At 60.9% G+C, this 57,671-nt stretch carries 46 protein-coding genes (1 of these 46 running past the window's edge); 27 read left to right on the top strand and 19 right to left on the bottom strand.

Translation table 11 applies throughout. The features are described from left to right. The 7 genes from OXH56_10155 to OXH56_10185 all read left to right on the top strand — a co-directional run. Positions 1-542 (top strand): uroporphyrinogen-III synthase (locus tag OXH56_10155; GenBank protein MCY3555670.1); only part of this gene is annotated, 542 nt, incomplete at its 5' end. Positions 543-658: 116 nt separating this feature from the next. Next, positions 659-1,279 (top strand): zinc ribbon domain-containing protein, encoded by a 621-nt coding sequence (locus OXH56_10160; protein ID MCY3555671.1) that lies wholly within the window; start codon positions 659-661, stop codon positions 1,277-1,279. A gap of 40 nt (positions 1,280-1,319) precedes the next feature. After that, positions 1,320-2,297, top strand: a complete 978-nt coding sequence (hemB, locus tag OXH56_10165; protein ID MCY3555672.1) for a porphobilinogen synthase — start codon at positions 1,320-1,322, stop codon at positions 2,295-2,297. A 32-nt stretch (positions 2,298-2,329) separates the two neighbouring features. Then, entirely contained in the window at positions 2,330-3,619 is a 1,290-nt protein-coding gene (gene hemL / locus OXH56_10170) for a glutamate-1-semialdehyde 2,1-aminomutase (GenBank protein MCY3555673.1), read from the top strand. Positions 3,620-3,734: 115 nt separating this feature from the next. After that, on the top strand, positions 3,735-5,300 hold the full coding sequence (locus OXH56_10175) for an Ig-like domain-containing protein (protein ID MCY3555674.1): 1,566 nt from the start codon (positions 3,735-3,737) through the stop codon (positions 5,298-5,300). Positions 5,301-5,479: 179 nt separating this feature from the next. Then, complete coding sequence (locus OXH56_10180; GenBank protein MCY3555675.1) at positions 5,480-7,861, top strand: ABC transporter permease; 2,382 nt, start codon at positions 5,480-5,482, stop codon at positions 7,859-7,861. 235 nt (positions 7,862-8,096) lie between these two features. Then, complete coding sequence (locus tag OXH56_10185; protein ID MCY3555676.1) at positions 8,097-10,460, top strand: GWxTD domain-containing protein; 2,364 nt, start codon at positions 8,097-8,099, stop codon at positions 10,458-10,460. A gap of 81 nt (positions 10,461-10,541) precedes the next feature. Here OXH56_10185 and OXH56_10190 read toward each other — a convergent pair whose 3' ends face one another. After that, a complete protein-coding gene (locus OXH56_10190; GenBank protein MCY3555677.1) occupies positions 10,542-11,657 on the bottom strand; it encodes an aminopeptidase in 1,116 nt (371 codons plus the stop codon). Between the two features lie 146 nt (positions 11,658-11,803). Next, positions 11,804-13,648 (bottom strand): glycosyl hydrolase, encoded by a 1,845-nt coding sequence (locus OXH56_10195; protein ID MCY3555678.1) that lies wholly within the window; start codon positions 13,646-13,648, stop codon positions 11,804-11,806. 115 nt (positions 13,649-13,763) lie between these two features. On the opposite strand from OXH56_10195, the gene OXH56_10200 reads away from it, so the two are divergent. The 4 genes from OXH56_10200 (at position 13,764) to OXH56_10215 (ending at position 18,036) form a co-directional block, all read left to right on the top strand. Continuing rightward, complete coding sequence (locus OXH56_10200) at positions 13,764-14,546, top strand: hypothetical protein (GenBank protein MCY3555679.1); 783 nt, start codon at positions 13,764-13,766, stop codon at positions 14,544-14,546. A 156-nt stretch (positions 14,547-14,702) separates the two neighbouring features. After that, positions 14,703-16,343, top strand: coding sequence for a serine hydrolase (locus OXH56_10205; protein ID MCY3555680.1), 1,641 nt, complete (start codon positions 14,703-14,705; stop codon positions 16,341-16,343). A 98-nt stretch (positions 16,344-16,441) separates the two neighbouring features. Beyond that, positions 16,442-17,668, top strand: coding sequence for an amino acid ABC transporter substrate-binding protein (locus tag OXH56_10210; protein ID MCY3555681.1), 1,227 nt, complete (start codon positions 16,442-16,444; stop codon positions 17,666-17,668). Between the two features lie 47 nt (positions 17,669-17,715). After that, on the top strand, positions 17,716-18,036 hold the full coding sequence (locus OXH56_10215) for a DUF1330 domain-containing protein (protein ID MCY3555682.1): 321 nt from the start codon (positions 17,716-17,718) through the stop codon (positions 18,034-18,036). A 332-nt stretch (positions 18,037-18,368) separates the two neighbouring features. Here OXH56_10215 and OXH56_10220 read toward each other — a convergent pair whose 3' ends face one another. Then, positions 18,369-18,758, bottom strand: a complete 390-nt coding sequence (locus tag OXH56_10220) for a HEPN domain-containing protein (GenBank protein ID MCY3555683.1) — start codon at positions 18,756-18,758, stop codon at positions 18,369-18,371. Next, positions 18,742-19,083: a nucleotidyltransferase domain-containing protein gene (locus OXH56_10225; protein MCY3555684.1), complete on the bottom strand. Its 342-nt coding sequence runs from the start codon at positions 19,081-19,083 to the stop codon at positions 18,742-18,744. Before OXH56_10225 ends, OXH56_10220 begins: the two co-directional genes overlap by 17 nt. A gap of 353 nt (positions 19,084-19,436) precedes the next feature. Between OXH56_10225 and OXH56_10230 the strand changes: the two genes are divergently transcribed. Further along, positions 19,437-20,066, top strand: coding sequence for a hypothetical protein (locus OXH56_10230; GenBank protein ID MCY3555685.1), 630 nt, complete (start codon positions 19,437-19,439; stop codon positions 20,064-20,066). A 400-nt stretch (positions 20,067-20,466) separates the two neighbouring features. Here OXH56_10230 and OXH56_10235 read toward each other — a convergent pair whose 3' ends face one another. From OXH56_10235 to OXH56_10245, 3 genes are all read right to left on the bottom strand, one after another. After that, positions 20,467-21,702, bottom strand: coding sequence for a GNAT family N-acetyltransferase (locus OXH56_10235; GenBank protein ID MCY3555686.1), 1,236 nt, complete (start codon positions 21,700-21,702; stop codon positions 20,467-20,469). Between the two features lie 91 nt (positions 21,703-21,793). Then, positions 21,794-22,783: a VOC family protein gene (locus tag OXH56_10240; protein MCY3555687.1), complete on the bottom strand. Its 990-nt coding sequence runs from the start codon at positions 22,781-22,783 to the stop codon at positions 21,794-21,796. A 60-nt stretch (positions 22,784-22,843) separates the two neighbouring features. After that, entirely contained in the window at positions 22,844-23,314 is a 471-nt protein-coding gene (locus tag OXH56_10245; protein MCY3555688.1) for a hypothetical protein, read from the bottom strand. Between the two features lie 620 nt (positions 23,315-23,934). Here OXH56_10245 and lon point away from each other — a divergent pair. The 4 genes from lon to OXH56_10265 all read left to right on the top strand — a co-directional run bounded on the left by lon (position 23,935) and on the right by OXH56_10265 (position 30,895). Further along, positions 23,935-26,412, top strand: coding sequence for an endopeptidase La (lon, locus tag OXH56_10250; GenBank protein ID MCY3555689.1), 2,478 nt, complete (start codon positions 23,935-23,937; stop codon positions 26,410-26,412). A gap of 89 nt (positions 26,413-26,501) precedes the next feature. Beyond that, on the top strand, positions 26,502-27,986 hold the full coding sequence (locus tag OXH56_10255) for a DegQ family serine endoprotease (GenBank protein ID MCY3555690.1): 1,485 nt from the start codon (positions 26,502-26,504) through the stop codon (positions 27,984-27,986). A 201-nt stretch (positions 27,987-28,187) separates the two neighbouring features. Then, positions 28,188-29,933, top strand: a complete 1,746-nt coding sequence (gpmI, locus tag OXH56_10260; GenBank protein MCY3555691.1) for a 2,3-bisphosphoglycerate-independent phosphoglycerate mutase — start codon at positions 28,188-28,190, stop codon at positions 29,931-29,933. Beyond that, entirely contained in the window at positions 29,930-30,895 is a 966-nt protein-coding gene (locus OXH56_10265; protein ID MCY3555692.1) for an ROK family protein, read from the top strand. Before gpmI ends, OXH56_10265 begins: the two co-directional genes overlap by 4 nt. A 50-nt stretch (positions 30,896-30,945) precedes the next feature. On the opposite strand, the gene OXH56_10270 is transcribed toward OXH56_10265, so the two are convergent. Continuing rightward, positions 30,946-31,422, bottom strand: coding sequence for a MarR family transcriptional regulator (locus OXH56_10270; GenBank protein MCY3555693.1), 477 nt, complete (start codon positions 31,420-31,422; stop codon positions 30,946-30,948). Between the two features lie 602 nt (positions 31,423-32,024). On the opposite strand from OXH56_10270, the gene OXH56_10275 reads away from it, so the two are divergent. Then, positions 32,025-32,210, top strand: a complete 186-nt coding sequence (locus tag OXH56_10275) for a hypothetical protein (protein ID MCY3555694.1) — start codon at positions 32,025-32,027, stop codon at positions 32,208-32,210. Between the two features lie 87 nt (positions 32,211-32,297). Here the strand turns inward: OXH56_10275 and OXH56_10280 are convergent, their stop codons facing one another. Continuing rightward, on the bottom strand, positions 32,298-32,804 hold the full coding sequence (locus OXH56_10280; GenBank protein MCY3555695.1) for a MarR family transcriptional regulator: 507 nt from the start codon (positions 32,802-32,804) through the stop codon (positions 32,298-32,300). 362 nt (positions 32,805-33,166) lie between these two features. Between OXH56_10280 and OXH56_10285 the strand changes: the two genes are divergently transcribed. From OXH56_10285 to OXH56_10310, 6 genes are all read left to right on the top strand, one after another. Further along, a complete protein-coding gene (locus OXH56_10285; GenBank protein ID MCY3555696.1) occupies positions 33,167-33,574 on the top strand; it encodes a type II toxin-antitoxin system VapC family toxin in 408 nt (135 codons plus the stop codon). Positions 33,575-33,581: 7 nt separating this feature from the next. Further along, positions 33,582-33,821: a type II toxin-antitoxin system Phd/YefM family antitoxin gene (locus tag OXH56_10290; GenBank protein ID MCY3555697.1), complete on the top strand. Its 240-nt coding sequence runs from the start codon at positions 33,582-33,584 to the stop codon at positions 33,819-33,821. A 132-nt stretch (positions 33,822-33,953) separates the two neighbouring features. Beyond that, positions 33,954-34,409: a hypothetical protein gene (locus tag OXH56_10295; GenBank protein ID MCY3555698.1), complete on the top strand. Its 456-nt coding sequence runs from the start codon at positions 33,954-33,956 to the stop codon at positions 34,407-34,409. 219 nt (positions 34,410-34,628) lie between these two features. Next, positions 34,629-35,909: a TolC family protein gene (locus OXH56_10300; protein ID MCY3555699.1), complete on the top strand. Its 1,281-nt coding sequence runs from the start codon at positions 34,629-34,631 to the stop codon at positions 35,907-35,909. A gap of 16 nt (positions 35,910-35,925) precedes the next feature. Next, a complete protein-coding gene (locus tag OXH56_10305; GenBank protein ID MCY3555700.1) occupies positions 35,926-37,491 on the top strand; it encodes an efflux RND transporter periplasmic adaptor subunit in 1,566 nt (521 codons plus the stop codon). A gap of 100 nt (positions 37,492-37,591) precedes the next feature. Further along, on the top strand, positions 37,592-40,696 hold the full coding sequence (locus tag OXH56_10310) for an efflux RND transporter permease subunit (GenBank protein MCY3555701.1): 3,105 nt from the start codon (positions 37,592-37,594) through the stop codon (positions 40,694-40,696). Positions 40,697-40,707: 11 nt separating this feature from the next. Here the strand turns inward: OXH56_10310 and OXH56_10315 are convergent, their stop codons facing one another. Together OXH56_10315 and mutS are read right to left on the bottom strand one after the other, a co-directional pair. Then, positions 40,708-41,127 (bottom strand): NUDIX domain-containing protein, encoded by a 420-nt coding sequence (locus OXH56_10315; protein ID MCY3555702.1) that lies wholly within the window; start codon positions 41,125-41,127, stop codon positions 40,708-40,710. Positions 41,128-41,129: 2 nt separating this feature from the next. Beyond that, positions 41,130-43,892 (bottom strand): DNA mismatch repair protein MutS, encoded by a 2,763-nt coding sequence (gene mutS / locus OXH56_10320; GenBank protein ID MCY3555703.1) that lies wholly within the window; start codon positions 43,890-43,892, stop codon positions 41,130-41,132. A 217-nt stretch (positions 43,893-44,109) separates the two neighbouring features. Here mutS and OXH56_10325 point away from each other — a divergent pair, with 217 nt between their 5' ends. Continuing rightward, positions 44,110-44,700, top strand: coding sequence for an NAD(P)H-dependent oxidoreductase (locus OXH56_10325; GenBank protein ID MCY3555704.1), 591 nt, complete (start codon positions 44,110-44,112; stop codon positions 44,698-44,700). Positions 44,701-44,805: 105 nt separating this feature from the next. On the opposite strand, the gene OXH56_10330 is transcribed toward OXH56_10325, so the two are convergent. Beyond that, positions 44,806-45,372: a redoxin family protein gene (locus tag OXH56_10330; protein MCY3555705.1), complete on the bottom strand. Its 567-nt coding sequence runs from the start codon at positions 45,370-45,372 to the stop codon at positions 44,806-44,808. Between the two features lie 110 nt (positions 45,373-45,482). Between OXH56_10330 and OXH56_10335 the strand changes: the two genes are divergently transcribed. Beyond that, on the top strand, positions 45,483-46,346 hold the full coding sequence (locus tag OXH56_10335; GenBank protein ID MCY3555706.1) for a DUF547 domain-containing protein: 864 nt from the start codon (positions 45,483-45,485) through the stop codon (positions 46,344-46,346). 40 nt (positions 46,347-46,386) lie between these two features. Next, positions 46,387-47,217 carry a TVP38/TMEM64 family protein gene (locus OXH56_10340; protein MCY3555707.1) on the top strand — a complete coding sequence of 277 codons (831 nt, stop codon included), beginning with the start codon at positions 46,387-46,389 and terminating at the stop codon, positions 47,215-47,217. A gap of 80 nt (positions 47,218-47,297) precedes the next feature. Here OXH56_10340 and OXH56_10345 read toward each other — a convergent pair whose 3' ends face one another. The 7 genes from OXH56_10345 to OXH56_10375 all read right to left on the bottom strand — a co-directional run bounded on the left by OXH56_10345 (position 47,298) and on the right by OXH56_10375 (position 56,094). Then, positions 47,298-48,755 (bottom strand): hypothetical protein, encoded by a 1,458-nt coding sequence (locus tag OXH56_10345; GenBank protein MCY3555708.1) that lies wholly within the window; start codon positions 48,753-48,755, stop codon positions 47,298-47,300. A 47-nt stretch (positions 48,756-48,802) separates the two neighbouring features. Then, the gene (locus OXH56_10350) at positions 48,803-48,994 is read right to left on the bottom strand and encodes a hypothetical protein (protein MCY3555709.1); all 192 of its coding nucleotides are present in this window, start codon (positions 48,992-48,994) and stop codon (positions 48,803-48,805) included. A gap of 57 nt (positions 48,995-49,051) precedes the next feature. Next, positions 49,052-50,173 carry a 5-methylcytosine-specific restriction endonuclease system specificity protein McrC gene (gene mcrC, locus OXH56_10355; protein MCY3555710.1) on the bottom strand — a complete coding sequence of 374 codons (1,122 nt, stop codon included), beginning with the start codon at positions 50,171-50,173 and terminating at the stop codon, positions 49,052-49,054. Continuing rightward, positions 50,173-52,350 carry an AAA family ATPase gene (locus tag OXH56_10360; protein MCY3555711.1) on the bottom strand — a complete coding sequence of 726 codons (2,178 nt, stop codon included), beginning with the start codon at positions 52,348-52,350 and terminating at the stop codon, positions 50,173-50,175. Before OXH56_10360 ends, mcrC begins: the two co-directional genes overlap by 1 nt. 402 nt (positions 52,351-52,752) lie before the next feature. Then, positions 52,753-53,691 (bottom strand): type I restriction enzyme HsdR N-terminal domain-containing protein, encoded by a 939-nt coding sequence (locus OXH56_10365; protein MCY3555712.1) that lies wholly within the window; start codon positions 53,689-53,691, stop codon positions 52,753-52,755. A 473-nt stretch (positions 53,692-54,164) separates the two neighbouring features. Beyond that, positions 54,165-54,923, bottom strand: a complete 759-nt coding sequence (locus OXH56_10370; protein ID MCY3555713.1) for a phytanoyl-CoA dioxygenase family protein — start codon at positions 54,921-54,923, stop codon at positions 54,165-54,167. An 82-nt stretch (positions 54,924-55,005) separates the two neighbouring features. Continuing rightward, complete coding sequence (locus OXH56_10375) at positions 55,006-56,094, bottom strand: hypothetical protein (protein MCY3555714.1); 1,089 nt, start codon at positions 56,092-56,094, stop codon at positions 55,006-55,008. A gap of 235 nt (positions 56,095-56,329) precedes the next feature. Between OXH56_10375 and pruA the strand changes: the two genes are divergently transcribed. Then, positions 56,330-57,671 carry the 5' portion of an L-glutamate gamma-semialdehyde dehydrogenase gene (pruA, locus tag OXH56_10380; GenBank protein ID MCY3555715.1) on the top strand. It continues 290 nt past the right edge of the window, so 1,342 of the gene's 1,632 nt are visible here — the first part of the coding sequence; its start codon is at positions 56,330-56,332; its stop codon lies off the right edge, out of view.

Consider the following 57,671-nt stretch of genomic DNA (forward strand, 5'->3'; position numbering starts at 1 on the left):
CCCTGTGCGGGGTCCGCGTCGCCGCGGTAGGCTGCGCCACGGCCGGCGCGCTGCGAAGTCGCGGGATCGAAGCGGATGATAAACCGGAAGTCTTCCGGGCTGAAAAGCTCGTGGAAGCCCTGGCCTGGGGCCGCGATCTGCCGAACGCGCGGATCCTCTTCCCCGCGGCGGACATCGCGGGTCCCGCCGTAGAGGAGGGACTGACCGCCGCCGGCGCGTCCGTGACCCGGGTGACGGTCTACCGCACGGTCCTTGCAGCGGGCATGCCGGGCGACATAGCGTCCATGCTGGAAGACGGGAAGATCCATCTGGCCGTGTTCGCCAGTTCGTCGGCCGTGTCGGCGTTCGCGAAGACCGCGGGGCCGGACGGCCCGCAACGCTGGACCCGTGGCGTACGCATCGCGTGTATCGGTCCATCGACGGCGCAAACCGCCGCGGAGGCGGGCCTGTCCGTGGATATCATACCCAACCAGGCGACGGTCCCCGCGCTCGTGGACGCGATCGTGCGTGACCGGCTGGCCGCGGGGGAGCGACTCGAATAACATCGTGCGCGACCGGCTGGCCGCGGGGGAGCGGCCCGCGTAATAACGATTGCCCTGAAATGACGCCCCGGTATATATTTGTCCGGCGTGAGTTCGGTTAACAAAAAGCAATTACTATGCCTTTCTGTCCGGAATGCGAATGCGAATACGCCCAGGGGGTCGAGCAGTGCCCTATCTGCGCGTCACCCCTGGTCGAAACGTTGAACGAGGCGTCGACCTGGGTCTGCGATGAGTGCAAAGAGGAGATCCCGGGAGATGCGCGGTTTTGCCCGGTCTGCGGGACGGCCTTCGTCGACGACCTGCGCTGCCTGACCCAACCGGACCAGCCCGCCCACGGACGATGCGTCGTCTGCGGACAGCACGTATGCGGAGACTGCGGCATCCGCCGGCAGGGCCGGTATTTCTGTGAAAGACACGGGCTGGAAGAGGAATCTCCGGTCGAGGAAGAGATCCTCTACCGGGCCGAAGACCGGGAAGCGCTGAACTACCGGCGCTACCTTGCGCAGCAGGGCGTGGATTGCCGGGTGTTCTCGGCCGAACAGGACGCCGGCCTCCTCCTGGACACGCGATCGGTCGACGAGGCCAGAATCATCGTGCCTTCGAAACACCGGGCGCCGGTGCGGGATTGGATGGTTTCACGGTCCATCGACACCGGGCATGTCCTGTTCCAGTGTGAACGCTGCAGCGCCCTGAACGGATTCGACGGCGGTGGTTGCGCCAACTGCGGCGGGTCCTGACACCCCCATAACGGGCTACGACAGCTAACCGAGAAACCTGATGGCATTTCCCGTACACAGACTGCGACGATTGCGCCGCACCGAAAGTCTGCGCAGGATGGTCGGCGAGACCCGGCTTTCCGTGGACGACCTGATCTACCCCCTGTTTATATGCCCGGGAGAAGGTGTCCGGGCTCCGGTGGATTCCATGCCCGGCGTGGAGCGGCTGTCGGTGGACCAGGGCGCGGAGGTCTGCCGCGAAGTCTCGGACCTGGGCATACCGGCCGTCATGCTCTTCGGCATCCCGGAACACAAGGACGCCTACGGTGGCGGCGCTTACGCGGACGACGGCATTGTCCAAAGGGCCATCCGCGCGATCAAGCAGGCGGCGCCGGGACTCACCGTCATCGGCGACGTGTGCCTCTGCGAGTACACCGATCACGGCCACTGCGGTGTCATCAAAGAAGACGACGTGGCGAACGACCCCACCCTTCGGCTGCTCGTCCGGACCGCGCTTTCGCAGGCGAAGGCCGGCGCCGACCTGGTCGCGCCGTCGGACATGATGGACGGCCGCGTGGGTGCGATACGGGAGGCCCTCGACGGCGAGCAGCTCACACACATCCCGATCATGGCCTATTCCGCCAAGTACGCTTCGGCCTACTACGGGCCCTTTCGCGACGCCGCGGACTCGGTCCCGCAGTTCGGCGACCGCCGTTCCTACCAGATGGACCCGGCGAACTCCAACGAGGCGCTCCGGGAAGTGGAGCTGGATCTCGAGGAAGGCGCCGATATCGTCATGGTCAAGCCGGCCCTGGCCTATCTCGACGTGATACACCGGGTGAAATCGACCTTTGAAGTGCCGGTGGCCGCCTACAACGTGAGCGGGGAATACGCCATGATCAAGGCGGCGGGACAGATGGGATGGATCGATGAAGAACAGGTCGTTTTGGAGTCGCTGACCGCCATAAAGCGCGCAGGCGCCGACATGATCCTCACCTACTTCGCGCGGGAGGTCGCGCGCGGACTCCAATCCGAATAAGCCGAACGAACCGAACGAACCGAAAGGACCGAATGAACCGTTCCCGATCCAGCACGCTCTTCGACCAGGCGCAGCGATCCATGCCCGGCGGGGTGAACAGCCCCGTGCGCAATTTCGGCCGGGTCGGCGGCCGGCCCGTCTTCATGGAACGGGGCGCGGGGTCGAGGGTCTACGACGTGGACGGTAACGCGTACATCGACTACCTGGGATCCTGGGGACCGCTGATCCTGGGCCACGGCCATCCCGCCGTGGTCGAAGCCCTGAAGACTGCCTGCGAGCGCGGCACGAGTTTCGGCACGCCCACGGAAGCCGAGATCGGGCTGGCGGAACTGGTTAAGACCGCATTCCCGTCTATCGAACTGATTCGCATGGTCAACTCCGGCACGGAAGCGACCATGAGCGCCCTGCGCGTGGCTCGCGGATACACGGGACGCGACCTGGCGGTCAAGTTCGAGGCGGGGTATCATGGCCACGGAGACAGCTTTCTCATCCAGGCCGGGTCGGGCGCCGCCACGTTCGGCATCCCCGACAGCCCCGGCGTGCCCGCGGACCTGGCGAAGATGACCCTAAACCTTCCGTACAACGACATCGGGGCCGTCCGGACCGCCCTGTCGGAGCGGGGCGACGACATCGCCTGCGTGATCGTCGAGCCCGTCGCCGGCAACATGGGCATGATCCCGCCGGCCGAGGGCTTTCTCGAAACCATCCGGGAAGAAACGAAAAGGCGGGGCATCATCCTGATTTTCGACGAGATTATCACCGGATTCAGGATTGCTTTCGGCGGCGCGCAGGAACGGTTCGGCATCACGGCCGACATGACCTGCCTGGGCAAGATCATCGGCGGGGGCCTCCCCGTCGGCGCCTACGGCGGGCGCAGGGAGATCATGGAAACCGTGGCGCCCGTCGGTGCGGTATACCAGGCCGGCACGCTCTCGGGCAACCCGCTGGCCATGACCGCGGGGTATGAGACGGTGCGGCAGCTCCAGGAACCCGGGGTCTACGAACGGCTCGAAAACCTGGCTTCCCGGCTCGGCGACGGCCTCCGCGCCGCGGCGGCAGAGGCCCGTGTTCCCGCGTACTTGACGCGCGTCGGATCCATGATGTGTACCTTCTTCACCGACCAGCCCGTCGATGACTTCGATGCCGCCTCCACTTCGGACGCGGATACGTACGGACGGTACTTCTGGAACATGCTGGACCGGGGCGTCTACCTGGCACCTTCGCGCCTCGAAACAGGCTTTGTGTCCCTGGCCCACACCGAAGAGGACATCGACCGGACCCTCGAAGCGGCCCGGGAGAGCATGAATCATTTGTATTCGTAGATTATTTAAGACATATACAGTTATAAACATAGACTATCCTAATCCAATCCATTAAGATCACGTGCGGATGATTCACACGAACCGCATTATCGTCCATATCCGAGAGGAGTCCATCGTGATTCGCCCATATAGCCGTGCGTTCGTCATGATCACGGCTTCCATTTACTTCATGATCCTTGCAGGATGCGGCGGCGGGGACAGCAGCCCGACGAGCCCCACGCCGTCCACGCCGACACCCCCGGCGCCGCCCCCGACACCCGTGGCGACGAGCCTCACCGTCACGCCTTCTTCCCACACGCTCGCGACAATCGGCGCGACCGTGCAGCTGTCAGCTACGGTGAGGGACCAGAACAACAACCCCATGTCCGGCCAGACCGTGACCTGGACGAGCAGCAACACCGGTGTGGCGACGGTCAGCGGTAATGGACTGGTGACGGCGGTGAGCAATGGTACGACCCAGATTACGGCGCGTTCCGGAAACGCGTCGGGCACCTCGAACATCACGGTGGCCGAACCGGTGCCGACCCGGATCGCGGTAACGCCCTCCTCGCATACGCTGGAGGAGATCGGAGAAACGGTACAACTCAGGGCGACGGTACGAGATCAGCGGAACAACGCCATGTCCGGCCAGACCATCACCTGGTCGAGCGGGGACGAAGCCGTGGCGACCGTGGACGGCAACGGCCTTGTGACCGCGGTGAGCGACGGCATGGCGGAGATCACGGCCAAATCCGGCAACCTGTCTGCCAATGCGACCATAACCGTCGCGAGTCCGGTGCCGACAACTGTAACGATCGAGCCTGCGGCACACACGTTCGAGGCGATCGGGGACACCTTGCAGCTCGCGGCCGTCGTGCTGGACCAGCGCGAGAACGCGATGATGGACGTGACCGTGACCTGGTCGAGCGGAGACGAAGCCGTGGCGACCGTGGACGAGAACGGCCTGGTCACCGCGGTGGATAACGGCATGGCGGAGATCACGGCCGAGGCCGGAGACGCCATGGGTACCGCGGCGATCACCGTCTCCCAGGTTCCGGCGAACATCAGCATCGAGGTTGACGCCGAAGCCACCACCCTGACCGAGATCGGACAGACCCTGCAGCTCATGGTCTCCGTCAGCGACGCGAACGAAGAACCGATCTCCGAACCATCCGTCACTTGGATGAGCAGTGACGAAGCCGTGGTTACCGTGGACGAGGATGGACTGGTGGAAGCGGTGGGTAACGGCATGGCTGATGTCATGGCAGCGTCAGGTGATGTATCGGATATGGTGAGCATTACGGTGATGGATCCGGATGCAGTCGAAGAAGGGGATGACGAAGAAGAGGTTCCTGATGAAGAAGTCGACGAGATCGTCTATGAACCGTGGGTTGGCGTGAAGGTATATCGCGGCCGATTGGAGTTCACGGTACCAGGGCTGGGTACCTTGCCTCTGACGGGGTGTTCTCCAACCCTGAATGGCTTTTCGTTTGGAGGTACGACTATTACCGTCCATTACTCCATATGGCAGCGAAGAGACGATATGAACAGTCCATGGGAAGACATCGAGGACACAAGGGAGACTTTCAAGGCTTGTGCATACGATTCAGATATCCCTGGTGAGTACAGACTGGTTGGTGAGGTGACGCTCGACGGCGTAACGAGTTTACGCGCCAGCGAAAACACGTTCGTCGTTCCCTGATCGCCACGAACGCGTATCAGCGTATCGGAAGTTCTGAATCGTAACAGTTACCAACATGCAACCTTCAAGGGGATCGGCGGGTCGAAACCGTAGATCCCCTTTTTCATCCCACCGGGAATGTGGTCCCCCTGGTGAGTGATTACAGTATGCGGCCGTGAGACCCGGGAGTGGGTGTGGCCATGCTGAAAAACCATCTTGTCATCGCGCTGCGGCATCTCTTCGCCAACAAGGGCTACTTCCTCATCAACACGCTGGGTCTTTCCACCGGCATCGCCTGCAGCCTGCTCGTATTCCTCTTCGTACGCCAGGAGTGGACCTTCGATACCTTTCACGAGAAAGCGGACCGGATTTACCGTGTGAACGTGTCTGGGCAGGGATTCGACGGCACGCCTTTCCGCACCGCGATTACACCGATTCCGCTCGCACCGGCGCTGAAACGCCAGTTCCCCGGGGTGGTCGAAACGGTCAGGATTCGACAGTTCGGGGGTGGTTTGGTGGTGCGTGTCGGGGACGACACCTTCAGGGAAGATCGCATGCTAACCTGCGATCCCTCGTTCTTCCAGGTGTTTTCGTTTCCGCTTATCGAAGGAGATCCCGAAACCGTATTCGCCGACTTCAACGCCCTGGTGATCAGTCGGTCCATTGCGGAGAAGTACTTTGGCGGGGAAAGCGCACTGGACCGGCAACTCACGATCAGGGATGATCCGTTTACCGTGACCGGCGTGACGGAGGACAACCCGGGCAATTCCAGTATTCAGTTCGATTTCCTGCTTCCCTTCGAGCGGACGATCGGCATGAACCCCTTTCTCGCCGATGCCGTTGACAGCTGGAACTACTCGGTCACTTCCACGTACGCGGAATTGTCGGATCCTCAACAGGCCGATCTGCTCACGGAGCAGTTTCCCGATTTCTCCAGGGCCCATTTCTCGGGGCAGATGTCCAGGATGCTGGAAATCCAGGCGCTCACGGACACCCACCTGGACCCGGGCGTAGGGAACGGCCTGGGTACCGCCAGCGATCCGAACAGGTCCTACATACTGATCAGCGTCGCGCTGCTCGTCCTTTTCATAGCGTGCGTCAACTTCACGAACCTGGCCATATGCCGTTCCTCGACCCGCGCGAAGGAGGTCGGTCTCCGCAAGGTGTTCGGCGCGCAGCAGTCGCAGATCGCGGGGCAGCACCTGGGCGAATCGCTGGTGCTGAGTTGCTTCGCCCTCGTGCTCGGGGTGATCCTGGCCCATCTCTTCCTGCCTATCTTCAACTCGTTGGCGGGGTGTTCACTCGTCCTCGACTACCTTTCCAGCGGTTCCACGCTGGCCGCACTCCTGGCGTTCACCTTGCTGGTCGCATTCGTATCCGGCAGCTACCCGTCCCTGGTCCTTTCCAGGTTCAATCCGGTCGCCATCTTCCAGCGGCGGATCCAGGTCGGCGGGCCGAATCTGCTCATCCGGGGCCTCATGGTCGTGCAGTTCGGACTGTCCGCGGCACTCGTCGTCTCCATTCTGGTCATGACGCGGCAGCTGGATTTCGCCCGGACCGGGGACCTTGGATACAACGCCGAGAACATCGTCGTAATCGAGAAAGACCAGGATTCCGGCAGCCTGGATGTTTTCAGGAATAGGGTGAAATCCTACGAGGGCGTGCTGGACGTGACCGGAGTATCAAACTCCTTCGGTCCGAACCGGGGACTGGCCCAGGCCGCGTATGCCGACACGGCCGGTAACCGGTTGGAAGCGTTCATGTATACCGTGGACTACGACTACGTGAAGACCCTGGAACTCAACCTCGTCTCCGGTCGCGATTTCTCGAGGGAGTTCGGGGGTGACGAATCGGGATCATGCATCATCAACGAGGCCGCGGCCAGGTCGATGGGATGGGAAGATCCTGTGGGCCGCACGCTGCCGCACGGCGTCACGGTCGTCGGCGTGGTGGAAGACTACCATTACCGGTCCATGCACCACGAGATCGAACCCGTCATACTCACCCTGAATCCGGTGGTGTTCGGGGATGATGATATGGATCGGATCAATTTTTTCATGGTGCGCGTCAGCGAGCGGGGCCTGCCCGCCACGCTGGATCTGCTGAGAGAAGCATGGGCCGAAGTGGCGCCGGGATCGCCCTTCGGGTACTTCTTCCTGGATGACGACCTTGCCCGTTTCTACGTGGAAGAGACCAACCTGGCGCGGATCTTTACCTATTCGGCGGTCTTCGCCCTGCTGATCGCCTGCCTGGGTGTATACGGCCTGGTTTCCCTGGAGGTCGTCCGACGTACACGGGAGGTCGGCATCCGCAAGGTGATGGGCGCCGCCGTATCGGACATCATGGGCCTGCTGTCGAAACAGTTCGTCTTTCTCGTCCTCATCGCGAACGTACTCGCCTGGCCGGCGGCCTGGTGGCTCATGAACCAATGGCTGGCCGACTTCGCCTACCGCGCCGAGTTCGGCGTGGGGCCGTTTATCCTGGCAGGTCTCGCGGTACTGGCCATTACCCTGGTCACCGTCAGCCTGCAGACCTTCCGAAGCGCCCTGATCAATCCGGCGGACACCCTGCGCCGCGAGTAGACGGTTTTTGTTGACCGCCTCTGCGACAGTCTGTACGTTTCCAGCATACCGTAAAACAACGATGGAGTTTCCGACCTCAGGCAGCAGTGCCCGCCCATTACACCACTTTCCCATGTCCAAAAATTGCGTACTGCTCGTTGCGGCCCTGGTGATGTGTGCATCGCAGCGTCCTGTCCAAGCCCTGCCCTCGACTTCGCCTTCGTCTGCACCTGCACCCGAATCCTCAACCTCGTCCGTGTCGCCCACGCCTGCGAGTCCCATACCTGAGAATCTCCATGATACTTCCCTGGAAGCGGGCAAGGCGCATTACGAAGCCGAACGGTTCCGGGAAGCACTGGCGCTGTTTCAGCAGGCGGTAAAGGAGGACGGAGGTTCCGCATCGGCGTACTATTGGCGGGGAATGGCTCAGTACGCATTGGAAGAATACCGTAAGGCGGCAAATTCGTTCAAGCGAACGGTCGAACTGGACGAGAAGTGGGCATCGGGCTACGTGGGGCTGGGCAAGGCCTACCTGCAGATCAAATACCGGAGACTGGACGCTCGCAACGCCTTGCGCAGTGCGGCGCGATTGTTGCCCAACGACCCAGAAGTCCAGTATCACCTGGGCATGGCCCATATGAACCCGCGCAAGACCGACCGGATTGTCGGCGGCGACTGGGACGGCCGGACTTTCTTCCTCAAGGCGACAGTATTAGATCCTTCCCATCCCGATGCTTTTTACCAGATCGGCCGTTGTTACGAACGACCCGAGTCGCCCGGTCCGCCCGAATTCGACATTGCGATGGCGGCCTATTTCTCGCAGTACAGGGTTAATCCCGATCATTACGACGCACTCGGCCGTTTCGTCTACCTGGCCCTTCTTTCCGAAAGGTATGGACTGGCCGTTGAGTTAATCGATCGGGCTACCGATGATCTGGGAGCAACGGGATCAGCGATCGTCCAGGCCCTTCGGAAGCATTTCAGCACGCTTTCCGAAGCTGCAAAACCACGGCCCGACGTATTGCATGAGGTGATTGAGACCTACTTTTCCCTTATTGAACCTGACGAAAAAGAAGTCTACCGGGACCTGACGCACGTAGCCCCTCCGGACGAACTGGCGTCCTGGCAGGAAGCCGAAGGCAGCGAACGCGATGCGCGCTGGCACGCCTTCTGGAACGCCAGGGACTCGAATCCCGTCACGGTGGTGAATGAACGCCTCGTGGAGCATTACCGGCGGGTCATGTTCGCCCGGTACCATTTCTCGCAGGGGCAGCACCCCTATGACCGCCGCGGCGAGATGCACGTCCGCTTCGGCGCACCGGAAGACCGCCGCAACGACGTCCATATAGCGGATCGAAACGCCTACAGGTCGGCCGCGATTTCCAATGATCCGGTCGTCGACGCGATCCGGGAGCAGAATGACCGGTACGGTTATCGATTGCGTGTCGACCGGGGCCGCATGACGATCGTCCCGCCCGAGGGAATGACTGAAGAAGAAATCAATGATGCCGGCGAATTGCTGGCCGGCGGGATCGTCGCATCATCCGGACAACTGACCATGCAGGATGAGAGAAAGTTGATGGGGCATGGATACGCCACCGAAAGCTGGGTATACGCCCGGTATGGCCTGGAACTGTTCTTCGTCGACCAGTTCGGCGGGGGCCGGTTCGATTACCCGTGGGGAAATCTCCTGACCAGCCAGCAGGAAATGGTCCGGCAGGAACGGTTCAGTCCCCGGCGGCTGGCCGAGGAACTGATCGCCAATGCGCCCGAGGAATACCTGCATGACCTCGGCGGGGAACATCTCGAGTACGCTTTCGACGCCGTGAGCTTCCGTGCGGACAACGGCGCGACGGAGCTGGACCTGTCCTACAGCATCCCCGTCTGGCAGTTCGGCGACGTATCGGACGGCCGGGGGATCCGTACCCGGCTCGAACACCAAATCACTCTGCGCGATTCGGCCATGAGCCCGCGGTTCACCCACGCCTTCGGATTCGGCCCCTTCGAACGGCCGAAGCGGAAGATGGCCGAAAGCCACGTGAAAGTCCCGGTGTATACCTTGCCCGAGAGTGTCGTGGCGCCGCCGGGAAGCTTCACGATGGCGGTCCAGGTGCGGGACGAAACGTCGCAAAAAACCGGGGTGTATCTAAGGCCGGTCACGCTGTCGGATTACAGCGGGGAAGAACTGCTCATCAGCGACCTCAAACTGGCCACCCTGATCACGCCGTCCGGCGTGCAGGGCCCCTTCGTGCGCAACGGACTGAACATCACGCCCAATCCGGGACGGCTCTACATCCGGGAAAACCCTGTTTACGTCTACTACGAGGTTTACAATCTCAGCCTGGACAGGGAGAGGAAGACGGCGTACGAAATCCTCTACGAGATCAGCCCCCGGGGAGGCAGCGCGCGGCGCGGCTGGACGGCTCGCAGACAACGGGACATGCAGACGGTGATGATGGCTTTCTCGGGAGAAGGATATTCGACCGAGGACCGGGAGTACACGTCGCTGGATACCTCCGGCTTGCCGGCGGGTGAGTACGTGCTCAACGTCACGTTGACCGACCTGAATGCGGGGAGCAGTGTCACCCGCTCGGCCAACTTCCTGGTCATGGTGCGGTAGCAGTCGAAGGTCCGCGGCAGGAAGCCCGGTTCACTTCCGCCGTTCCGCCACATCCGCCACTCCGTCACTTCCGCCGCTCCGTTACTTCAATCGCTCCGGGTTCAGGTCCTCCAGTTCCGGAACGACGAACCGCCCGTCCCTCCGGATCACTTCCCCGTCGAACTCGATGGTCCCGCCGCCGAATTCCGGCGTCTGGATCATGACCATGTCCCAGTGGACGGCGGACCGGTTGCCGTTGTCGGCTTCTTCGTAGGCCTGCCCAGGCGTGAAGTGGAAGGACCCGGCGATCTTCTCGTCGAAGAGGATGTCCAGCATGGGCGCGGTGATGTGGGGGTTGAAGCCGATGGCGAACTCGCCGATGTAGCGCGCCCCCTCGTCGGTGTCGAAGATCTCGTTGAGCTTCTCCGCCCGGTTGCCCGTGGCCCCGGTGATCCTGCCCTCCTCGAATCTCAATTCCACGTCCGTGAAAGTCACGCCGTGGTACAGCGTCGGCGTGTTGAACCGGATGACGCCGTTGACCGAGTCGCGCACCGGCGCGGTAAAGCACTCGCCGTCGGGGATGTTGCGGTCGCCCGAGCATCCCACGGTGGGGATGCCGCGGATGCTGAAGGCCAGGTCGGTGCCCGGACCCGTGATCCGGACGCGATCGGTGCGGTCCATGCGCTCCTTCAGTGGCGCGAGCGCTCGTTCCATCTTCCCGTAGTCCAGGGTGCACACGTCGAAGAAGAAGTCCTCGAAGGCCTCGGTGCTCATGCCGGCCTGCTGCGCCATGGACGGCGTCGGCCAGCGCAGCACCACCCACCGGGTCTTCGGCACTCGCACATCGAAGTGCACAGGCTTGAGCCAGCGTTGCTCGTAGAGCCGCATGGCGTCGCCCGGCACGTCCGACATCTCCATCACGTTCCGGCTGCCCCGCAGGGCCATGTAAGCCTGCACCCGCTCCATGCGATGGGTTTCATGGGCGCCGGCGGCTTCCATGGCGTCCTCGTCCCCGGCGCGGACCAGCTCCCGCATGACGCGCTGGTGCTTGATGGAGACCAGCGGCACACCGCCCGCCTCCCGGATCGCGCGGATCAGAGAGATCACCATGTCGTCGGGCACGTCGAAGACCTCGACGAGCACCCGGTCCCCGGTCTCAATCTTCGTCGAATGTCCGGTGAGCACTTTCGCCAGGTCGTCGTATCGTGGGTCGCGCATTGGGTTGAAGTCTCCGTGGGCTTGGTATTGTAATTACTCAGGTTGAGCGTCTGGACGTGCGACTCACTCGAGAATATGGCCGGTGGAGTGACGCCAGCCCGTGTCCGCCACTTGCACACGCCAGCCCGTCATCCGAGCCTGCCGTGTCAATCATCGACGTGCCCCGGCGTCACTTCCACCGCGCCGGACGCCGATACTCTGACCAGCATGGCGTCTTCGGGTTCGAAGGCCAGGCGCACCGTCCGCTCCCGGCCGTTGACGTGCAGGACCACCTCCCGCTCGACCATGCGGGTGGAACGCCAGCCCTCGTAGGCCATGGGGTACCGGATCCGCTTCGTATCGGGATGGGCAAAGAAGACGTGGTAGTCGCCATCGACCTCCCGGCACCAGAACTCGGGCGCGTCCCGGCCGCTGACTAGGGGAGGATGGCGAAGCGCGACGCCCGGATCCGCGGTGACCGACGCTTGGCTCATCAGTTCCCCCAGCCGATCCGCGTAATCCGCTGGCGGACGGTGGCCGGGAACGGAGGGCCGGCGCGGAATGCAGACCCGGGCGCCCTCCCGGGCGAGGCGAAGCAGGGCCGAAAGGCCTTCGCCGTCCAGCCAATCCACGTCAACGTAGATCGTCGAAAACGCCGCCTCTCCGTATCGCACGCGCCCGTCCTCCACCACCGCATCCTCCAGGAAGGGCGTCGAGATCCACAGGGGATGGTAGCCGAGCAGGCTGCCGGGCCGATCAACGGTCTGCAGCTCCCAGTAGTAGTTGGCGGCTGGTCCGCGCCGGTCCTCGGGCAGCATGTGGCGCATCCAGTGGTCTTCCAGCGGAAGGTACACCGCCACGTCCGTGTAGGTCCTGCCCTGCTTGACGAAATCGGCCGACTCCGCCAGGTAGGCGTTGAAGGCCGGAAGCCGGCCGGCGAACCCGCTGTCCGGACCGACGTGCGTGGTCGCGTAGAAGGTGTTGGTCCCGCCGGGCGCGTTGTACGGCATGCCGTGCCAGACGATGTGGTTGACGCCGTTGGCGAACACCGCGTCCGCCATGAGCTTCAGGTCCTCCACCTTCTCCTCGCCGTGATGGGGCGACGGTGCGGGCCACGGCTCGTAGCCGTAGATACAGGTGAAGGTCTCGCAGGTCACGACGGGCCGCGCGCCCAGGGCCGCCGCCGACCCGGGGATGGCCGAGAAGAAGGTCTCGAACAGCAGGGCCTCGGATTCCGGGACGTCCACGAGTGCGAAGGCTTCCAGCAGGTCCGCTGGCGCCCCGTGGCACTGCACGCGGCTCACGGCGCCGAGGCGGCGGCAGATGTCGGCGTAGGGCCTGAAGAAGCCCTCGATCGCCGCGTCCGACAGGATCTTCCGGTAGTCGTACCGTACATCGGGATGCTGGTCGATCGATGCCTTGAAGGGTTCAAGGTCATACCTGAAGCGATCCCGGAAGACCGGATCCAGGTGGGCGCTCCAGAGCCCCTCCGGAAATACCTCCCACGAATCGGAGAACAGCGCCGAAGTAGTGCCTCGCAGAGCCGGTTTCAGCGCGCCGCCGACGTGGCCGGCGTACCGCTCCAGCGCGTCCGGGTCCAGGTGGTTCAGGATCCGGCCCTGGCCGTAGTAGGACAGCTCCCACGACTTCTCGAGCCGCTGGTCCGACGGTCCGTCGAATACTTGTCCCGCATCCTCCTCCGGTACGATCGACCCGCCAAAGGGCCAGGAGGTGCTGAAAGTGAAGTCGCACCCGATGCCCAGCCGGTCCGCCTCCTCCTTGGCGCCGGCGACCAGGCCAGACCACGCCTCGCTCAGCCAGCGGGGTCCTTCTCCGGCCCCGGGCTGCGGGTACATGAAGGCGATCTCCACCCCTCCGAACCCCTGGTCCCGCACCCATTTGAGCTGCGTCCGGACGTCTTCCATTCTGATGTCGTCGTAGAACCACCACCAGCGCGTGTAGGGACGGGCGTCCGAAAAGGGCCGGTAGGTCCTGGTCAGTTCGTTCGACATGACTGCTCCCCGTGTCGATGATTTCGCCATGCATAATCTATACCGGAATCCCGATGGGAACACTATATTATGCGGGACCCGGACACACCGTGTTCCGTACACTTTCGGGGGACCCATGCAGACCATTGATTTCGCGCGTTCAACCTTTACTTTCCGGGTGGATTCCGAGAAGAAGCCACCCAAGACCGTGACCCGGAAGGTGCCGTATTCTCTGAACAACGCCCGCATACCGATAGAAGCCGCCCTGACCGTGACCGCGAAGGACGGCGGATTCCGGGAAGAGTACGTCCTCGGAGTGAGTTGCAAGACCGAACAGGTCGGGGTGGAGCGGGATATCTGGCACATCCCCAACGCGGACTTCAAGCCGATCTTCTCGTCGGACACCTTCATGGCCATCAAGACCTACGAAGTGGCCGACCGGGGCGCCACGCTCTACCCGCCCTCCCTCGGCGAGCAGCCTGAACGGCAGATCGTGGCCATCGAGGAAACTTTCGAGGACGTCCGGATCGACCTGTCCCGTGTCGACGGACGAGTCCTGGAGACGCCGCGGGCCATCGTGGAGGCCGTCCTCGGCAATGTCCCTCTGAACGCCCGGACGACCATCGGGAACGACCGGTACGCCGCGTTGCTCGAGTACCCGGTCAAGACGATCAATGCCAACGAGCGGGACTGGATCTATCAGCCGGACACGGGCCCGGTGCTGCTGCCGGACCTGTCCCGCGACCCGGAAGACATGATAGAAGGGATCGAACTGGCCTTTGCGGCGTTCAATACACCGGACTGGGTGGAGTTCATCGTCCGGGTTCCCACGCCCGTCGCCGAGGGCGTCAATGTGTACCACTACGCGGAACCCGTGCGGATGAACTGCGTTAACGAAGTGGTGGTCCCGCGGCACTGAGCGCATCTGGCGCACTTAGCACACCGAGTGATCATGCGCGCCGAACGCACTGAGCGCACTGAGGCACACTGAGCATACTGGGAGAAGGTCGGCGTCATGCGGTTTTCCTCGAACTGTTTTTTCACGTGGCTGTGTGGTGCAGGCATCCTGTTTTTGATGGCCACCGCGATGGTGGCGGGCACACCGTACACGGTATGCGCGCAAGACGCCGCCTACGCGCAGGGGACGCGGGGCAGTGTAACCGGCAGCGCGGGAAATCCGGGCGCGGAAGAGGCCGTGGAAGAGGATCCTGTGCAGCGCGTGCTGCGGGAACGCGTCGACGATTACGGCCAGACGGTGGGCGTCGTCGCCGGGATCATCCGCGGCATCAACCGGTACGTCTACGCCCACGGCACGCTCAACCGCGGCACGATCCGGCGCGTGAGTGGCATGACGGTCTTCGAGATCGGGCAGTTGAGCAGCCTGTACACCACGGCCATGCTGTCCCTCATGGTCCAGCGGGGCGACGTAAACCTGACCGACGAGGTGTCCGCCTATCTCCCGGAGACGGTGACCGTCCCGACCACGCGTGCAGGAAACCCCATCCTGATCGAGCACCTCGCCACCCACACCTCGGGACTGCCCCGCCTGCCGGACAACCTGGTTTCTGACGACCCGGACGATCCGCTGAAGGGGTATTCGGTGGAACTGATGTACGCGTTTCTCGATCGGTACGCGGAAACACAGCGCGACGGGCACGCGTTTCCGTTCGATTTCGAAGATCCGGACAGCGAAGATCCTATGGATCGGGAAGGCGAAAGTCCCCTGGCTCCGGATAGCGAAGGTTCACTCGGTCGGAAAGCCGAAGACCGTTCGGATACGCCGGGCCGAAATGTACCGGAGTACCGCGACGGTATGGAGGGCGTTATCGGGACGGAAGACCGCTACGCCTATTCCGATCTCGGCATGGGGCTCCTGGGACACGTGCTCGAACGCGCGGCCGGCGAATCCTATGACCAATTGATCCGGGTATTGCTCGGCGATCCGCTCAAGCTGGCCAACACGGCCAATGCGTCTACGCCGTCCATGCGGACGTACCTGGCGACCGGACACGACGACGCCCGCAGGCCCGTTCCCTCCTGGTCCGACACGACCCTCGTGGGCGGTACGGGTCTTCGGTCCAACCTCCTGGACATGATGACCCTGGTGTCGGCCAGCATGGGGATCATCTACGCCCTGCCGGAAGATTTCACCGAAGACGATTCGACTCGCTACCACGCGTCCTTCGACAGCCTCATCGTGGCCCGGCATCCCACGGACGAGGAGGACGTCCAGACCGCGCTGGGCTGGAAAGTGCGCCAGGACGAGCGAGGCCGCGACATCCACTGGCTCACCGGCCGGACCAATGGGTTCTACGCCTTCGCCGCCTTTCTCAAGCAGTGGCGCAAGGGCGTCGTGGTCCTGTCCAACAGCTCGGCCAGCGTCGAGGACATCGGGTTCCACCTGCTGAGCGCCCGGAACCCCCTGGCGCCGCCCCCGAGGAAGGTCGTGCACCTGACCGAGGACGCCTACGTGGCCTGCACAGGCACCTACGCCTTTTCCCCCGAATTCACCGTGGAAATCACCTACAGCGACGGCATGCTCTACGGCCAGCCGCCCGGCCAGCCCCGGAGCGAACTCGTCCTCGAATCGTCAGGTGATTTCTACCTGGAAGAAGAGGATGCCCGGATCACCTTCGTCCCGGACGAAGAGGGAAACGTCGACCACTTCCTCTTTCTCCAGGACGGGCAAACTCACCGGGCGGAACGGGTGAGGTAGGACCTGAAACGCCGCTATAACCCGCATAATGCGACATGAGAGGTACGAACATGAGGGTTCGATGGCCTGGCGTACTGGTGCTGGCGCCGTTGTTGGCAATGGCGATGGCATTGGCGGTGGCACTGGTGGTGGCCGCGTGCGGTAACGAAGATCCGACGGGACCTGATCCCACGACGATGCCGGTACCGAAACCCATCGTGCTTGGAGCGGCTGTGGCCGAGACCGGTCGCCTCAGCACGCCCGGGGCAGAGGTCAGCCGCGGCTATCGGCTTGCCGTTGAACTGCTGAACGAGCAGGGCGGGATCGGCGGGCGGAAGGTGCAGTTGGTGATTCACGACGATGGAAGCGACGCGGACGCGAGCGTTCGCCTTTACCAGGAGATGATCGCCTCGGATTCCATCACCGCCTTTCTGGGCCCTTACGGCAGTGGGATCACCGAACCTGTGATCAGCGTGACGGAATCGGCCGGCATCCCGCTCGTTGCCTCGGCGGCAGCGGCTCCCGAGATCTGGGCGAATCGAGGTCGGCAGTGGAGCGTGCAGATGTCGAATCCGGGCCCGACTTATCTCGAGGGTTCCGTGGAACTGGCCGCGCAGGCCGGTGCGCGCACGGTGGCCCTGGTCTGGGAGGATACGGCCTTTCCAACGGCGGTGGCCCAGGGCATTCGCGATGCGGCCCGGACCCGGGGCCTCGACCTCGTGATGGAGCAGGCCTACGCGGCGGGCGGCGCGGACCACGAGGCCCTGGCGGCCATGGCGCGGGATGCGGGCGCCGATCTGTTCATCGGCGGAGGGTATTCCGACGACGCGATCGCGTTCGCGAGGGCCGTGACCGCCGTGGAATACAGACCGCTCCTGACGTCCCTTCTCCTGGCGAGCGGAGCATCCTTCATAGGCGAGGCGGGCGCGGCCGGGCGTTGCGTCATCGGCAACGCGGCCTGGGATCCATCGATCCGCACGGAGGGATACATCACCACGAACGATACGTTCATTCGACGCTACGAAGCGGCCTACAACAAGATGCCGGACTACCAGGCCGCATCGGGTTTCGGCGCCGTGGAACTTCTGGCGGAGGGCATCAACCGGGCCGCCACGCTCACCGGGGAAATCGACCGCGCGTCAATCCGCGACTTTTTATTCGCGACCTCCAAACAGACCGTACTGGGACCCTTTGGCGTCTATCCGCTAGGTGACGCCCAGGCCGGTGCGCAGCGCGACCTGAAGGGCATACAGATCCAGTGGCAGGACGACGGGGCGGGGGGCCTGGTCAGTCGCATCGTACATCCGCCGGAGGTCAGCCAGGCGTCTTTGTGCTTCACGCGCTGAATTCATCGTTGCCAGGAATCGCCAAACCATACAGGGGAGCAACTTCAATGCCTGCTTATGTCATCTCCATGATGTCCGTCCACGATCCCGGTACCTACCGGAAATACACCGACCGGACCCCTCCCATCGTCAAGAAATACGGGGGCAGGTTCCTGACGCGGGGCGAGGAAATCGCCTGTGTCGAGGGCAGGGATTACGACGGACGGATGGTGATTTTGGAGTTTCCCAGCAGGGCGCATGCAGAGGCGTGGTACAACGATCCGGCTTACCAGGAGGCGATGAAGTTCCGTCAGGCCGCGTCGACGATGAACTATCTGTTGATTCAGGCGGGTGGTGAGAATACCCGTGATCCGGACCCGAAGTTGTGATGGGGCGATTCTGAATCACTGTCATACGGGGATCAATGGTGACCCATACCAGACAGTACGCTTCCGGAATTGTTCTTCGTATTCCCTATTTTCGACGATCTTCCAGTACTAGCGTAATGGCTTTGTCTAGACTATCGAGGGCTTCATCCACGGTCCGGCCCTGACCATTTGCTCCGGGTATTTCATCACAATAAGCGATGTACCAACCGTCGTCCCTCTCGATTATCGCCTTATATTTGTTTCTCATCGTACACTCGTCCCGTCATGTCGTTCGACGAGTCTCCATAGTCCAATAAACAAAACAAGGTTGAATCTGGCTGATCGTGTTTTTCTTAAGCCGTATTCTGCTCTATTTGTTCCCATATACCTCTAGCAACATCGCACATCCTACGGGATAGTTCTATTGGCGGCTTGCCGCCTGGAAGCAACCCCAAATCGGAAGGATATCGTGCGTCGACGTACAGTTCATTCAATTGGAACAGAAGATCAGAATTTAAGTCGAGTTCTATGTGTTTTTCAATCTTGTTTCTCAATGTAATCAGGTCATGGACCTTTGGCGTAGAACGCTCGTATTCTTCAAGGATGGCTTTGAATGATTTTTCGATCGCTTGCTGACAGTGGAAGGCAACCATATGAGTCAGGTCCTCACGATCTATGATCTCTTCCGCGACCTCCAAGTCATCACGGGCCAATTCCAACCAAGCTTTAGCCTGTTTTCTCATATACGGTTTTTCCCGATTTCTCTATTTCATTTAGAAACGATACTCCTTGATGCAATAGGTATTCGTACTCAGCCCTGGTATAGACCAGGAGATCAATGGGAATCTCCTTGTTGATCTCCTCTATACAGTGTCTCGCCGAGATTTTCTTGTCTATTCTCTCCTCGTAAGTCTGCGAGATGATCTCAGAGTCTAAGATGACCAAAAGGTCGACATCACTCTCCAGATGTTCTCTATCCATTGCATGGGATCCGAAAAGCACAATCCGGTACGGGTCGAGCGTCAACAGGCGCGTAACAATGTTGTTCACGGTATTGGTTTGAGCCACTATCTTTCCTCCGGTTGCTGGACTTTATTGTAGTCAGCATCCGATGGGCTATCGTGTCTTCATCCCAGTACAATCACATCAATATCATGAAGATCTCTTGATTAGGAAAGACCCGATGCTTGATCGGTCAAATTCAATATATTATATTTTCATTAATTCACATTAATTGAGATATTATGAAGACAAAAAGTACTCCTGATAGTAAACGAGCATACCCAATCGGAAGGCAGAGGCTTTCAACTGTACTACGGGACGCGGACGATGTCATCGGAACGGACGATGTGGTCAGAACGCTACTGGTAACCCGGATAGAAGCATCCAAGCTACTTTCCAGATGGACCAGTCAAGGATGGTTGACACGCATAGGCCGCGGGGCGTACGTACCCGTTCCTTTGGAACTGCTTGGCAACCGCTATGTACTGGACGATCACTGGGTACTGGTGCCAGTGCTCTACGGATTATCCTATATCGGCGGTTGGACCGCTGCAGAATACTGGGAACTGACGGAACAAATGTTTAAAGACACGGTCGTATTGACGTCGAATCCGGTGCGTAAAAAACACCAGGTACGTCATGGAGCCCGGTTTTGGTTGTCTCATATTCACAAACGCAAGGTGTTCGGTACCAAGGCAGTCTGGCGCGGTAACACCAGGGTACTTGTCTCAGATATTCACCGAACCATAATCGACATACTGGACAACCCAAAGCTGGGTGGTGGCATCCAGCATGTATCGGATTGCCTGGCCGTCTACTTGAAGAATCCGGACCGAAGTGATGTAACGCTCATTGAATATGCGGAGAATCTAGGCAATGGTGCCGTGATGAAGCGCTTGGGCTACTTGGTGGATAGGCTCTCTGGCCCATCGAAACTTTCGATATCGTGCCGAGAACGAATGACTGCAGGTAATGCCAAACTTGATTCCGCACTCAAATGTACGCGCCTGATAACCAGATGGCGGTTGTGGGTTCCACCAAATTGGTAAGAGGAGGATTTATTCACGAGTTAGGCACGCACCGCAGCATCAATCTCTAAGCGACGGATCAAAAGGCTGCTCGCGGAAGGCTTGAATATCGAACGTACCATGGCCACGTCTGAGTTTATCCCTCAAAGTCCCCAGACTGGAATAGTCAATTCGCCTTGGTGGCCTGAGGATGTACCCATCCGGCCCTTCGGTGATTTCGATCTGGTCACCGGGACCCACGCCGAGGGCGTCCAGAACACTTGTCGGCAAGGTGACCTGTCCTTCTGAATCAATCCTAATAAACATTTCGAACCTCTTACCGTTAGCTGCCTGAGCGGTACGTTCGCGACTGGGATTATTCATAAAATATAGATCTGCCGGGAAACTTAGTTACGCATTAATCGGGATAACCCTACGAAACCTAGTACTCCCATCCACACAACCCCGGCACGGGCAGGCGCAGGGTCCGGTCCAGTGCGGACAGCAGTTCGGGGGGACCGTCGAGGTCGTCGGTGACGGCCAGGCCCGTGGCGGGACGGACACCGAGCCACATGCGGGTGAAGGCGCCCACCGAGGCGGTCAGCGTGGGAAGGGCGGGGTCAGTGCCGGATTCGGCGGTGGATTCCGGGCCGAGCGTAACAACGTACTCGCCGCTCAGTCCGCGCCAGGGCGCGTCCGCGTCCAGGTACTTCTCGATCGGGTCCTTCAGAACGAGGTTGAACCGCGCCGTCGACCCGTCCAGATGGGTTTTGGCCATGCAGGCTTCCAGGTCGCAGATCCGGGCCTGCCAGTAGCCATCACCCCGAATCAGGGTGTTGAAGGATCCCTTTTCGGACACCATCCTGGCTCGGAAGGGCTGTTTGATCAGGTCCTGGAGCTGCACGTCGGGGGGTTCGACCATCTGGAAGAGCCGGATCTGGTCGCCAAGCGATCTCATGAGCGCGAGCAGTTCCAGAAACTGGTCGTGGTCCTGGTAGGCCATCATGTAGATATAGCTGGGACCGTGTTCCTCGTGGTCGCTGGCCCAGAAGAAGTGGGTCAGTTCGCCGCCGGGACCATCGCAATACCCCAGGAGGAAGGATTTCTCCGCATGATTCAGCTCGACCTGCAACAACTCGGCCGGATATAATCTGCAGCCGCCGTGCGTCAGCCTGCGGTTTATCATGGCGGCGTGGATCATCTCCCAGTCGTCGGCCTTCAGGCGCCTGGGAACCCGAAACGGACGGTCTATCGTGAGGTCGGCGGGATCGAAGCGTACCCTGTGTCCATAGGGACCCGTGCCGAACCCCATCAGGTCGTAGAATCCCTGTTCGAACATGGTCAGCGTGCAGATCTCCACGCCGTTCGCCGCGTCCTGGCCGATACGGTGCGCGGTGACCCGCTGGGCCAGGCGCTGTTTCCGGGCGATCCGGCTGGTCGTCACCCCCACGATGGCGGACATGGTGAGGTCTTCGTCCAGGTACCGGAACGTGCCGTCGGTCGAAGAGGCCTGGCACTCCGCCTCACCGTTCACTTCGGCCACGTCGGTCCGGGCTTTCTCCATGAACTGAGGCGCCCACTTGGCCTGCTCGTCGTTCGTGATCCAGTGCACTTCGCGCCAGATCCGTATAATCGCGTCGCGGTCGCGCTCAGTGTCATAGGGCCGGATGATCGCCATTTCTGTTCCTTAAACTCCTCAACCTTATGCCATTCGCCGTGGAATTCAACGTGCCCCGAGCTACTCCTCGCCCCGAGCTACTCCTCGAATGCTACTCTTCGCCCCGCAGCATCCGGTGGAGGGTCTCGTTGTCCGGCGCGTCCTTGAAGACGTTCCACTCGAGATAGTAGCCCTCCGGGTCATAGGCGACGAAGGCGCGGTACCGGTCCGTTTCCTCGACCTTCTCCGACCGCATCTCGAAGGAACCGTGGTTGCTGACGTAGGCGTACCAGTCGTCGATGCGGTCCGTCCAGAAGGACATGGTGACGGCCTTCTTCTCCGTGAAGTTGTGCATGCCGCGCGTTTCGTCCACGAGGCCCATGTAGCCCGAGGGCGATATGCGGTAGATCTTGGTCCATCCCTGGTCCACGATCAGTTCGAAGCCCATGACGTCCTCGTAGAAGGCCTGGATCGCGGGCATGTCCTTGTAGTAGAACCACACCACCGTCGCCTTGAACCCCAGTCCCGGAGGCACGTCGGACGCCCCTTCGGCGGGGTAGATGGTCTCGGTCTCGTTCAGCACCGGAGTCAGCAACTCGTTCTCGGGGTGATCATTGAACCGCTCGAACTCCAGGAGATAGCCTTCCGGGTCGATGGCCACGAAGCCGTGATGGGGGCGTCCCTCTACCGGGTTGTACGGGAAGCGCATCTCCACGTCCTGGTCCTTCATGTACTCCCACCACTCGTCGAGCTGGTCCGTGATGAGGGCGATGGCGACGGTCTTGGGATCGCTGGCGCTGTGCATGCCCATCTCTTCGTCGACGAGCGTGATGAAGGAACTCGGCCCCACGCGGAGGATCTTGGCGAACCCGTAATCGGCCGCCACGGCGAAGCCCAGGGTGCGGGTGTAGAACGTCGTCGCCGCTTCCACGTCGGCGTAGTACAGGAAAACATTGCTGGCCGTCATACCGTATTCGTTCATCGGATTCACGGGTGCGGACTCCTCTTCGGGCGGCGCGGGTGCTTCGGACGGATCGGATTGGCCGCACGCCGCGGCTATGAGCGCCGCGCAGGCCAGCGCGGCGGTGATCTGGCGAATCATGATTCCTCCTTGCCGGGGTGATATGCGCAACCACGTCTCGTTGCGCGTCCTCGCCGGGGTTTACGGATCGGCCGGGTACTGGCAGTTGTAATGGCAGACGCCGCAGGTAATGTTCAGGTCCTGCAGCGCCGAGTCGGCCTCAATGGCGGAACCGGTCTCCGCGGCGGCAATAAGCGTCTCGGCCCGTATCTGGAAGTCGGAGGCGTAGAACCCGTATCTCGAGGAGTCATACCGCGGCGGCATCGTCGAAACCTCTTCCATGATTTCCTTGAGACTGCTCACGTCGGCCCCGATCGTCCCCAGAGCACCATTCTCTACCGCCGCGGCGATCCCTTCGCAGAGCCGGGCGATCTCTCTCATGTGCTCCTGACGGGCCTCCGTATTGGGATCGGGCGCTTCGATTTCGGCCGGTTCCGCTCCGTGGTCCTGGCTATCGCCGCCGTCTTCGCCACCGCAACCCGCCACGGCCCAGCCGGCGATCAGGAAGCAGGCCAGCGCGGACGTCATGATCCGATTGAAAGGACGTTTCATGGGTGTTCCTCTTGTGGGGTCTCGTAAGGAGACAGGGGGTGTTGCCCGGATGTTCCCGCCGAATACCCTGGCCGAAATTACCCGGAAACAAAAGCGCGTTCAGTCCGGAACCGGCTGTACAGACCGCTCGTTTCGCCTGTGGACGTGCAGGTCCGATCTTTTTTCGACATGGTAACCCGAACCGATGAATTGTCAACCTGTTTCGATGGATGAAGGAAGCGGTGTGGCGCGATAAGGAAGGCTACCGATATATGCCAAAATGGCAGTTCATGGCGCCAATACTGCCAAATTGGCATATACCAGTGAATGCATGTCCTGCCGGTGATCGGAAACACCCTGAATTCGTCGAGCCGGTACCCCAAACTCATCCCGCACAGGCCCGGAATCGCCGTGGCATGATGTTTGCGCCTTCCATCTATGCATTACGGCACGAACTTCCGGTCCAAATGAAGCGAACAGGCCGGTTCGTGCGTATAAAGAGGGTAAGCAGCCACGAGGGCGGCCGGTCGTCCGCCGACTTGGCGCACCACAGGGTGGTACGTGCAACCGGCCGACCGTCTCCCGAGCGGCCGGTCGTCTCTCGAGGACGCAAAGCAAGGCGGAGAAAGCGAGGCACAAGCATGGTCGAGGTCAAGGCACTCCAGGAAATCCAGACGAACCTTCAGGAAGATTCGGTAATCGAGTCCATCGCCGTGCTGCCCGTGCGCAACCTGGTCGTGTATCCCCACATGGCCGCCGCGCTGGTGGCCGACCGGCCGGGTTCCGTCAAGGCGCTGGACGAGGCGTTGCAGCAGGACAAGGTGGTCCTGATTCTGGCGCAGCGGGACCCCGAGACCGACCGGCCTACGCCGGACGATCTCTACGAATACGGAACGCTGGTTCGTATCTACAAGATGATGAAGCTGCCGGAAGACAGTCTCCACGCCGTCGTCCACGGCGTGTCCCGCGCCCGGGTGCTGGAAGTGCTCGAAACCGAGCCCGTCATGCGTGCCCGGGTGGAGCTCCAGGCTGAGCGGAAGAACGAGTCCATGGAAGGCAAGGCCCTGGCCCACAACCTGGCGGAACAGTTCCAAAGGCTGATCGAACTGGTCCCGACCATGTCCGAGGAGTTGCGGATTCCCCTGCTGAACCTGGAGGACCAGCCCTCCAAGATGGCCGATTTCGTCGCCTTCAACCTGAGGATCTCCCTCGAAGACCAGCAGGCCATGCTGGAATTGAGTGACGTCAAGGACCGGCTGAAGGCGTTGACGTTCCTGATCGCCCAGGAAGTCGAAGTGGCGGAGACGGGCAGCCGCATCCAGTCGCAGGTCGAGGACAAGATGGGCAAGGCCCAGCGCGAGTACTATCTCCGCGAGCAGATGAAGGCCATCCGGCGGGAACTCGGCGAAGACGGCGAAGACGGCGAAGGCCAGGGCGAGGACCTGTCCGGTCTGCGCGAGAAGATCGACGAAGCGGGCCTTCCGGATCTGGCCCGGGTGGAGGCCGAGCGCGAGCTCCAGCGCCTGGAACGCATCCCGTCCATCTCACCCGAGTATTCGACGCTGCGGACCTACCTCGAGTGGCTGTCGGAACTGCCCTGGTCGGTCTCGTCGGAGGATCAGCTGGACATCGAGCGCGCCCGGGAGATCCTGGACGAAGACCACTACGGCCTGGAGAAGATCAAGGACCGCATCCTCGAACACCTGGCCGTGCGCAGCCTGAAACCGGACCTGAAGGGTTCCATCCTGTGCTTCGTCGGACCACCGGGGGTAGGCAAGACCTCGCTGGGCAAATCCATCGCCCGCGCCCTGGGCCGCCAGTTCGTGCGCATTTCGCTGGGCGGCGTGCATGACGAGGCGGAGATCAGGGGACACCGCAGGACCTACATCGGCGCCCTGCCCGGCCGCATCATCCAGAGTATCCGCAAGGCGGGCACCAACAACCCGGTCTTCATGCTGGACGAGATCGACAAGCTCGGACGGGACTTCCGGGGAGATCCCTCCTCGGCGCTGCTCGAAGTGCTCGACCCGGAGCAGAACGACACCTTCACCGACCACTACATCGATCTGCCCTTCGACCTGTCCAATGTCATGTTCGTGACCACGGCCAACATGCTGGCCGGCATTCCGGAGCCGCTGCGCGACCGCATGGAGGTCATCGAACTCTCGGGATACACGGAAGAGGAGAAGATCGAGATCGCCCGGCGCTACCTCGTCCCACGGGAACTGGAAACGCACGGGCTGTCCACCGAGGACGTGGTCTTCGACGACCGGTCGGTCGGCCGGATCATCGCCGACTATACCAGGGAAGCGGGCCTGCGCAACCTGGAACGCAAGATCCGCACGGTGGCCCGCAAGTCGGCCCGTTCGGTCGCCGAAGGGCAGGCGCCCCCCTTCCCAGTCTCGGAAGACGATCTGCACCGGTACCTCGGACCGCCGGAGTACTTCTCGGAAACCGCGGAACGCACCGGCGAACCCGGTGTGGCCATCGGCCTGGCGTGGACCCCCGCCGGTGGCGAGATCATGTTCGTGGAAGCCAGCAAGATGTCCGGCGGCAAGGGACTGACGCTCACGGGCCAACTGGGCGACGTGATGAAGGAATCCGCCCGGGCCGCGCTCACGTACGTGCGGTCGCATGCCGCGGACTGGCAGATCGACCCGGCGTTCTTCGGCGCGCACGACATCCACATCCATCTGCCCGTGGGCGCCATTCCCAAGGACGGACCCTCCGCCGGCGTAGCGCTCGTGACAGTGCTCACCTCCCTGTTCACGGGCCGGCCCGTGAGGAACGACCTGGCCATGACCGGCGAGGTCACCCTCCGCGGCAAGGTCATGCCCGTGGGCGGCATCAAGGAGAAGGTCCTCGGGGCGATGCGGGCCGGCATCACCACCATCATCCTGCCCCGCCGGAACGAGAAAGACCTGGCCGACGTGCCCGCGGCCGTCAAGGAGAAGCTCGGATTCTGCCTGGTCGACCACATCGACCAGGTCCTGGAACTGGCGCTCATGGACGGACGGGTCGAAGACGAACCCGTCGACGCGCCGGAAAGCGACGAGGCGTGGGCGGAGAGCCTGGAAGGCGGCGTGGCGGTTGCGCCTCGCGACGCGAATCTGAACTGAGGTAAACGATTGACGCCGGGTCGCGCGCCCGGTATTATGCATAGTTGGATCAAGTTGGTTCCAGCCCAATAAAGAAGGGGAGATCGAGTATGAAGGAGAAAAGGAAGTTCGGGGGCCTGGCCGCCGCGGCGCTGCTCGTCACGGGCATGGTGCTCGGAGCACTGTTCATTTCCAACTGGGACGCATCCGTCGCCGAACGGGATGAATACAGATCGATCACGCCGGTCGTGGCCGCGGACCAACGATCACTTGAGGATTTCAGTGAGACCTTTGCCACCATAGCCGAGAGAGTGAAGCCCGCTGTGGTTCTCATAAAAAGCGAACGAGTGGTCAGACAGACGCAGCAGCGGTTCTGGCGACCCTTCGAGGAATTTTTTGGCGGCAGGCAACCGCCGGATGTCCAACCCCGTCCTTTCCGGGGTGTGGGTTCCGGGGTCATCGTATCGGAGGACGGCTACATTCTGACGAACAATCACGTGGTGGAAGACGCCGACGAGTTGGAGGTCCAGCTGTCGGACGAGCGCGTGGCGAAGGCCGAAATCATCGGGTTGGATCCCAGGACGGACCTGGCCGTCATCAAAGTCGATTTCGATGATCTTCCCGTGCTGCCCTTCGGCGATTCCGACAAGCTGCGCGTGGGCGAATGGGTCATGGCCGTAGGCAATCCCTTCGGGCTGAACCACACCGTCACGGCGGGCATCGTCAGCGCCAAGGGCAGGGGCGGGGTGCTGGCCCAGAACTCCTATGAGAATTTCATCCAGACGGACGCGGCCATCAACCCCGGGAACAGCGGAGGCGCCCTGGTCGACCTGGAAGGAAACCTCATGGGCATCAACACGGCCATATCGACCCGGACCGGCGGATACCAGGGTGTTGGGTTCGCGGTTCCGGCGAACATGGCTCGGAATATCATGACCCGGCTGGTCGAAGACGGACGTGTTACGCGCGGTTACCTGGGTGTTATGATCAGTAATCTCGATGAGGTCGTAGCGGAGTCCATGGGGCTTGAAAACTCGGACGGGGTGCTCATCGAAGGGATCACGGACGACGGTCCGGCGAGAGATTCCGACCTCCAGCAGGAGGACGTGGTCGTTGCCCTGAACGGAAATGAAGTGGAGGATACGGACGACCTGCGCAACCGGATCGCGGATTTAGCGCCGGGTACGGTAGTGGAACTCAATGTGATCCGGGACGGCGAACCCGTAACGGTCGCGATCGCACTGGGCGAATTGCCGGACGGAGATCCCACGCGTACCGCGTCGAGAGAGGAACCGAAGGAAAGAAGTCCCGCGAGCAACCTTGGTATCGATGTCATGGATATTACCCGTGAATGGAGCCGTTTCTACGAATCGGGTTCGGGCGTGGTAATCGCACAGGTGCGTTCAGGCAGCGTGGCCGAGGACCGGGGACTCCAGCGGGGCGATCTGATCCGCGAGGTGAACGGCGATCCGGTGTCCAGCGTCCAGGAATTCCTCGGAATCGTCCGGCAATTCGATGCCGGACAGGCCATCCGCTTCAGGATTCAGCGCGGCAACGCGCAATTTCTGGTGGGACTTCGGATTCCCGAAGAGTAAACTGTAGTATGAACGCGAGACGCTGAAGCCGCGTCCGGCACACCGCCGCGCGCCCGGCACACCGCCGCGCGTCCGGCATCCAGGAACATCGTTTAACTCATCAGAAAACGCGGAGCGCCTTCCGCGTTTTCTTCATAATGGGCCTTTTGGCCGACGGGTATCGGGCACCCGAATCCATAAGGCCGGTGTACGTACTTCCAGATGAATGCTCCCGTCGCACTGATCATCCTGGACGGCTGGGGCATCGCCCCCCGCGGCGATGCCAATGCCGTTCTGCTGGCGAATACACCGAACTTCGACAGGCTGTGGCAGCATTATCCCCATACCATGCTGAGCGCATCGGGCGAGGACGTCGGTCTTCCGCCCGGGATCATGGGCAATTCGGAAGTCGGCCACCTCAATCTGGGCGCCGGGCGGGTGGTCCGCCAGGAAGTCAGCCGGATCAACGAGGCCATCGACAACGGCTCATTCTACGAGAACGCCGCGCTCGTCGAAATCCTGGAACGGCTTAGGGGAACGGGTGGCCGGCTGCATCTGATGGGACTCACGTCGGACGGACTGGTCCACAGTGCCGAGAAGCATTACCTGGCGCTACTCGAAACAGCCCATCGCCGGGGCTTGGCCGGCGATCGCGTCCTGGTGCACGCCATCCTGGACGGCCGGGATACGGCACCCCGGAGTGCGCCGGCCTATCTCGATACACTGCAGAAGGCCACCGAGCGACTCGGCGTGGGCCGCATCGCCACCGTGACCGGAAGGTACTACGCCATGGACCGGGATAACCGGTGGGAGCGGGTGCGCAGGGCCTATGAGCTCTTTACCGCAGGAAAGGGGTACCAGGCCGGCACCGCGGCGGAAGCCATTCAAGCGGCGTACGACCGGGGTGAAACAGACGAGTTCGTATCGCCCACTGTGATCGCGCCGGCGCCGGACGGGCCCGCCAACTCGGCGCCGGACGGGCCCGCCAGGACGACGACAGCTGACCGTACCAGCGCAGGATCGACCAGTCCCGCCGGTGCAACGACAGCTAGCCCTACCAGCGCAACGCCGGCCGGTCCCGCCACGGCGATTTCGGACGGCGATGCGGTAATCGTCTTCAATTTCCGGGCGGACCGGGGACGCCAGATCGTCCGGGCCTTCATCGAACGGGATTTCGACGGATTCGACCGCGGGGCGGTACCGGACATACGCATCGCCACCATGACGCCCTACGATGCGCGTTTCGATGTACCCTGCGCCTTTCGTCCCCCGGAACGCATGCGCGAAATCCTGGGAGAAACGATCAGCCTGGCCGGCAGGCGTCAGCTGCGCGTGGCGGAAACGGAAAAGTATCCTCACGTCACCTATTTCTTCAATGGCGGCGATGAGCGGCCCTTCGATGGCGAAGACCGGATCCTGGTCCCCTCGCCGCGGGACGTGGCCACCTACGACGAGAAGCCCGAAATGAGCGCACCCGAGGTCGCGGCTCGGGTGGCCGATGCCCTGCGCGGAGGGAAGTACGATTTCGTGCTGGTGAATTTCGCCAATCCGGACATGGTGGGCCACACGGGTTCGCTTCCGGCGGCGGTCGCTGCCGTGGAGACGGCCGACCGGTGCCTGGGAGCGGTGATGGACGCGGTCCGGTCGGCCGGCGGCGGGGCGATCGTGACGGCGGACCACGGCAACGCGGAGATGATGGTGGATCCCGATACCGCCGCGCCCCACACGGCGCACACGACGAATCTCGTGCCGCTCATCCTCGTGGATGATAAGCGGGAAGACGCACCCTTGCGCACCGGCGGGCGGCTGGCGGACGTGGCGCCGACCGTGCTGTCCATGATGGGCATTCCCCGTCCGGAATCCATGACGGGCGCGGACCTTGCGGTGCTGGACGATCCGGTCGAACCTGTCGATCACGCCAATCCAGATGATCGAGCCAATCCGACCGGAAGCTCGGAGCTGGTATGAAGCGAGACCTGGTCATAGGCGTCGACCTGGGCGGGACCAACGTCAACAGCGCCGTCGTGGATGACGGCGGCCGCATTACCCACCGGGCCTGGCAGTCCATATTGGGCAGCCGGACCGCCGGGGAGGTGATCGACCGTTTGGTGGCCTGCGTCGAGACGACCATGGATTCCTGCGGACGGGACCGCGTGGCGGGCGTGGGCGTGGGTACGCCGGGATTGATCCCCGAGGGTTCAGGCACCGTGGTCTACGCGCCGAACGTGCCGGAATGGGTGGATCTCCCGCTCCAGTCGCTGCTCCGGGAACGCCTGGGGCTTCCGGTGGCGATCGAGAACGACGCCAACGCGGCGGCCATCGGGGAGCACTGGGTGGGAGGTGCCGCCGGTTACGCCAATATCGTATGCATCACCCTCGGGACGGGCGTCGGCGGCGCGATCATCATGAATCACGAAGTCTGGCGCGGTTCCAACGGCGCGGGCGGCGAGATCGGCCATATGACCGTGGTGGAGAACGGCAGACTGTGCGGCTGCGGTGCGCTGGGGTGCCTGGAAGCCTATGCCTCGGCGACGGCCATCGCCGAACAGGCGCGGGAACTGTTGCGGGATGGGTGTACGAGCTTATTGAAAGAACTGGCCGGCGGCGATCCCGGCCGCATCGACGCCGCGATGATCGCCGAGGCGGCCAATCGCGGCGACGAGACGGCGCGCAAGGTGATGCACCGGTCCGCCACGCTCCTGGGCACGGCCGTCTCCAGTCTCACCAACCTACTGAATCCTGAAATGATCGTCATAGGCGGGGGCGTCATCAAGGCGGGCGATCTGATCTTCGGCCCCGTCCGCGCGGAGGTGGCGCGGCGCGCCTACAAGTGGTCCGCCAGCATCCTCGAAATTGTGCCTGCCAAACTCGGCGACGACGCCGGCATCATCGGTGCCGCGCGGCACTTCATGCTGACCCGTACCACGTAACTTCAGTAATTTAATCGGTTGTTCGTGTGAGGCAAAAAGGCAGGCTGGGACTACTCGTTGGCCCTGGACGAAACGCCGGACTGAACGATCTCCTTATGGGTCCGCAAGATCAGTTCCAGTGCGTTGACCACGGATTCCAATTGCTCCTGGTCCCACTTTCCGGCAACCCTCAGTGCCGCCTCCCGGGCGACACGCCAGAATCGCTCCGTGGCTTTCTGTCCCTCTTCCGTCAGTTCGCAGATGACCACTCTTCGGTCTTCTGGATCCTTGGTCCGAACCACCAGGCTTTTTTTCTCCAGGCGGTCTACGATCGATGTCGTGGCAGCCAGCGTGTTCTTCAGGTAGTAGGAGATCATCCCCATCCGCATGGAGCCCATCTGCTTCAGCATGACCAGGGTATTGAACTGGGAAATCGAGAGGTCCATTCCCTGCCATTCATGCAAACGGCCGCTGTACATGATCCGGTTGATTTCTTCCACGGAATTCAGGTAGCGGTCTGAGATATCCTGTCGGCGTTCGTTGTTCAAATCGGTCACCTGGGGTAAATCGAGCGGTTAGAAAAGCAACTTTTCTGCGGGATCGAATGGTTCCGTTTCTCAATCAACAATCCCGGGAACGGTCGATCCATCCGGGAAGGCAACTGAGGTAATTCCTTCGTGTCTCTCGGGTCGTTCCAGCGCCAGGTTCAGCCGAATGCTCCGGGGCGGAGAATGTCCCGAGAAAAATCACACATTTCAACAAAACTTATAAGAAACTATCCAGCAAATTAACATTTGTCAAATCAAACTTTACTTCTGCTAAGTTATTCTCCAGGTCCTTTGGTGTGCGCTGCCTGGCTTGTGCCGCCACGGTCCGGCGTCGGAGCGATTCGCCGGGATTCTGCACGCCAAGCTGAATCCGTCCGTATGTGAAGGGTCCGATTCAGGGAGCGGTAAGATTCGGACCGAAGGGCAAACGACGGCGGATGGCGGCGACGATCACCTTGAAGAGATCAAGGCCTGTAGATTGAGGGGGTGTTAGTGTGGCGGCGATTGCCTTGGGGGAGCATGAATTCGGCGACCGCGGGCGAGTGGCAGGCACCGATCACCGGAATAGAACGTATGCGTTGATTACGGGACGGAGAAGTACGGTGCCCTGGCGGGGTTGGCGTCCCGGGCGGGACTGGCACGCTGGTGTGGGACTGGCACGCTGGTGTGGGACCGGCACGCTGGTGTGGGACTGGAACACCGGCTCGGTCGAGCAACCGGGACGAGAGGTTGGCGTCCCGGCGTTGATGGTCGTCCCGACCCGCCTGGGTAATCGGGTGCGGGGTTAGCGAACTGGCGCAGACTATCGCCACGGCACGGTCGGGCAGGACCGCCTTAATCCGGCCAGCGGGACGTTTCCCGCTGGTCCGGCTTTATTACATCTTGTTGAACAGCCTCTCTTTGTTTGGCTCCGAAACGATGCCGAAAGACCTTTCCTCGTCTGTGCTCCATAATGATTCCAGCGACTCGACCACGGACTCGAATTGCTTGAAGTCCCACTTTTCGGCCACTTTTTTCGCGCGAATCCTCGTGTGATTTATGATCCGCTGCGTAGCCTTCCTGCCGTCATCGGTAAATTCGCAGATCACCACCCTGCGATCGCTCGGGTCCGAACTTCGCTGCAGGTAACCCTTGCCAACCAGGTGATCTACGATGATGGACATATGCGGCAGCTTGCTGCCCAGGTAGTTTGCCAGGGCACCCATCCTGGTGGGTCCGCGGTGGTACAACATCAGCAGTGTATTTGCCTGGTGCGCATTCAATCCGAGTTTCTTCAGCTCGCCAATACGGTCGTTGTGCATCAGTCGACTCAGATGTTGTATCGCACAGACAAACCGGTCCGTCAACTCTCCTCTGACACCTTCTCCCATTGCACCGTTCATGAGCGCCTTCCCCGAAATACGTGATTAAAGTGCTGTATATACGGCCGGTGGTCCAATGTCTATAAGGTGACGATGACTCAGGCTCTGGAAGTGCGTCGGTCCAAAACCGCCCATTCTACCCGAGTATAACGGAAAAAGTGTGACCGGTGTGTGAACAATTGGCGTTGAAAAAGGATAATTGTGCGAATATTTCGGGTAATGGCCGCCCATCATCCTCTTCGAACGGTATCCTGCATCGTCGAGGGCGGGTTTCGCGCAACGATCCTTGCCGGCATCTCCCCAAAGCCCGGGAATACGGATCCTTCGCGTTTTACTTGACACAGTAATGTACAATTGTACAATACCAGAAAGGAGGTTACTGCATGAATATAGTCATCGATACATCGGCGATTATCGCATCCGTCATGCGGGGTCCCGAACGGGATGCCCTTGCCGAAGCGGCTTCGGGCCATGTCCTCATCGCGCCGGGATTCGTCCGGTGGGAAGTCTGCCAGGCCTTGTCCGTCATGATTCGGCAGAAAGGTATAGACGTCGTGGAAGCGCGAAGAGGGATGGAGATCCTGGATAACATCCCCTTGCGTTACGTGGACGTGGACATGGCCCAGGTGCTTTCGATCGCGTCTCGAATGAAGGGAGTGGCGGCCGACGCGTTTTTACTGGAGACCGCCATCAGGTACAACGCGCCGCTGTTGACCCTGGACCGGTCGTTGGGCCGCGCCGCGGAGTCACTCGGCATTGACGTGGTGCGTTTGGAAGATGAGGGGGGCTGACTACGCCATGGATGTATATACTTATTCCGAAGCGAGGCAACATCTGTCGAGTTTGCTCGACGAAGCGGAATCGACCGGCAAGGTCATCATTCGCAGGAAAGATGGCAGGAGATACGCCGTCGTCCCCGAGCTGTCTCCCGTATCGCCGCTGGATATACCGACGGTCGAGACGAGCATCACGGTCAAGGAGGTGGTCAAGCTCGTCAGGCGCCAGCGCGTCAGAGGTAAAAAGCGGGGTTCCGAGTGAGAAAAGCAAGTCTCGGCGGAAACCGGGCCGGCCCCGCGCGGGGCCCGATGTGCTGGTTTTCGTTTGCGATTTCACCGGGATGTGCGTAGATTCCACTTATCGATCGTCGTAGATTCCCGGGAGTCTCCGTTCATGATCAGGTTGTTCAGACTGACCAGGCAATTAACTGTCCTCACGCTTGCCCTCTCGCTGTCGTCGCCGTCCCTGGCGGCCACGGCTGCGGTCGGCGCGTGCATCACGGCGAAGTCCCCGGCGTCCGAAGCGACTCCGTCCGGCGGTGCCCACGCTTGTTGCGCGACGGCCCCTAAACCGGAATCCTGCGCGACAACCCATACCCCGGAAACATGCACCGCGGGAATGCTGGCCATGTCCTGCTGCGGCATTGAGCCGGCGCCTTACCGGCAAGCAGAGACCGGCGCGCTGCCCTTGTCCGCTTCCGTTCAACCGGATCAACTGGACCTGACCACACCGCTGCGGGGATTTCACGTGGATGAGCCGGTGGTCCATGTCACACGTCGGTCTTCTGACATCGAAGCCAGCCGGTCTCCGCCCCCTTTGCGCGCACTCTTCTGCACCTACCTCATTTAATACCCCTTACTCCTTAAAGTACCAACAGGCCGTGAACGTATTCCGCGACGCGTAACCGTGTTGTTTCGGCGCGTCCCGTCGCAATGCAGCTTGTCCGGTCCGGAATTCGACGCGTCCGGTCCGCAATGCGGCACGGTACCCCGTCGGGACCGCCTTTTCCGCTCGCACGGCCGTGATCAATGGCAACCATTCATTTGTATCTAATTGAGGAAGAAGCCCATGTCCGTATTTCAACGATACGCGGGCGTTCTGATCGTGTTTCCAGCTCTGTCTTTCGCACTGACGTTTGCCGTTCAACCGGCCCGGGCGCAGATGCCCCGTCTCGATGCGCTGGTCGCCGAGGCCCTGGACCGCAGCGCGGCCCTTCAGGCGGCCCATCAGCGCCGGACCGCGGCGGAGTACCGGCGGCCGCAGGTAGCATCCTACCCGGACCCGGCGCTTTCGTACACGCGGTGGCTGTCCTCGCCGGAAACACGCGTCGGACCTCAGCGGAACGTGCTGGCCTTCGGTCAGACGATCCCCTATCCGGGCAAACTGAGCCTGCGCGGTGATATGTCCGGGGAAGAGTCGGCGGTCGAAACGGCCGGTATCGAGTCCATTGCCCGCGATATCGCCTACGAAGTGAAGTCCGTCTACTACGATCTGTACCGGGTCGACGGGTCTCTGCAAATCCTCGAGGACTACCTGGTGCTGCTGGAGACCTTCACCGCTGCCGCGGAGGAAAAGTACGCCACCGGGAGCGGTTCACAGGCCGACGTGCTCAAGTCCCACGTGGAAGCATCGGAGATCCTGAAGCAGCGCATTTCGCTGGAAGGCGAGCGCAGCGCCCTCGCGGCCCGCCTCAACGGCGCGCTGAGCCGGCCGTTTGATTCGCCGGTCGATCCGGTGGCTGTCATTGACACCACGAGATACGCGCAGCCCGAGTCCATGGTCGTCGAACGGGCGCTGGCCGCCCGGCAGGAGCTGGATGCGGTCGACGCCCGGATCCGGCAATACGAACTGGGCGTCCGCCTCGCCCGCCTCGCCAACCGGCCGGACTTCATGGTGCAAGGTTCCTACATCACCGTGCCGAAGGTCGGAAGTAATCCGGCTTCTGACGCGGGGAAAGACGCATTCGGCGTCATGCTGAGTGTGAATCTGCCCGTGTTCAGGAGCCGCACCCGGGCCGAAGTGCAGGAAGCCATGGCGCGGGTGAAAGAAAGCCGGCATGCCAGGCAGCGCATCCGGGATGCCGTCGCGGCGGAAGTCGCGGGAGCCTACGGGCGGCTCAGCCATTCCGGGCGGGCCCTCGACGTCTATGAGCAGGGCCTGATCGTCCAGGCGGAAAGCAGCGTGCTGGCGACGCTGGCCGCCTACCAGACGGGGCAGATGGACTTTCTCGACTTGCTCGACGCGGAGCGCATGGTGCTGCGTACCCGGCTCGGGTACGTGGCGGAAACGGCAAACTACCGCATTTACCTCAGCCAGCTGGAACGGGCCGCCGGAGGAACGCTCCCGTAACCACAGGAGGACCATCATGGGATACAACAATCAATCAAGCCGGGGGGTGTCTCGGTTACTTATCTTTCTGTGGCTGGCCGCCGCGCTGGCCATTGCGCCGGCCCTGTTGCTCGCCGGATGCGGCGACCCGGAGTCGACGGGGTCATCCGATGGCAGTGAAACGGCGCAGGTCCAGCTCTGGACATGCGGGATGCACCCGAACGTGATCTCCGAAGAGCCCGGCCAGTGCCCGATCTGCGGGATGAACCTGACGCCGTTGAAGCGTACCGCCGAAGCGGACGAGTTGGCCGCGGGCGACCAGGCCGTGCACGGGCATCTGCACGAGGCCGGGGATGAAGGGGCCGCGCACGGGCATGTGCACGAGGCCGGGGATGAAGGGGCCGCGGACGGGCATGTGCACGAGGTCGGGGATGAGGAGGCCGCGCACGGACATGTGCACGAGGCCGGGGATGAAGGGGCCGCGCACACGGCACGCGAGACCGAAATGGAACACGAGCACGCGGATGGCGATATGTCCGTGGCGACCACGGACGAATCCGCGAGTGCATCCAGCGGCGCCGCCATCGTGATCGACCCGGTCACCATACAGAATATCGGCGTTCAGACCGCGACCGTACAGAAACGGCCGCTGACCCGGTCCATACGGACGGTCGGCCACCTGGACTACAACGAGGAGATGTTCTCCCGGATCAACGTAAAGTACGCCGGGTGGATCGAGAAACTGTACGTGAACGAGACCGGCCAGCAGGTCGCCAAGGGCGATCCGATGCTGGACATCTACTCGCCGGAACTCGTCGCGGCACAGGAAGAATACCTGCTGGCATTCCAGAACCTCAGAAACCTGGAAGGCAGCGCATTCGAGACCATCGCGAAAGGCGCGGAGTCGCTGCTGGACGCCTCGCGGCGGCGGTTGCTCTACTGGGACGTAACCGAAGCGCAGATCGGGGAGTTGGAAGCGCGCGGCGAAATCGCCCGTACGCTGACCATCTACGCGCCGTCTAACGGAATCGTGGTGGAACGCATGGCCGAACTGGGCATGCGGGTCACGCCCGGCATGGACATGTACCGCATGGCCGACCTGTCCACCATCTGGGCCTTCGCCCACGTCTACGACGCGGACACCCCATGGCTGAGTCCGGGGCTGGCGGCCGAAATGGAACTTCCCTACAATCCCGGCAAGGTCTATCGCGGCAGGATCGATTACATCTATCCCTACCTTGACCAGGCATCCAGGGATATAAAGATCCGGCTGGTGTTCCCCAACCGGAATCTTGAACTGAAACCCCAGATGTACGCCAATATACGGCTTTCCGCACGCGGAGATCGGCCCGTGCTCGTCATCCCGGGCAGTTCGGTCATCCGCAGCGGCGAGCGCGACGTGGTCTTCGTCGCCCTCGACGGCGGGCGTTTCGAGCCGCGCGAGGTGACCCTCGGCATGGAGGGGGAGGATGGCTACGTACAGGCCGCGAGCGGCGTCAGCGAGGGGGAGCAGGTCGTGACTTCGGCCCAGTTCCTCATCGATTCGGAAAGCCGGCTCCAGGAGGCGATTCAGAAGATGCTCGACCACCGGATGATGCACTGACCGGGTGGCCGGAGCGCCCGGATGATGCACCGACCGGGACGTCCGGAGCGCCCGGATTGTCCGGCTCGACAGGTCGGCCCGGAACTTAAAGGAATCCATCATGTTGCAACGCATAATCGAATACTCCGTCAGGAACCGGTTCCTGGTGATCCTGGTCACGTTGCTGCTGATCGCGGGCGGTACCGTGGCCCTGGTGGAGATCCCGCTCGACGCCATACCGGACCTCTCGGACGTGCAGGTGATCGTCCTGACCGAGTATCCCGGCCAGGCGCCCCAGGTGGTGGAGGACCAGGTGACCTACCCCCTGACCACGGCCATGCTCGCGGTGCCCTACGCGGAGACGGTCCGCGGCTACAGTTTCTTCGGGCTCAGTTTCGTGTACATCATTTTCGAGGACGGCACGGATATCTACTGGGCGCGCAGCCGCGTGCTGGAGTACCTGAGCTACGTGACCGACCGCCTGCCGCCGGGCGTAAACCCCAGTCTCGGACCCGACGCCACGGGCGTGGGCTGGGTCTACCAATACGTGCTCCGGAGCGACCGGCACAACCTGGCGGAACTGCGGAGCATCCAGGACTGGTTCCTCCGGTACGAACTCACCTCGGTCGACGGCGTGTCCGAGGTCGCCAGCATCGGCGGGTTCGTCAAGCAGTACCAGGTGGAGGTCGACCCCAACAAGCTGCTGATCTACGACATACCGCTCAACCGGATCAAGACGGCGATCCAGCGAAGCAACAACGACGTGGGCGGCCGGGTCGTGGAAATGGCGGAGACCGAGTACATGGTCCGCGGGCTGGGCTACATCGAGTCCGTGGAGGACCTGGAGAACGTGCCCCTGGGCGTCGACGGATTCGGGACGCCCGTCCTCCTTCACCAGGTCGCCCGGGTCACGACGGGACCGGAGCTGCGGCGGGGACTGGCGGAGTGGGACGGCGAAGGCGAGATCGTCGGCGGCATCATCGTCATGCGGTACGGCGAGAACGCCATGGAGGTCATCCGGAACGTCGAGGAGAAGCTGGAGTCGCTCAAGTCGGGCCTGCCGGAGGGCGTGGAGATCATTACGGCCTATGACCGGTCGAGCCTCATCGAACGGGCCATCGACAATCTGGGCGACAAGTTGCTGGTGGAAAGCCTCATCGTCGCCCTGGTCTGCATCATCTTCCTGATCCACTTCCGTTCGGCACTGGTGGTCATCCTCACCCTGCCGATCAGCGTGCTCGCCGCCTTCCTGGTCATGTCCTGGCAGGGGATCAACGCCAACATCATGTCCCTGGGCGGGATCGCCATCGCCATCGGCACGCTGGTGGACGCCGCCATCGTCATGATCGAGAACACCCACAAACACATGGAGCGGGACCGCGGGAAGAAGGACCATTGGCGGATCGTGCTCGACGCCACGAAGGAAGTAGGGCCGTCCCTCTTCTACTCGCTGCTGATCATCACGCTCTCCTTCGCGCCGATCTTCGCCCTGCAGGCCCAGGAGGGCCGGCTCTTCAAGCCGCTGGCCTTTACCAAGACGTACACCATGGCCGCGGCCGCCCTGCTGGCCATCACCTTCGTGCCGGTGGTGACGGGATACCTGGTACGGGGCCGCCTGCTGCCGGAGCGCAGGAACCCCTTGAGCCGGCTGCTCGTCTTCCTCTACCGGCCCGTGATCCGGGTGGCGATCCGCCTGCGGTGGCTGGCTCTCGCCGCAGCGGTGATTGTACTTTCCGCGACCTGGTATCCCCTGCAGCGTATTGGATCCGAGTTCATGCCGCCCCTCTACGAAGGCGACCTGCTCTACATGCCCACCACGGACCCGGGCATATCGATCACCAAGGCCCGCCAGCTCCTGCAGCAGACCGACAAGATCATCCGTTCCTTCCCGGAAGTGGACCGGGTCTTCGGAAAAGTGGGCAGGGCGGACACGGCGACCGATCCCGCGCCGCTGTCCATGATCGAGACCACCATCATGCTCAGGCCCGAGGAGGACTGGCGGCCGGGCATGACCCGCGAAGGACTCGTGGAAGCGCTCAACGACGCCATCCAGTTCCCGGGGCTGACCAACGCGTGGACCATGCCCATCCGCACGCGGATCGACATGCTGTCCACGGGGATCCGCACCCCGGTCGGCATCAAGATCATGGGGGACGACCTGGCCGTGCTGTCGGACCTGGCCCAGCAGGTCGCCGTCGAGCTGCAGGGACTGCCCGGCACGCTCAGCGCCTTCCCCGAGAAGACCCTGGGCGGCAACTACCTCGACTTCGAGATCGACCGCGTCGAGGCGGCGCGCTACGGGATGACCGTGGGCGACGTGCAGGACATCATCATGTCGGCGGTGGGTGGCGTGGACGTGACCTACACGGTTGAAGGTCTGGCGCGCTACCCGGTGAACATCCGCTACGCCCGGGAACTGCGCGACGAGGTGTCGGACTTGAGGCGCATCCTGATCCCCACGCCCTCGGGGGCGCAGATCCCCATCAGCCAGGTGGCCGATATCCGGATCCGAAAAGGACCGTCGGGGATCAAGTCGGAGAACGCCCGGCCCACGGCCTGGGTGTACGTGGACCTCCAGGATACGGACATCGGTGCCTACGTCGAATCCGCCCGTCGGCTCGTCGCGGAGCGGGTCTCGCTGCCCGTGGGTTACAGCATGGTCTGGAGCGGACAGTACGAGTACCTGGAACGGGCGCAGCGGCGCCTGCAGATCGTCGTGCCGGTCACCCTGGCCATCATTCTCCTGCTCCTCTATATGAACTTCCGCAACGTCGCGGACAGCCTGATCGTCATGCTGTCGCTGCCCTTCGCGCTGGTCGGGGGCGTATGGCTGATGTACCTGCTGGACTACGACTTCAGCATCGCGGTTGGGGTCGGCTTCATCGCCCTGGCCGGCGTGGCGGCGGAGACGGGGGTCGTCATGCTGCTCTATCTCAAGCAGGCGTACCAGGAACGGGTGAGCCGCAACACGCTGAACACGCGCCAGGACCTCTACGAGGTCGTCATGCACGGGGCGGTGGAACGGGTGCGACCCAAGATGATGACGGTGGCGGCCACCATCGCCGCCCTGATGCCCATCATGTGGGGCACGGGCACGGGATCGGAGGTCATGCAGCGCATCGCCGCGCCTATGGTGGGCGGCATGGTGACGTCCACGGTGCTTACCCTCGTGGTCATCCCGGTCATCTATTACATGGTCAGGTCATGGGGGTTAAGGAAGGCGTAGGGGAAAGGAACTCACCCCCGCCCGCGGACGTAGTCCTGGAACTCGAGGTGGCGCAGGTAGACCTCGATGCACCGCCGGCCGGTGACGCAGAGGTCCAGTTCGGCCAGCGCCCGCTCGGGGTCCATGTACCGGATGGCCTGCCCTTCGCCCAGCACCAGGTCGTCTATGGGGACGTCGATCGGTACGAGAAAGAGGTGGCGCACGTCGGCGCCGTCGAAGAAGGTCGCCAGGGGATAGTGTTCGTCCAGCCGGTAGCCGATCTCCTCCTCCACTTCCCGGACCAGGCCTTCTTCGGGACTCTCGCCCGCCTCCACGTGGCCCCCGATGAGGCTCCATAGGTTCGGGAAGATGATCCGGGGATCGTCGTCTCGCAAGTTGACGAGGATGTCGCCGTCGGGATTGACGAGCATGGCGGAAGAGATGATGGACATGGCTACGCACCGTCGGGATCGGAGTCGGCGGCCTTCTGCTGAAGCCGGTACAGGGCGTTCATGGCTTCGACCGGGGTCATCAGGTCAAGGTCAAGTTCCTTGATGTCCTCGACGACCGGATGGTCCGCCGGCAGGAACAGGCTGAGCTGGTATTCGGGGCTTTCCGCCGTCGGTTTTCCGTGACGCGCCGGACCCGGTCCACGCAGACGCCCGGAAGCGCCGCCCGATACGCCTGCTGCGCCGCCCGTCCCGTCCGCGCCGTCCACACCGTCCATACCACCCCCGCCGTCCCCAGCGGCGTACGCGCCGTCCACGCCATCCGGCGCAAGATCTTCGTCCTCCAGGTCGGCCAGGATGACCCGGGCCCGTTCGACCACGCTGCGCGGCAGTCCGGCCATGCGCGCCACCTGGATCCCGTAACTGCGGTCGCTCCCGCCGGGCATCACCTTCCGCAGGAACACGATCTGGTCGTCCTGTTCCCGGATGGCCACGTTGTAGTTGGCGATGCGGTCGAGGCTCGACGCCAGTTCGATCAGCTCGTGGTAGTGCGTGGCGAAGAGCGTCTTGGCCGCTCGTTCCGGCGTGTTGTGGAGGAATTCCGTAACCGCCCAGGCGATGCTCAGGCCGTCGAAGGTGCTCGTGCCCCGGCCGATCTCGTCGAGGAGGACGAGGCTCTGGGGTGTCGCATTGTTGAGGATGTTCGCGGTCTCGTTCATCTCGACGAGGAAGGTGCTTTCTCCCCGGGCCAGGTTGTCGGAGGCGCCCACGCGGGTGAAGATGCGGTCCACGATGCCGATCTTCGCGGAGCGCGCCGGGACGAAGGAACCGATCTGGGCCATGAGGACGATGAGGCCCACCTGGCGGAGGTAGGTGCTCTTGCCGGCCATGTTCGGCCCTGTGATCAGGGCGATCTGTTTCGTCCGGTTATCGAGTTGTGTATCGTTGGGCACGAAGGCCTCGCCCTGCAGCAGTTGTTCCACCACCGGGTGGCGGCCGTCGTCGATTCCCAGGACCGGACCGTCCACGATTTCCGGGGCCACGTAGTCGTTCTGCACGGCCAGTTCCGCCAGCGCGGTCAGGAAGTCCAGCTGCGCGATCGCCCGCGCGTTGCCCTGAATCTCGCCCAGGCTCGCGGCCACCTCCTCCCGCAGTTCAAGGAAGAGGGTGTATTCCAGTTCGCCGATCTTCTCCTCGGCGCCCAGGATCTTCTCCTCGTATTCTTTGAGCTCCGGCGTGATGAACCGCTCCGCGTTGCGCATGGTCTGCTTGCGGATGTACTCGCCTTCCAGACGGTGCAAGTTCGGTTTCGTGACCTCGATGTAGTAGCCGAAAACGCGGTTGTAGTCCACCTTGAGGGACTGGATCCCCGTGCGCTCGCGCTCCTTCTGCTGCAGTTCGGCGATCCAGCGCTTTCCGCCCGAACTGATCACGCGCAGGTCGTCGAGGTCCTCGTTGTATCCCGAGCGGATGAGCCCGCCGTCCGTCAGCGAGAGGGGCGGATCGTCCACCAGGGCCCGCTCGAGTTTCTCCGCCAGCGGCCTGAGCTCCTGCAGCCCGTCCCGGAGTCCGGCGGACAACCCGGCCTTCAGGCCCGCGAGCTTCTCCTTGATGACCGGGATGACGTGCAGGGCGGTCTTCAGCGCGATCAGGTCGCGGGCATTGGCGCGCTCCGACCCGACGCGGGCGGCCAGCCGTTCCATGTCCCCCATGGACTTGAGCAGGCCGGCGAATTCGTCCCGCGCCCCGTGTTCCCCGTGGAGTTCGCCCACCGCTTCCTGGCGGGCCAGGACGGCCTCTACGGAGACCAGCGGCCGGGTGATGGCCTGGCGCATGTAACGGGCGCCCATGGGCGTGTACGTCCGGTCCATCACGGAAAGGAGCGTCCCATCGCGGCCGCCGTCCCGCAGCGAGGTGATCAGCTCCAGGTTGCGCTGCGTCGCCGAATCCATGAGCATCGCGTCTGCGACGTCATGGCGCGCCATCGTCTTCAGGTGGGCCAGCCGGTTCTTCTGGGTCTCCCGCAGGTAGACCAGCATGCCGCCTGCCGCGCAGACGCCCGCGGTCATTTCATCGCATCCGAAGCCCTTGAGCGTCAGCACTTCGAAATGACCGAGCAGGGCCTGGTGCGCCTGGTCGAAGACGAAGGCCCACTCCTCGAGCCGGCTGATGGCGATGTCGGGGAAACGGGGCTTGAGGAGCGCCTCGGCCTGCTCCGCCCGGTCGTAGGACACGATCGCCTCGGCGGGGTCGAGGCGGCTCAACTCGCTGAGCAGGTCGTCTTCGCTGAGTTCCGCGGTCCGGAACTCGCCCGTGGACAGGTCGAGAAAGGCCAGGCCGCAGGCGTCTTCGTCGAAGGCGAGGGCGACCATGTAGTTGTTCTCGACGGGATCGAGGGTCTGCGCCAGCATGGTCGTCCCCGGCGTGACGACCTCCACCACATCCCGCTTGACCACGCCGCGGGCCTTCTTCGGGTCTTCGACCTGTTCGCAGACGGCCACCTTGTATCCCGATCCCACGAGTTCGGCGATGTACTTCTCCACCGCGTGGTAAGGCACGCCGGCCAGCGGCGTCTTCTCCGCGCCGCCGGTACCGGAATTGCGGGCGGTCAGCGTGATGCCCAGGACGCGGGAGACCAGCCTGGCGTCGTCGTCGAAGGTCTCGTAGAAATCCCCCATGCGGAAGAAGAGAATCGCATCCTTGTGCCGATCCTTCATCCTGGCGTATTGCGCCATGGCGGGGGTCAGCGTTCCTTTGGATCGGGGCATGGGCGGGATGGGGTTTTCTGGCTGGCGGTCGGCTTCCGTCCGGTGCATTTACAATGTTGAAACGATAGCCATGCCAGGCCCTTTCGTCAAGGTGTTTCTCCCTCGCGAAACCGGCTGGAAAGGCCTTGCGCGAAGGGGAGAAACGGCTGATCGGAACGGCGCCGCCGGGTGTTCAATCCGCCCTTGACTTCCGAGGCTTGAAACGCGACTATTCATTATGACCTATGTGCCCAGGATACTCGCGTTTGCAGGCAGTGCTCGAACCGGGTCTTTCAACCGGAAACTGGTCGATATCGCGGCGCGCGGCGCGGAGGAAGCCGGGGCCGAAGTCGACCTGGTCGACCTGCGCGACTATCCCATGCCGCTGTACGACGGCGACCTGGAAGAACGGGAAGGGCTACCGGAAAACGCGGTCCGCTTCAAAGCGCTGATGATGGCCAGCCAGGGTCTGCTGATCGCCGCGCCGGAATACAACAGCTCCATCACGCCCCTCCTCAAGAACACGATCGACTGGGCATCGAGGCCCGCACCGGGCGAGGAGAGGCTGGCGGTCTTCCGGAACAAGACGGCCGCGCTGATGAGCACTTCGCCAGGGTCGTTGGGCGGCCTGCGCGGACTCGTGCACGTTCGATCGATCCTGAGCAACATCCACGTGATGGTCCTGCCGGACCAGCTGGCGCTGCCGGGCGCGCACGGCGCGTTTACGGAAGACGGGCGATTGAAAGACGAAAGGCGCCAGGCAGCTGTGGAGGGACTGGGACGTAACCTGGCGGAGACGCTCGGGAGACTGCACGGGGCGGGAAGGTGAAATCACAGCGCGCCGCGCAACAACGGATCGAATACAGTAGAAGGCTGGCGTCCCGCAGCCGGAGTTTCTCGGAGGTATTGCCGGCGTCCCGCAGCCGAACGTGACCTAGTTCGCCAGCAGGGGAAGCACGGCGGATTCGAGGTTCTCGTAGGACATGTAGCCTACGTGCTTCTTCCGGACCATCCCTTCTCGGTCGATGATGAAGGTGGTCGGAATGCCGTAGATCCCGCCGAACTCGGTGGCGGCCTTCTGCGTGGTGTCGATGAGGGACAGGTAGGTCATGTTCATTTCCTCGACGAAGGGCTCCACGATTTCCGCGCCTTGCTCGTCGAGGGCGATGCCGATGATCTTGACGCCCTGATCTTCATATTTTTCATGGAACGCCTGGAAGTCGGGTATCTCGTCGAGGCACGGTGGGCACCAGGTGGCCCAGAAATTGACGACCCGGACCTGGCCCTCGAACTGGGCGATGGTGTATTCGTTCTCGTCGGCGTCCATCAGGGCGAATTCCAGATCGACCGAATAGGGATTCGCGGACATGGGGTTGTCCGCATCGTAGATCACAGCCACTTCAGGCGATCTCATTTCGGCCACGATGGCCGAGATCAGTCCGGCCAGGATCAGGATCGCGGCGAGGGCGTAGATGATGCTGCCGCGGGGTTTCGTTTCCATGGTTTCTTACCGCCTGGGAAGGGTGAATCCGGTGCGCGAATCGTCAGCGGAAGTCAATAAAATATAGCAGGAATTCCCATGCGGAGCAAGGGAAATAGGGGACACGAGCGATGCGTACAAGACAGATGCGTTCAAGACCATGGAAGTCCATGATGGTCGTCGCGCTGACGGCAGTCATGTATACGGGAATGGCCTTTGCGCTGACGGCGGCCATGTACGCCGGGACGGCCGAAGCGCAGGCTGGAAGAGGGACGGCCGAAGCGGAGGGAGGCGGTATGGTGGATCACTCCGTATACGACGGTCTGCTGAAGAAATACGTGGACGACCGGGGCATGATCGACTACCGGACCTGGAAAGCCCGCGACGTGGGCACGCTGGACGGCTACCTGGAGATGATCAAGAGTGTGGACCCCGCTGGACTGAAGGACCGGAACGAGGTCTTCGCCTACTGGATCAATACGTACAACGCGCTCACGATCCGCGGGATGCTGCACTTCTATCCCACGAGCAGCATCAGGGATCACGTCAGCGTGCTCGGGTACAGCATCTGGAAGGATTACAAGATCGAGATCCAGGGCCGGGAATACTCGCTGGATGACATCGAGCACAACATCCTGCGCAAGATGGACGAACCCCTGGTCCATTTCGCCCTCGTGTGCGCCTCTATCGGATGCCCGCCGCTCATGACCGAAGCGTTCACCGCGGAGGACGTGCAGCGGCAGATGAAGGCGAATACCCTTGTCTTTTTCGCCGATCCCAGTAAGTTCCGAGCCGATCCGGAGGATAACACCGTCTGGCTTTCGCCCATCATGGACTGGTACAAGGACGACTTCGGGAAGAACCAGCGTGAGGTCCTGGATTACATCGCCCCCTACGTGCCGGATGACGCGGCCCGCGCGCTGCTGAAGCGCGAAGACGTGGACGTGGATTACCTGCACTACGACTGGGGCATCAACGAACAGCCTGCGGACTAAGCGCACGGATTAATGAATCCATGAAAAAACCAAACGCGCCGTGTCGCAATTAGACCCCGGCGGGGGAACCGGCGAAGGTACAGTCGAGGGAACCGGCGAAGCCGCTGCCGAGAACGCAGGCGAGGGCGCTGTCGAGGCCACAGTAGAGACCTCCGGCCGGAAGCGACAACTCGTCAAGCCGGTCATCCTGCTCGCGATCGCCTTGTCCGGCTTTGTGGCCTACAGCTTTACACCCCTGGGCAACTATCTCCAGCCCGTGGTGATGGAGAGGTTCTTCGATTCGATCGAGGGATTCTGGTGGGCGCCGCTGGTGTTTATCGGCGTCTACGTCGTCCTCACCGTGCTGGGCTTGCCGATGGTGATCCTGACCTTCTTCGCGGGTTTCACCTTCGGCGCCCTGGAAGGCGCGCTGTACGTCATGATCGGCGCGAACATCGGCGCCAACCTCGCCTTCGACCTGGCCCGGTACCTGGGCCGCGATTTCGTATCCCGCTACATAAAGGGTCCCATTGACCGGATCGACCGTCGACTCCGGAAGAAGGGGTTCCTGCGCATGCTCCAGCTCCGGCTGATCCCGGTCATCCCCTTCAACGTGCTGAACTTCGCCGCCGGACTCTCCGGCCTGCGCAAGCTTCATTTCGCACTGGCGACCATGATCGGGATCACACCGGGCACCTTCATCTACGCCTATACCGCGGCGTCGCTGATGCAGGTCTACCTGGCCGGCGCCGAACTCGACGAAGTGACGCGCGCTGCCCTGCGCTCCTCTGCCCTGACCAACCTGGTCATCGCCCTCGTCCTGCTCATCACCATCTCCATGGCCCCGGCCATCTACCGGAAGCTTCGCGGAAAACCGATCCAGGCGGATTAGGGCGTCGGGCCGAAAGTCGTCGGCCCGGTCAGCGTCGTCGGCCAGTCACTGGTGGCGGGCCGTCAGGCACTAAGGGCCGGTCAGGAATCCCCGAACCTGACAGAGAACAGGTCAGCGTCCTTCAGCACGAAGCGCAGGCGGACCGGCGTCCCGTTCAGGCGGGACAGGTTGACCATGCTGGAAAGGCCGGCCGTGCCGCCTTCGCCATCGCCCGGGCCACCACTCGGTGCGCCGCCCTGTCCACCGCCCCCGCGCCACGCGACCGGGGCGTCGAGATCGTCGCCGAACACCGGTTCCATGTCCTTCGCGGCAAATCCATCCAGGGGACGGCCCTCCGCATCCTGGATTTCCACCGACACGCTGCCCACGGCCGACGTCGAGTAGTTGATAAACAACGTCGATCCGGTGAAGGTCACTGGCTTCGTGAGGAACTCCCCGCCGTGGTAGCCTGCCCGTACCGAGGCGAAGCCGTGGGGGCGGACCGTCACCCGCCGCACGGCGTTGGTGTTCCAGCCGTAGTGTTCGGCGACGTACATGGACCACTCGTCCGGCGCAGTCGGAATGATCCCCGCGGCCGGCGTCTGGTTGCGATGGGTCCAGTTTCGCTGGTCCAGGCCGGCCCTCAGCCAGGCGTCCATGAACGTGCGATCCCAGTGGACGCCGTCCCGGCTGGTCATGAACACCGCGTCGGAGATTCCGCCGCCGGGATAGTCCATGCCTTTCGTATCCTTCGTACGCTCCGGCACGAACCGCATGGGGAAGGACAGCAGGATGTGTTCCGCCCCGGGGCATAGCGTGGTGGCGTTGGTGTAAAAATGCTCGAACGGGACGCCTTCGTCGTACACGTGATGCTCGGGCGAGGTCCAGTGGATGAAATCATCCGAGGTGCAGCTCTGTATAGCCCGGACCCCGACGCCTTCATCCCCGGTCTGTTCGAAGTACCGGCTGAAGATGCGGTAGCAACCCACGTAGTCGTCCCACAAGGGTACGTTCACCGAATCGAAGGCGCCCTCGATCTTGAGGGGGCCGTCCACGATGGATTCCCAGACGAGCCCGTCGGGAGAAGTAAACCCGAACAGCATGTTTCTGCCCTCTCCGCCGATGGCCTTGAAACGCTGTTCGGGCGGCGCGGACGGATTGCCGTCCAGAAAGACGCAGAAGTTGTGCGCCTGGGCGCCCCGGATGAGGATGTTGTTGTCCGTGGACCCCTCCGCCTCCACCAGACCCAGGTCGGGCCGATCGAAATGGATGCCGTCGTCGCTGACCAGCAGGTTCGTCGTCTGCGTCTGCGCCCAACCCTCGGGCAGCTCCTCGTGCTTGCCCGTAGGGTGATAGCCGCGGTAGTACACCAGGATCTTTCCGTCGGCCTGGACCAGGTTGTAGCAGCCCGTGCAGGCGTTCTCCAGGGGTTCGATTACGCGGAACACCGTCTCCTTTCGAACGGGTTCGTGCAGGTGCAGACGAGTGCCGGAAAGGGTGTCGATCAGGTAGGGATCTACAAAGAGTTCACGTTGCGATCCCAAAGCGATGGGGTTCATGGGTGGTCCTTTGTGGGTGATATCTTAAGTGGTGCGCATTATCGGTTTTAGATGGAACGGGTCTCGGTAAGCATTGACCTATCGTCGCACTCAAAATCAGGCGGATCGCGCATGGATTCGCGTGGTGGAATTTCCAATTCTACACAACCCAATGGTGCAAAACGAGCACGGATCGCCTCTGCAAGGTTGGCTGGGGGATTGTCTTCGCCAACGTCATTGTTTGGTTTTTTGTTCGTAATGTAGCTCCCATTAAGGATGTATTCCACAAACTCGTCAACATCGCCAGACAAGTAAACTCATACTTGAATAGCATTCAACAGTTGCAATCTGATGGTCTGTGTGTCAGCCGCAAGATCAACGGTTTTAAATTGGATTCGATGACCTTGAATAACTACCCATTCATCGAACATCTCGCCAACCGATGGATGGAGAAACATCCCTTCTGCATGTAAATCAAGCGGATTGCCACTCTCTTCCTGAGACCTCAAGTATGCATAAATCTGATACATGTATCCGCTTCTTATACCTTCATTTCTATACCATCCACTAGATAAAACTGAGTTGAATTTCGTGTCTATAACTATACGACGGGTTTTTGCAGCGTGGTCCAACACAATATCGGTACGCATGGTAGGGAGTACCTCGTGAATCCGCGGACTCATGTCTGTCGTGGGCCATCTGATTCTCGTTCCAGAATTCACCTTCCACCCGTATTTGGAAAGCACCACATCATAGAATCCTGCAATACCTTTCTCAAAGAGTCTGCGTATCCAGTTTAAATCACGGTCCGGCAGTGGCAGGTGCCTTGAGCCGGTCTGCTCGGTCGGAATGGCCATTTCGAAGGCGAGACGAGCTGCATCCACCATCTTGCGATCTACCGCGTCATGTCTGCCGTATCGTTCTACAGAAGTTTCCTCGCGTCCCGGTCGTTCACCCACAACACCTTGGCGCCTAAGGCTTCCCACGAGCACTCGACACCGATGAGCCAACTCTTTCTTATGTACAAACTTGGAGATCGCCTCGAGCGCGGATCGAACGTACCTGTTTCTCGGGGTGTCAATCGTCAGCTCGTCGAATCGACAGGCGACCATGCCCCGTTGCAGTAGTTGATGTGCTTCGGTTTGGAGTAGGTCTATACGTCCTCGAACACGTCCGAGTACATCGTGACGGAACTGGTAACCGTAACTCAGATTTCGTCTTAATCGTCGCTCGACTTCATGAGAAAGGATTTCGGCAACCAGATCGGGTAGGTCATCTGGATTATTTTCGTAAGATCGGTTTCCTGATGCATCGAGTTGTCTGAAAAGATCTGAGGCGTAAAGCATCAACAGCCAAAGATTACGTACGGGGATACGACCGATATGGCCAGACTGCTCATCCGTCCGATCAGCAGTGCTAACTATTGGACCATAATCCACTAGAAGCCTTCCAGAAGTTTCTGCTTTGCATTTTCTGATTTCTCGAGGTCTTCGAACCAATATTCGTCGAGTAACGGTCCGATTTCCGTATCGACCACATCCCGGTACCACTTTCGACCGTCGTCAATTGGTTGTTCAAATGGTGGTGTAACATAACTGTGTCCCAAACGAAATTGTGAACCAAGACTGGCGTCATCAGCGATCGTTTGGTTCAGATTACCGATGCGATGCTCAATTTCAGTGAGTGTCTCTATATCTATCTTGTTCTTCTGGTGGACCCATTTACGCCAGGGCTCGCCCAGGGTAGGCTCAAGGTCGATAAAGGCAAACCTACGACGAAGCGCCAGGTCTACAAGAGCAAGGGATCGGTCGGCGATATTCATCGTACCAATTACGAAGAGATTGTTGGGAATAAAGAATCGTTCGTCACTAGACCTCGGATAAACCAGTCTCAAGGCCTCATTTGGAGTTCGCTTGTCAGTCTCAAGTAGAGTCAACATTTCACCTAGAATCTGTGCTGGATTACCTCTGTTTATCTCCTCGATTACTAAGACATACCTAGCATTGTGATCTTTCTCCGCCTCATCCCTTATGGTTATGAAGGGACCGTCAACAAGCGTGAGTTTACCATCTCCTGCTGGACGCCATCCACGTACGAAATCTTCGTAGGAAAGATTAGGATGAAACTGTACAGAACGTACCTTGCTTTCGTCTCGTTCACCGATTAATGCAAAGGCTAACTTTCTGGCCAGCCAAGTTTTACCGGTTCCCGGAGGGCCTTGAAGTATGAGGTTTTTCTTGGTACGAAGGCGATTGAGTATTGACTCGAGTTTCTTTCTGCCAATAAAACACCCATCGTTTACGATGTTATCGAGTGAATATGGATCATTTGGTAACAAAGGATCCGGACCATTTGTTGGCGGCCCAACCGAGCCACTATATTTGTACAGCCAGGCTTCACGGGATAGTTCCGGAAAAGAGCGGACTGGGTACGTGTCTTCATGAAACCTAGTCGTCAGCGTTTCATGAACCTTAAGATAATCGTTAGCACTACAAAACCTCTTATTTGGCACATTCAAACCGATTTCTACATTCAGTTTTACATCTAAGTATTGACGGACTTGTTTATCTAGGGCTGGGAAATCCCATGGTCGAATCCAGTGAAGTCCAATTGTAAGGGACCAACCTACAAAGAGACGGCCCGCAGCATCGTTGAAGGATGATATAAAATGATCTCGTGCATTTTCATCATCAGAATCTGTGAGTTCGATCGCTCGCGTAAAAACTTCCCAAAGAGAATCGATGTCATCCGGCCGTCTGTCTTTCTCGAAACCAAATAACCAAGAACTCTGATTGTTGAGAACGGGAATCCCATCTAGGGATGCAGGGAATGTTCCTGTGATATTCAGTAATTTTGCCAGTTCGGTACCTATGACTTTCCGATTGGTATGTGAGATACCACGATTAAAAAGGCCCATAGTCGTAAATGGACAAATGTCCTTCAATGGTCCAGTAGTGCCGTCGTTAAACCGATCACCATGAACAAGGGTCATCCCGTCTACTCTCGAAGCGATTTCATGTATCCCCGAGATTAACTCAGTTCGACGGTTTTTGAAGGCTAGTAATCCATCTGCAAAAGCCTCATAAAAACCTGTCCATTCGTAGTGTTTTTTGTCGCCTGTATAGTCCCCGAACCTGTCTCGCCAATATGGAGCGTTCCGAAACCTATCGATCTCCTGCGGTGTGTTTTCAAATGCAAATGCAATCAGGGCATCGATATGCCAATTATCTCCTGGTAACACCCGCCATACAGTTCCTCGAAAGGTGAAGAAGTACCATTCACGCACGGGATCGACTTTATGCCAATCTACTTTGACTGTGTGACCATCGCCAAGATTGGCTGTGATTGTACCAATAGCCTTGATCGCCATTACTGATACAAAATGATCTCGACTGTCAAACGGCAGATCGTGTTTGCGAACGAAATTCGATTTTATCGCAATTCGATCACCAGGCTGCATGGTTTTGGTCATCGCAACAGTCGGATGATCTTCATCGAAGTTGTTCTTCCAAATTCCTTCTTTCAGGAACTGCTCAGTCTGGTCGTTTACTCTTCCGAAACTCGCGCCTACAAACCAACAGGGTCTGGCGCTGGTCTCTTCTGATGTCAAATTCATAGATTGTGCTCCATATCCTCATCTCCCATACAGGCGAATCTTAGTCAGTCTCGCACTGTTTAGATGATGGGAGACGGTCGCCGATTCTGATTTCGAATGGAGGTCGAAAGAGTTTGAACATGTGCAGTGGTTTGTCTGCACTCTTGATTGTGTAAACGTGTGGATTTGTAGACTCGATTGCATTAAACAGACTGAGCCGCGTACAAACCGAAACAGTGGTGAATGACGGTTTGTGTTTAAATTACCACGCAACTTAGCAGGGATATTCTAACTAGGTTAGTTGCAGAAATCGTTTCTAAGTACTGAGGAACCGTGCCTGAGAGCGAGATTTAAAGTATAGTGAGGTAGAACCTTAACATCGCCTGCGGAGGCCTAGTAAACTTGGCAGATTAACGGTACTACCTATTCGGATTCCTTAAGGTAAATCTTCTCTGCTCCTATTTTGTATTTTTTAAGCAGATTCTTAGTACTAGCCCGTACTTGACGAGCATTTAGGTTTACGTTTACAAACAACACCGAGTTTCCGATTTCTTTGTAGCTGTAAAACTCTTTACCAGTCGGATGAATCGGTTGTGTATGTATGCTATAGATCTTCGGAGACCATTGTATCGGAGCATGTTCGACTCTAAGTACCGAGTCTTCGTACAGTTTTTCGGCGACGATAGTAAGTACTTCATACCAATGATTCACCTGTCGTTCTGTGTTATCCCATAACCTCAAAGCAATTGGCGCGGACGTATTTGCAGGTGGTTCGTAGTCCGATAAAACCTTCCAATTTGACGATGGTGGGTCCGGAGGTGGAGGTGGTGTTGGACCACTGTTCTGAATGTCGACTAGGACGGGTTCATTCGCTGTCACTGTGTTAGTGGAGTCTAAGTTACAGCGCCAGAGTAACAGTAGCTTCAAAGCAATCTCGTGGGAGTGTTTATCCAATATGGAAACATCCAAGATCTTTTTTTCCTCCATTGGCACCGGTTCGAAAACATTGTATATCTCCCAGTGATTGCCATTCGTCAACCCAGTATACGGGATACCCAACTCAATCGCGTATTTTAACATCTGAGCACGGTGTGTGGACTTCAAAAATTCATCCAGTTTTTTTGCTTCCACCATAGCAGCAGGTTTCCCATCATCTCGTAACAAAGCATAGTCAGCCCAACCATCGGACACTTTGTATTCCGGTACAACATACTGCGGATCGGAGACATCCCAGCCTAGCACACGTAACAGAGGATCTATCAACTGCATTCGAGTACGAGTTTCACTTTCATTTATTGAGTTACGGTACTTAGAAATCCGTTCCTTCAGATCATCGATACATCCTACCAATTCGTCAAGCATCGGTGGCATTTCTCCTGACAGTGATTATTAAATTTGAAATTGTAAGAATGGAGGAATAGTTCTATTGACGCAACCGCCTTTCAAGCAATCTATTGCGTCATTTGTCGTTTGTACATAGGAAGTTACAATTACTGGGCTTTACTCGATATTTAGCACAGTAGATAAATGTTCTGTCGAAAAACACTCCACATACTTTATGAATATCCACTCTCTCCATCCCAAATTTAACGGGAACACAGTTCGAAGGTAAGGCCGGGAATCTGTGGTCAAGATCACGTCCGTATAGTCTTTCAACTGGGAACGATACTGCTCATACTAATTTTCGAGAATTTTAAATACATATCGACCACTTGATCCAAGGCAGTCATTACGACTATCGTGACGTCCACCGGTGACCTCACGATCCAGTAACCTATATGCTGCATTTATGTTGGCGAAAGACTGGCTGGTCTACCGAGTTACGTAAAGCCCACCTACACAACCACTCCAGGCTTAAACCGCTGCCCGTACCTGGCGTTCGGTGCTTCGAGGATCTGCTGCTGCCGTTCCGTCAGTCCCTCGTACTTTTCGGCTTCGTAGTACTCCGCGTACCAGGATACCGAATTGGGTGAGTACTTGTAGAAGAGGGTGCGGCGTTCGTCACCGTGCCAGGGCATGGTGCCGTGGGTCAGCGCTTCGGTGAAGATGACGGCGGTGCCGGCCTTGCCGGTCACGGCGCGGATGAAGGGCTGGTCGGTCTTGAGGTTGCGCCACTCGTCGGGGAACCGGAAGTTGGCCTTGTGGCTGCCGGGCACGCAGCCGAAGCCGCCGTCGCCGGGGTTCACGTCCTTCAGGTTGTAGGCGACCACGGACAGGCCGCAACGGATCTCCTGGTTGACGCAGGTGTAGGAATACAGCGGGTCGAAGGGGATGGCGCCGCCGTGAAGGGTCGTGCCGATGGGGCCGTCGCCCTTACGGATGATGTCGGCGTAGTCGTGGTCCAGCCGGAACCGCGGTCCGACGATGTGCTCCATGTAGGGGACGATGCACGGGTTGTCGATCAGGTCGCGGTAGGCGGGTCCCCAGTCGAGCAGGGTGAAGCCGAACCGGTGCGTGGTCGCGCCGGGTTCCATGGCCTCCTCGATCTTTTCGTCGAGGATGCGGTTCAACTCGGTGAGCTGTCCGGCGTCGAGGGCGTCCGGGACCGCGATGAAGCCCTGCAGGTCAAAGAGGTACTGCTCGTGGGGGGTCATGCGCCGCCCTTTCCTGGGTCCGTTTCTTGTTCGCGGCCTCTTGCGTCAGCCTCTCCGTGTGTTCTCAGTCATCGTCCACCCGTCAGTCATCATCCACCGCATAGTCGTCGCCGTAGTACTTGCTCGTGGTCCGGGTGTGGAACTGGACGGCCGAGATGGGTTCGTACTTGGGCTCGCCTGTGTTGGGCAGCACCTCGAGCATCTCCTCCTCCCAGACGTAGACCGCCATGGGGATGCTGACGCGGGCGGAGCCGAAGAGGCTGGCGTCCTGCGGCTTGCTGACCCGGTGCGTGGTGGAGGGCAGGCGGTCGTTGGTGATCCGCTGCATGTAGTCGCCCGTGTTGATGATGATGCTGCCTTCCGGGGGATTGAGGCGGATCCACTTCATGTTCTCGCGGTTGAGCACCTGCAGTCCGTCCACCCCGTGGGAGGGCAGGATGGTGAACAGGTCCACGTCCTCGTGGCCCAGCATGCGGCCGGCCCCGGACTCATCGTCCTCTTTGGTGATGGGGGGGTAGTAGTTGAGCCGGAAGCCGAAGTTCGTCCGCGTAAGCTTCTCGTCGTAGAGGGACGGATCGCAGCCCAGGTAGGCGAGGATGCTCTGCATGAGAGGCAGGATCAACATCTCGTGTTGCTGGATGACCTGCCGGAAGAACGGTTCGTATCCAGCCGCGGGCCAGTAGTCCGTCTCGCGGTAGTCCGGGTTCTCGCCCAGGTTGAAGGCCCTGCGGCAGAAGACCCAGCCTTCGACGAGGTCGGGATGCATCCGGCTGGTCTGCTTGATGGGGAAGTAGCCCTGGTTGACCGAACCGTGCCGCTCCGCCTCGTACCTCATCTTGTCGGCCATGGGCGTGTCCGTGAAGAACTCGGCCACCTTGCGCTCGGCCTCCTCGTACAGGTCGGGCGGGATATCGTGGTTCTCGAGGATCACGAAACCGATGCCCTCCATGGCCTCGCCGATGTCCCGGGCGAACTGCGCCCTGCCCTCCGGGCCGCCGTGGAGGAAGAGGCTCATGTCGCAGGTCCGGATCCGCGTTTCCTCGTCGAATTCCTCCTCCGCCGCGCCTTCGGCCAAGTTGTAGGTCTGTTCCTTTTCCACCTGGTCGTACTGCGTGTATTCCTGGTTAACCGCCTTAATGCCGTGTTCCTGTTTGGCCTGATCGGTGCTCATGACCGTACTCCCGGCCCGGCCGGCCGCTGTTCCGCGCCGCCGCGAGCCCTGCTGTTGTCGATCGCCTGACTGACTCGGTTTATACCCCCAATATCTCATTTCTCCGCGGGGTCTGGCAAGGGTAAAATGGCCGCGGGGAGCGCCGTGGGGAGCGCCACGGATGGTGCCGCGGAACGCCGGCAGACGGCCTACAAAACAGTTGACACATCGGCCGCGCGCCGGATACATATGGAGCATGGCCAACGCACGCTTCAACCCGCCCCAGCCCTACAACGAACCGGTCCTGGATTACGCGCCGGGATCGGCCGAAAGAGCGGCCGTCAAGGCGAAGCTCGCCGAACTGAAATCCACCCCCATAGAGGTCCCGCTGATCATCGGCGGCCGGGAGGTGAAGACGGGCAACACGGCGCCGCTGCGGGCTCCCCATGACCACGGGCTCGACCTCGGCGTCTATCACAAGGCCGGCGAGGCCGAGGTCCGCATGGCCATCGAAGCGGCCCTGAAGGCCCGGGCGGCGTGGTCGGACATGCCCTGGGAGCAACGGGCGTCAGTCATCATGAAGGCGGCCGACCTGCTGGCCGGACCGTGGCGCCAGACGGTCAACGCCGCGACCATGCTGGGCCAGTCCAAGACGATCTTCCAGGCGGAGATCGACTCGGCCTGCGAACTGATCGACTTCTGGCGGTTCAACGTCAGCTACCTGGCGCAGCTCATGAGCGACCAGCCCGCTTCCTCGCCGGGTGTTTGGAACCGCCTGGAGTACCGGGCCCTCGAGGGATTCGTATTCGCCGTAACGCCCTTCAATTTCACGGCCATCGGCGGTAACCTGCCCACGGCGCCGGCTCTCACCGGCTGCGCGGTGCTCTGGAAACCGGCATCCTCCGCTGTCTACTCGGCCTGGCACGTCATGCGGTTGCTGCAGGAAGCCGGCCTGCCGCCCGGCGTGATCAACTTCATCCCGGGATCCGGGGCCGAAGTGGGCGACCCCGTGCTCGACAGCCCGGACCTGTCCGGCATTCACTTCACCGGATCGACGGCCACGTTTCAGCGCATGTACCGTACCGTGGCGGGCAACCTGGCGCGCATGAAGCACTATCCCCGCATCGTGGGCGAGACGGGCGGCAAGGACTTCATCTTCGTCCACGCCTCGGCGGACGTGGACGCCCTGGTCGCGGCGGCGGTGCGCGGCGCCTTCGAATACCAGGGGCAGAAGTGTTCCGCGGCCTCCCGGATGTATGTGCCCCGCTCCCTGTGGCCGGCCTTCAGGGACCGGTTCACGGCGGAGGTTTCGCAGATCAGGGTCGGCGATCCCGTAGATTTCTCGAATTTCATGGCGGCCGTGATCGACGAGGCGGCCTTCGACAATATCACCGGTTACATCGAATACGCCCGGTCGGCGGACGACGCCGAGATCATCACCGGCGGCGGATGCGACGGCGAGCGGGGCTGGTTCGTCGAGCCCACGACCATCGTGACGACGAACCCGCGGTTCAGGACCATGGAGGAGGAGATCTTCGGTCCCGTGCTGACCATATATGTATACGAGAATGACCGGCTGGACGAGACCCTCGCGCTCT

This window comes from Gemmatimonadota bacterium, assembly GCA_026702745.1.
Taxonomy (GTDB): Bacteria; JAAXHH01; JAAXHH01; order JAAXHH01; family JAAXHH01; genus JAAXHH01.

Bases quoted from the DNA above. Each gene is read 5' to 3' on its own strand.
- OXH56_10265 (MCY3555692.1), top strand. From the start codon at position 29,930: ATGAAGCGAGACCTGGTCATAGGCGTCGACCTGGGCGGGACCAACGTC.
- OXH56_10295 (MCY3555698.1), top strand. From the start codon at position 33,954: ATGATCAGGTTGTTCAGACTGACCAGGCAATTAACTGTCCTCACGCTT.
- OXH56_10290 (MCY3555697.1), top strand. From the start codon at position 33,582: ATGGATGTATATACTTATTCCGAAGCGAGGCAACATCTGTCGAGTTTG.
- OXH56_10205 (MCY3555680.1), top strand. From the start codon at position 14,703: ATGGCCACCGCGATGGTGGCGGGCACACCGTACACGGTATGCGCGCAA.
- OXH56_10200 (MCY3555679.1), top strand. From the start codon at position 13,764: ATGCAGACCATTGATTTCGCGCGTTCAACCTTTACTTTCCGGGTGGAT.
- OXH56_10190 (MCY3555677.1), bottom strand. From the start codon at position 11,657: ATGCGCGACCCACGATACGACGACCTGGCGAAAGTGCTCACCGGACAT.
- OXH56_10195 (MCY3555678.1), bottom strand. From the start codon at position 13,648: ATGTCGAACGAACTGACCAGGACCTACCGGCCCTTTTCGGACGCCCGT.
- OXH56_10245 (MCY3555688.1), bottom strand. From the start codon at position 23,314: ATGAAACGTCCTTTCAATCGGATCATGACGTCCGCGCTGGCCTGCTTC.
- OXH56_10280 (MCY3555695.1), bottom strand. From the start codon at position 32,804: ATGAACGGTGCAATGGGAGAAGGTGTCAGAGGAGAGTTGACGGACCGG.
- OXH56_10210 (MCY3555681.1), top strand. From the start codon at position 16,442: ATGGCGATGGCATTGGCGGTGGCACTGGTGGTGGCCGCGTGCGGTAAC.
- OXH56_10160 (MCY3555671.1), top strand. From the start codon at position 659: ATGCCTTTCTGTCCGGAATGCGAATGCGAATACGCCCAGGGGGTCGAG.
- hemL (MCY3555673.1), top strand. From the start codon at position 2,330: ATGAACCGTTCCCGATCCAGCACGCTCTTCGACCAGGCGCAGCGATCC.
- OXH56_10325 (MCY3555704.1), top strand. From the start codon at position 44,110: ATGACCTATGTGCCCAGGATACTCGCGTTTGCAGGCAGTGCTCGAACC.
- OXH56_10305 (MCY3555700.1), top strand. From the start codon at position 35,926: ATGGGATACAACAATCAATCAAGCCGGGGGGTGTCTCGGTTACTTATC.
- OXH56_10360 (MCY3555711.1), bottom strand. From the start codon at position 52,350: ATGAATTTGACATCAGAAGAGACCAGCGCCAGACCCTGTTGGTTTGTA.
- OXH56_10215 (MCY3555682.1), top strand. From the start codon at position 17,716: ATGCCTGCTTATGTCATCTCCATGATGTCCGTCCACGATCCCGGTACC.
- OXH56_10285 (MCY3555696.1), top strand. From the start codon at position 33,167: ATGAATATAGTCATCGATACATCGGCGATTATCGCATCCGTCATGCGG.
- OXH56_10300 (MCY3555699.1), top strand. From the start codon at position 34,629: ATGTCCGTATTTCAACGATACGCGGGCGTTCTGATCGTGTTTCCAGCT.
- OXH56_10220 (MCY3555683.1), bottom strand. From the start codon at position 18,758: ATGAGAAAACAGGCTAAAGCTTGGTTGGAATTGGCCCGTGATGACTTG.
- OXH56_10330 (MCY3555705.1), bottom strand. From the start codon at position 45,372: ATGGAAACGAAACCCCGCGGCAGCATCATCTACGCCCTCGCCGCGATC.
- OXH56_10335 (MCY3555706.1), top strand. From the start codon at position 45,483: ATGCGTACAAGACAGATGCGTTCAAGACCATGGAAGTCCATGATGGTC.
- OXH56_10345 (MCY3555708.1), bottom strand. From the start codon at position 48,755: ATGAACCCCATCGCTTTGGGATCGCAACGTGAACTCTTTGTAGATCCC.
- OXH56_10315 (MCY3555702.1), bottom strand. From the start codon at position 41,127: ATGTCCATCATCTCTTCCGCCATGCTCGTCAATCCCGACGGCGACATC.
- OXH56_10180 (MCY3555675.1), top strand. From the start codon at position 5,480: ATGCTGAAAAACCATCTTGTCATCGCGCTGCGGCATCTCTTCGCCAAC.
- hemB (MCY3555672.1), top strand. From the start codon at position 1,320: ATGGCATTTCCCGTACACAGACTGCGACGATTGCGCCGCACCGAAAGT.
- OXH56_10375 (MCY3555714.1), bottom strand. From the start codon at position 56,094: ATGAGCACCGATCAGGCCAAACAGGAACACGGCATTAAGGCGGTTAAC.
- gpmI (MCY3555691.1), top strand. From the start codon at position 28,188: ATGAATGCTCCCGTCGCACTGATCATCCTGGACGGCTGGGGCATCGCC.
- OXH56_10365 (MCY3555712.1), bottom strand. From the start codon at position 53,691: ATGCTTGACGAATTGGTAGGATGTATCGATGATCTGAAGGAACGGATT.
- OXH56_10235 (MCY3555686.1), bottom strand. From the start codon at position 21,702: ATGGCGATCATCCGGCCCTATGACACTGAGCGCGACCGCGACGCGATT.
- mutS (MCY3555703.1), bottom strand. From the start codon at position 43,892: ATGCCCCGATCCAAAGGAACGCTGACCCCCGCCATGGCGCAATACGCC.
- OXH56_10370 (MCY3555713.1), bottom strand. From the start codon at position 54,923: ATGACCCCCCACGAGCAGTACCTCTTTGACCTGCAGGGCTTCATCGCG.
- OXH56_10240 (MCY3555687.1), bottom strand. From the start codon at position 22,783: ATGATTCGCCAGATCACCGCCGCGCTGGCCTGCGCGGCGCTCATAGCC.
- OXH56_10255 (MCY3555690.1), top strand. From the start codon at position 26,502: ATGAAGGAGAAAAGGAAGTTCGGGGGCCTGGCCGCCGCGGCGCTGCTC.
- lon (MCY3555689.1), top strand. From the start codon at position 23,935: ATGGTCGAGGTCAAGGCACTCCAGGAAATCCAGACGAACCTTCAGGAA.
- OXH56_10310 (MCY3555701.1), top strand. From the start codon at position 37,592: ATGTTGCAACGCATAATCGAATACTCCGTCAGGAACCGGTTCCTGGTG.